This is a genomic window from Vibrio sp. 1159 (genome assembly GCF_033340395.1).
Classification (GTDB): domain Bacteria; phylum Pseudomonadota; class Gammaproteobacteria; order Enterobacterales; family Vibrionaceae; genus Vibrio; species Vibrio alginolyticus.
In genome coordinates, this window is record NZ_JAWOWL010000012.1 from 1 (window position 1) to 57671 (window position 57671).

49 protein-coding genes and 1 riboswitch (1 of these 50 running past the window's edge) are annotated in these 57671 nt (G+C 43.4%); of the genes, 19 read left to right on the top strand and 30 right to left on the bottom strand.

The features are described from left to right. Both R7127_RS11255 and R7127_RS11260 read right to left on the bottom strand, forming a co-directional pair. On the bottom strand, nt 1-485 hold a 485-nt coding region (locus R7127_RS11255; RefSeq protein ID WP_318110491.1), incomplete at its 3' end, for a hypothetical protein. Between the two features lie 152 nt (nt 486-637). Further along, nucleotides 638-2074 (bottom strand): arylsulfatase, encoded by a 1437-nt coding sequence (locus tag R7127_RS11260; RefSeq protein ID WP_225455402.1) that lies wholly within the window; start codon nt 2072-2074, stop codon nt 638-640. 247 nt (nt 2075-2321) lie between these two features. Here R7127_RS11260 and R7127_RS11265 point away from each other — a divergent pair, with 247 nt between their 5' ends. Further along, a complete protein-coding gene (locus tag R7127_RS11265) occupies nt 2322-3839 on the top strand; it encodes an arylsulfatase (protein WP_033905220.1) in 1518 nt (505 codons plus the stop codon). Between the two features lie 107 nt (nt 3840-3946). Here the strand turns inward: R7127_RS11265 and R7127_RS11270 are convergent, their stop codons facing one another. The 3 genes from R7127_RS11270 to R7127_RS11280 form a co-directional block, all read right to left on the bottom strand. After that, complete coding sequence (locus tag R7127_RS11270) at nt 3947-4945, bottom strand: HAD family hydrolase (RefSeq protein ID WP_005385672.1); 999 nt, start codon at nt 4943-4945, stop codon at nt 3947-3949. 162 nt (nt 4946-5107) lie between these two features. Continuing rightward, complete coding sequence (locus R7127_RS11275; protein ID WP_213961773.1) at nt 5108-6205, bottom strand: hypothetical protein; 1098 nt, start codon at nt 6203-6205, stop codon at nt 5108-5110. 53 nt (nt 6206-6258) lie between these two features. Then, a complete protein-coding gene (locus tag R7127_RS11280) occupies nt 6259-7584 on the bottom strand; it encodes an anaerobic sulfatase maturase (RefSeq protein WP_262584973.1) in 1326 nt (441 codons plus the stop codon). Between the two features lie 238 nt (nt 7585-7822). On the opposite strand from R7127_RS11280, the gene R7127_RS11285 reads away from it, so the two are divergent. After that, a complete protein-coding gene (locus tag R7127_RS11285; protein ID WP_372061171.1) occupies nt 7823-8551 on the top strand; it encodes a formylglycine-generating enzyme family protein in 729 nt (242 codons plus the stop codon). A gap of 46 nt (nt 8552-8597) precedes the next feature. Here the strand turns inward: R7127_RS11285 and R7127_RS11290 are convergent, their stop codons facing one another. Further along, complete coding sequence (locus tag R7127_RS11290) at nt 8598-10928, bottom strand: tetratricopeptide repeat protein (protein WP_318148402.1); 2331 nt, start codon at nt 10926-10928, stop codon at nt 8598-8600. Between the two features lie 388 nt (nt 10929-11316). Here R7127_RS11290 and R7127_RS11295 point away from each other — a divergent pair, with 388 nt between their 5' ends. Beyond that, the gene (locus R7127_RS11295) at nt 11317-12882 is read left to right on the top strand and encodes an arylsulfatase (RefSeq protein WP_005377767.1); all 1566 of its coding nucleotides are present in this window, start codon (nt 11317-11319) and stop codon (nt 12880-12882) included. 176 nt (nt 12883-13058) lie between these two features. Here R7127_RS11295 and R7127_RS11300 read toward each other — a convergent pair whose 3' ends face one another. The 7 genes from R7127_RS11300 to R7127_RS11330 all read right to left on the bottom strand — a co-directional run bounded on the left by R7127_RS11300 (nt 13059) and on the right by R7127_RS11330 (nt 21593). Further along, on the bottom strand, nt 13059-14480 hold the full coding sequence (locus tag R7127_RS11300; protein WP_005377768.1) for an aspartate kinase: 1422 nt from the start codon (nt 14478-14480) through the stop codon (nt 13059-13061). A gap of 86 nt (nt 14481-14566) precedes the next feature. Beyond that, nucleotides 14567-14953 carry an ectoine synthase gene (locus R7127_RS11305; protein WP_005377769.1) on the bottom strand — a complete coding sequence of 129 codons (387 nt, stop codon included), beginning with the start codon at nt 14951-14953 and terminating at the stop codon, nt 14567-14569. 14 nt (nt 14954-14967) lie between these two features. Then, a complete protein-coding gene (gene ectB / locus R7127_RS11310) occupies nt 14968-16233 on the bottom strand; it encodes a diaminobutyrate--2-oxoglutarate transaminase (protein ID WP_017820939.1) in 1266 nt (421 codons plus the stop codon). A 34-nt stretch (nt 16234-16267) separates the two neighbouring features. After that, entirely contained in the window at nt 16268-16801 is a 534-nt protein-coding gene (gene ectA / locus R7127_RS11315) for a diaminobutyrate acetyltransferase (protein ID WP_005393379.1), read from the bottom strand. Nucleotides 16802-17115: 314 nt separating this feature from the next. Beyond that, entirely contained in the window at nt 17116-18774 is a 1659-nt protein-coding gene (locus R7127_RS11320; RefSeq protein ID WP_318141920.1) for a BCCT family transporter, read from the bottom strand. Nucleotides 18775-18966: 192 nt separating this feature from the next. After that, the gene (locus R7127_RS11325) at nt 18967-19713 is read right to left on the bottom strand and encodes a 3'-5' exonuclease (protein ID WP_017820938.1); all 747 of its coding nucleotides are present in this window, start codon (nt 19711-19713) and stop codon (nt 18967-18969) included. Continuing rightward, a complete protein-coding gene (locus R7127_RS11330) occupies nt 19713-21593 on the bottom strand; it encodes a DUF294 nucleotidyltransferase-like domain-containing protein (RefSeq protein ID WP_005377775.1) in 1881 nt (626 codons plus the stop codon). Before R7127_RS11330 ends, R7127_RS11325 begins: the two co-directional genes overlap by 1 nt. A 438-nt stretch (nt 21594-22031) precedes the next feature. On the opposite strand from R7127_RS11330, the gene proV reads away from it, so the two are divergent. The 6 genes from proV (at nt 22032) to R7127_RS11360 (ending at nt 28448) form a co-directional block, all read left to right on the top strand. After that, nucleotides 22032-23219: a glycine betaine/L-proline ABC transporter ATP-binding protein ProV gene (gene proV / locus R7127_RS11335; protein WP_017633996.1), complete on the top strand. Its 1188-nt coding sequence runs from the start codon at nt 22032-22034 to the stop codon at nt 23217-23219. Nucleotides 23220-23223: 4 nt separating this feature from the next. After that, nucleotides 23224-24309 (top strand): glycine betaine/L-proline ABC transporter permease ProW, encoded by a 1086-nt coding sequence (gene proW / locus R7127_RS11340; RefSeq protein ID WP_005377778.1) that lies wholly within the window; start codon nt 23224-23226, stop codon nt 24307-24309. After that, nucleotides 24302-25309 carry a glycine betaine/L-proline ABC transporter substrate-binding protein ProX gene (gene proX, locus R7127_RS11345; RefSeq protein WP_005385703.1) on the top strand — a complete coding sequence of 336 codons (1008 nt, stop codon included), beginning with the start codon at nt 24302-24304 and terminating at the stop codon, nt 25307-25309. The genes proW and proX overlap by 8 nt, the downstream gene beginning before the upstream one ends. Before the next feature lie 194 nt (nt 25310-25503). Further along, entirely contained in the window at nt 25504-27453 is a 1950-nt protein-coding gene (locus R7127_RS11350) for an LTA synthase family protein (protein WP_064376932.1), read from the top strand. Nucleotides 27454-27599: 146 nt separating this feature from the next. Next, complete coding sequence (locus R7127_RS11355) at nt 27600-27965, top strand: VOC family protein (RefSeq protein WP_064376931.1); 366 nt, start codon at nt 27600-27602, stop codon at nt 27963-27965. A 99-nt stretch (nt 27966-28064) separates the two neighbouring features. Continuing rightward, nucleotides 28065-28448 carry a hypothetical protein gene (locus tag R7127_RS11360; RefSeq protein WP_005377782.1) on the top strand — a complete coding sequence of 128 codons (384 nt, stop codon included), beginning with the start codon at nt 28065-28067 and terminating at the stop codon, nt 28446-28448. Nucleotides 28449-28537: 89 nt separating this feature from the next. Here R7127_RS11360 and R7127_RS11365 read toward each other — a convergent pair whose 3' ends face one another. Together R7127_RS11365 and R7127_RS11370 are read right to left on the bottom strand one after the other, a co-directional pair. Further along, complete coding sequence (locus R7127_RS11365; RefSeq protein ID WP_033905210.1) at nt 28538-29272, bottom strand: chromosome partitioning protein ParA; 735 nt, start codon at nt 29270-29272, stop codon at nt 28538-28540. A gap of 31 nt (nt 29273-29303) precedes the next feature. Continuing rightward, entirely contained in the window at nt 29304-29462 is a 159-nt protein-coding gene (locus tag R7127_RS11370; RefSeq protein ID WP_005377784.1) for a hypothetical protein, read from the bottom strand. A gap of 527 nt (nt 29463-29989) precedes the next feature. Further along, nucleotides 29990-30089, top strand: a riboswitch (glycine riboswitch). 122 nt (nt 30090-30211) lie between these two features. On the opposite strand from R7127_RS11370, the gene R7127_RS11375 reads away from it, so the two are divergent. Beyond that, entirely contained in the window at nt 30212-31588 is a 1377-nt protein-coding gene (locus tag R7127_RS11375) for an alanine/glycine:cation symporter family protein (protein WP_005377785.1), read from the top strand. 118 nt (nt 31589-31706) lie between these two features. On the opposite strand, the gene R7127_RS11380 is transcribed toward R7127_RS11375, so the two are convergent. Together R7127_RS11380 and R7127_RS11385 are read right to left on the bottom strand one after the other, a co-directional pair. Further along, nucleotides 31707-32273: a hypothetical protein gene (locus R7127_RS11380; protein ID WP_005385713.1), complete on the bottom strand. Its 567-nt coding sequence runs from the start codon at nt 32271-32273 to the stop codon at nt 31707-31709. Then, a complete protein-coding gene (locus R7127_RS11385; RefSeq protein ID WP_017820932.1) occupies nt 32273-32908 on the bottom strand; it encodes a LysE family translocator in 636 nt (211 codons plus the stop codon). Before R7127_RS11385 ends, R7127_RS11380 begins: the two co-directional genes overlap by 1 nt. 223 nt (nt 32909-33131) lie before the next feature. Here R7127_RS11385 and R7127_RS11390 point away from each other — a divergent pair, with 223 nt between their 5' ends. Continuing rightward, nucleotides 33132-34604 carry a carboxypeptidase M32 gene (locus R7127_RS11390; protein WP_033905209.1) on the top strand — a complete coding sequence of 491 codons (1473 nt, stop codon included), beginning with the start codon at nt 33132-33134 and terminating at the stop codon, nt 34602-34604. Between the two features lie 70 nt (nt 34605-34674). Here the strand turns inward: R7127_RS11390 and R7127_RS11395 are convergent, their stop codons facing one another. From R7127_RS11395 to R7127_RS11405, 3 genes are all read right to left on the bottom strand, one after another. Then, nucleotides 34675-35625 (bottom strand): LpxL/LpxP family Kdo(2)-lipid IV(A) lauroyl/palmitoleoyl acyltransferase, encoded by a 951-nt coding sequence (locus tag R7127_RS11395; RefSeq protein ID WP_031778977.1) that lies wholly within the window; start codon nt 35623-35625, stop codon nt 34675-34677. A 420-nt stretch (nt 35626-36045) separates the two neighbouring features. Further along, nucleotides 36046-36381, bottom strand: coding sequence for a DMT family transporter (locus R7127_RS11400; RefSeq protein WP_169644527.1), 336 nt, complete (start codon nt 36379-36381; stop codon nt 36046-36048). Between the two features lie 123 nt (nt 36382-36504). Continuing rightward, on the bottom strand, nt 36505-36891 hold the full coding sequence (locus tag R7127_RS11405; protein WP_005377791.1) for a DUF6559 family protein: 387 nt from the start codon (nt 36889-36891) through the stop codon (nt 36505-36507). A 340-nt stretch (nt 36892-37231) separates the two neighbouring features. On the opposite strand from R7127_RS11405, the gene metA reads away from it, so the two are divergent. From metA to R7127_RS11440, 7 genes are all read left to right on the top strand, one after another. Continuing rightward, nucleotides 37232-38173 (top strand): homoserine O-acetyltransferase MetA, encoded by a 942-nt coding sequence (metA, locus tag R7127_RS11410; protein ID WP_005377792.1) that lies wholly within the window; start codon nt 37232-37234, stop codon nt 38171-38173. 179 nt (nt 38174-38352) lie between these two features. After that, nucleotides 38353-39078 (top strand): type IV pilus biogenesis/stability protein PilW, encoded by a 726-nt coding sequence (pilW, locus tag R7127_RS11415; RefSeq protein ID WP_033905207.1) that lies wholly within the window; start codon nt 38353-38355, stop codon nt 39076-39078. A gap of 267 nt (nt 39079-39345) precedes the next feature. After that, nucleotides 39346-40275 (top strand): phosphate/phosphite/phosphonate ABC transporter substrate-binding protein, encoded by a 930-nt coding sequence (locus R7127_RS11420; protein WP_172563295.1) that lies wholly within the window; start codon nt 39346-39348, stop codon nt 40273-40275. Beyond that, nucleotides 40275-42431 (top strand): GGDEF domain-containing phosphodiesterase, encoded by a 2157-nt coding sequence (locus R7127_RS11425; protein ID WP_172563296.1) that lies wholly within the window; start codon nt 40275-40277, stop codon nt 42429-42431. The genes R7127_RS11420 and R7127_RS11425 overlap by 1 nt, the downstream gene beginning before the upstream one ends. A 156-nt stretch (nt 42432-42587) precedes the next feature. Continuing rightward, on the top strand, nt 42588-45764 hold the full coding sequence (locus R7127_RS11430; RefSeq protein ID WP_318141921.1) for a response regulator: 3177 nt from the start codon (nt 42588-42590) through the stop codon (nt 45762-45764). Between the two features lie 9 nt (nt 45765-45773). After that, complete coding sequence (locus tag R7127_RS11435; RefSeq protein WP_017633987.1) at nt 45774-46250, top strand: hypothetical protein; 477 nt, start codon at nt 45774-45776, stop codon at nt 46248-46250. Nucleotide 46251: 1 nt separating this feature from the next. Continuing rightward, entirely contained in the window at nt 46252-47343 is a 1092-nt protein-coding gene (locus R7127_RS11440; protein WP_064376929.1) for a hypothetical protein, read from the top strand. A 146-nt stretch (nt 47344-47489) separates the two neighbouring features. Here the strand turns inward: R7127_RS11440 and R7127_RS11445 are convergent, their stop codons facing one another. From R7127_RS11445 to R7127_RS11460, 4 genes are all read right to left on the bottom strand, one after another. Then, on the bottom strand, nt 47490-47801 hold the full coding sequence (locus R7127_RS11445) for a hypothetical protein (RefSeq protein ID WP_005377799.1): 312 nt from the start codon (nt 47799-47801) through the stop codon (nt 47490-47492). A 202-nt stretch (nt 47802-48003) separates the two neighbouring features. After that, nucleotides 48004-48438 carry a DUF962 domain-containing protein gene (locus R7127_RS11450; RefSeq protein WP_005377800.1) on the bottom strand — a complete coding sequence of 145 codons (435 nt, stop codon included), beginning with the start codon at nt 48436-48438 and terminating at the stop codon, nt 48004-48006. 119 nt (nt 48439-48557) lie between these two features. Beyond that, the gene (locus tag R7127_RS11455) at nt 48558-48911 is read right to left on the bottom strand and encodes an MmcQ/YjbR family DNA-binding protein (protein ID WP_005377801.1); all 354 of its coding nucleotides are present in this window, start codon (nt 48909-48911) and stop codon (nt 48558-48560) included. 23 nt (nt 48912-48934) lie between these two features. Then, complete coding sequence (locus tag R7127_RS11460) at nt 48935-49417, bottom strand: MarR family winged helix-turn-helix transcriptional regulator (protein ID WP_064376928.1); 483 nt, start codon at nt 49415-49417, stop codon at nt 48935-48937. A gap of 110 nt (nt 49418-49527) precedes the next feature. Here R7127_RS11460 and R7127_RS11465 point away from each other — a divergent pair, with 110 nt between their 5' ends. Beyond that, complete coding sequence (locus R7127_RS11465; protein WP_064376927.1) at nt 49528-50415, top strand: DMT family transporter; 888 nt, start codon at nt 49528-49530, stop codon at nt 50413-50415. Nucleotides 50416-50547: 132 nt separating this feature from the next. Here R7127_RS11465 and R7127_RS11470 read toward each other — a convergent pair whose 3' ends face one another. From R7127_RS11470 to R7127_RS11495, 6 genes are all read right to left on the bottom strand, one after another. Then, on the bottom strand, nt 50548-52044 hold the full coding sequence (locus R7127_RS11470; protein WP_033905201.1) for an EAL domain-containing protein: 1497 nt from the start codon (nt 52042-52044) through the stop codon (nt 50548-50550). A gap of 345 nt (nt 52045-52389) precedes the next feature. Next, nucleotides 52390-53661 carry a 4-aminobutyrate--2-oxoglutarate transaminase gene (gene gabT / locus R7127_RS11475; protein ID WP_033905199.1) on the bottom strand — a complete coding sequence of 424 codons (1272 nt, stop codon included), beginning with the start codon at nt 53659-53661 and terminating at the stop codon, nt 52390-52392. A 14-nt stretch (nt 53662-53675) separates the two neighbouring features. After that, nucleotides 53676-55103 carry an NAD-dependent succinate-semialdehyde dehydrogenase gene (locus R7127_RS11480; RefSeq protein WP_033905198.1) on the bottom strand — a complete coding sequence of 476 codons (1428 nt, stop codon included), beginning with the start codon at nt 55101-55103 and terminating at the stop codon, nt 53676-53678. Between the two features lie 54 nt (nt 55104-55157). Beyond that, complete coding sequence (gene aguA / locus R7127_RS11485) at nt 55158-56240, bottom strand: agmatine deiminase (protein WP_064376926.1); 1083 nt, start codon at nt 56238-56240, stop codon at nt 55158-55160. 12 nt (nt 56241-56252) lie between these two features. Beyond that, the gene (gene aguB, locus R7127_RS11490) at nt 56253-57119 is read right to left on the bottom strand and encodes an N-carbamoylputrescine amidase (RefSeq protein ID WP_064376925.1); all 867 of its coding nucleotides are present in this window, start codon (nt 57117-57119) and stop codon (nt 56253-56255) included. 17 nt (nt 57120-57136) lie between these two features. Then, nucleotides 57137-57671: the 3' end of an NAD(P)/FAD-dependent oxidoreductase gene (locus R7127_RS11495; protein ID WP_025766732.1), read on the bottom strand. It continues 743 nt past the right edge of the window; only the last 535 of its 1278 coding nucleotides appear in the window; its start codon lies off the right edge, out of view — the gene reads right to left on this strand; the stop codon is at nt 57137-57139.

A 57671-nucleotide genomic window follows, 5' to 3' on the forward strand; every position in this document is an offset into this window, starting at 1 on the left:
TCACCTTGAATCGTGACACTAGGAACTTCAAACTGGTTTTCGTATCCATCGCCGCCATCAAGAATATCCACCGTTAATATAGCATCGGGATTCAACCGCTCAGGAGCCTGAGTCTCAGAAGTTGGGTTCTCTCTTTCTTGCACTGCTGGCCTAGTAACATAGCCATTAGAAACGAGTTGCTCAGGTAAAACAGCGCGAATATAGGCAACAAAACTTAACCCACCAGAAGACTCACTAAAATCTCGAACGCTCTGATTAAAAGTGGATTCAATACCGTTTTGAGATGCAATTAAAAGATCATTCGAACTCGATTCATCCTCACTTGTTGTATCTTCATTAAATGCAATATCGAGAATGTCAGTATTAAGAACAACCACCTCTACTTCTGGAACTAATTGTTCGTTGGGCAACATTTGGATCCAAGAACCGTCACTTAAAACCGCCCAAAGAACATTACCGATTTGAATGTAGAGTATTGGCTGCATAATTCGCCCCATATGAAACAACGAACTTTAAGTATGGTCGACGAATATGACTGTTCAAATGAAACTAGAAAAAACATGGCCCTAAATGGCTCTAATGAGATATTGAACCAAAAACATACCTCATGTATGCGAGAAAGAGCCATTGGGATAAACTACTTCTGGCGTAACCCATCCACTGGAAATTGATTGAAATTCCCCTTGCTACAATCGGGCTTATATCCAAATGGAGCAGGGAAAGGAATCGTATCGCAGCTTGTTGCAACGGAAGATTCAAACTTTACTCTCTTTCCTATCATGATAGGAAATAACCATGTGGCATTATTTCTTAAATCAAACTCCTCTTTAGGGTCATCAATCAAATTGTATATTTCAGGGATCTGTAATGGGCGCCCTTTCTCCGGCATGATATCTTGATCAATAAAGTGCATCTTGTAATTTTCCCACTTATAAGCGTAGGTTTCAGAGCCATTGTTAACGATAAAACCATCTCGATTAGACTTTTCACTATCTCCCTTTAAAAAGGCCCACTGATCAATACTATCTATTGTTCTATCGCTTGGTAATTTGTATCCACCGACATGAGAAAGTGAGGCAAATAGATCCACAACATGGATAATTTCATCACTCACTCTGCCCGGTTTGATGTGGTTAGGCCAAGAGGCAATAAATGGTGTTCGGAGAGAGCCTTCAAGAGCCGTAAAGTACGCACCACGCCATGGTCCGCTAGAGCCTTGGTATGGCATATGCCACTCTGGACCGTTGTCAGAAAACCAAATCACTAGTGTATTGTCTTTAATTCCTGCTTTTTCTATTGCACCAATAACTTGCCCAGCTCGAAAATCTATCTCAGCTAACACATCTGAGTAATTTCCTTTGCCTGTTTTACCAATAAAATCAGGATGAGGTAGCGTCGGTAAATGTGGTTGAGTAAAAGTAATTACAGAGAAAAATGGCTTATTCTCTTTCACATTTCGATTTATAAAATCTGTGGCATGTTCAACTAGCTCACTGTCAATCGTTCTACGTGAGTCCAAATTATATTCTTTGACCCCTTTAGGATCCTGCCCTGCTCTAGCTGAAAGGATTTGAGGTTTAGGTAATATAGCTTTATAACCGGGTTGAGAGCTATATTCTGACTCATCCGTCGTATTTGCAATGCCATACCATTCATCAAAGCCTTGATCCGTTGGAAAGCGCCCTTTTTGGTCTCCCAAATGCCATTTCCCGTAAAGGCTCGTGTTATATCCTTGTTCCTTAAACTTCTCTGCAATGGTTATCTCCCAGTTCACCATACCGTAAGGCACTCCCCAAACAACCTTATCTGTCCCAGATCTAAGCGCTCGCCTCCCCGTCATGAATGAGGAGCGAGTTGGCGTGCATTGCGGTTCCACATTAAAATTAGTAAGGCGTACACCTTCTCTAGCAAGTTGATCTAAGTTTTTAGTTTCAACACCTCTGGTACTCCCATAGGAACTTAGTTCCCCCCACCCAAGGTTATCAACCAACATTACCACGACATTTGGTGTCTCTTCCGCAACCACTTCTAACGGGATACATAGAAACAGGATAGTTGCTAGTTTATTTTTCATAGTGTCGCCTTTCATTGAAATTCAATCCTGTAAGTGCGTCTTATCACACTTAAAACACACTAAAGTCTAGTCCATGTTAGTTAACATTTTTGAAAAACAGGGATTACTTGGAAGCAACAAAAAACCTCTACTATATTCAACTGACTACATTGTCTCATTTGGTGTCATCTAACTCGACTTCGCCATGATGAACACAATTAGTAACGTTATATAACGATAATGGATTCATTTATCGCGGAGGATTTTCATGCGAAACTCGATTAAAAAGGTAATGGCATTGGTCGGTACATTAGCTGCGTCCACAGCCTTTGCTGCCGATAAGCCCAACATCCTTGTGTTCTGGGGTGACGATGTAGGTGTATACAACATTAGTGCGTATCACAATGGTATGATGGGAGGGAAGACTCCTAACATTGATAAAATCGCCAATGAAGGTGCCATTTTCACAGACGCTTACGCACAACAGAGTTGTACTGCCGGACGAGCCTCATTTATTCTGGGTCAACATCCGTTTCGTACCGGTCTATTGACTATTGGTATGCCCGGCGCAAAAGAGGGTATTCAATCGAAAGATCCTACTATCGCAGAGTTACTTAAAAATCACGGCTATGTGTCTGGTCAGTTTGGTAAAAACCACCTTGGTGATCAAGATGAGCACCTACCAACTAACCATGGGTTTGATGAGTTCTTTGGTAACCTATACCATTTAAACGCGGAAGAAGAGCCTGAGTCTGAGTTTTATCCAAAAGATCCAGAGTTTCGTAAAAAATTCGGACCTCGAGGCGTGTTGAAGGCGACTGCGGATGGCAAAATCGAGGACACAGGTCCCCTTACTCGTAAGCGTATGGAAAACGTAGACCGAGAGTTCATGGATGCTAGCTTGGCCTTTATGGAAAAAGCAGTAAAAGAAGACAAACCATTCTTTATTTGGCATAACTCAACCCGTATGCACGTCTGGACACATTTGAGTGAAGAATATCAAGGGAAGTCAGGTTACGGCTTATACGCCGATGGCATGATGGACCTAGATGATCAAGTAGGTGTCATGCTTGATAAACTTGAAGAGCTAGGCGTAGCAGATAACACCATTGTTGTTTTTAGTACCGATAATGGCGCTGAGAAATTTACCTGGCCAGATGGTGGTACTACACCGTTCAAGGGCGAAAAAGGTACGACTTGGGAAGGCGGATTCCGCGTTCCGATGATGGTACGCTGGCCTGGAAACATTAAACCAGGAACGGTTATCAACGATATCTTTTCACAAGAAGACTGGATGCCAACTCTACTAGCAGCTGTGGGCGAACCTGATGTGAAAGAAAAACTATTGAAGGGTCATAAAGCAGCGGGCAAAACCTTTAAAGCACATTTAGATGGCTACAACCAACTTGATCTGCTGACTGGTAAAGCTGATGAAGGCGCACGCAAAGAAATCTTTTACTTCGATGCTGGTGGTAATTTAAACGCCGTTCGTTATAAAGACTGGAAGATCCACTTCAGTGTTATGGAGGGTGCCATTAATGAGGCATACCGCAAAACACCTAGTTGGCCTTTGATTGTAAACCTTCGTATGGATCCATTTGAGGTCGGTCCAGATGCAGCACTTTACGTCAGACATTTTTACGCTGATCAAATGTGGATGTTCGTTCCTGCTCAAGCTATCGTGCGTAAGTTCCTAGAGACATTTAAGGAGTTCCCTGCAACGAAAGGTAGCTCGTTAAGTATTGAAAAAGTGGTAGAAACAATGACACAGCAACCTAGAAACTAGACCCTAGGTATCGAAGCTACTGTGGAATTAACTAAGGCCTCAATTGTGAGGCCTTTTATTTCGTTGCAATTGTTTGGTTGCAGCAAGTTATGGTCAAACAAAGATTATCATTTAGTGCTCTCTTTAAACACTTGATTCCAATCTTGTTTCATATCGACAAATAGCCAACCTTGCTCTTCACCTACTTTAAACGATTTATCTAACTTACCAACATGAGAATCTTTATCATACGCCCATTCACGCTTGTCATCCGTGTGATGGATAATCGCAGAAAATCTTGGACCTGAACCTGCTTTCGTCCACTCTAACATCTGTAAATCACCATCAGAATTACCAAACGCCATGACCGGACGTTTGCCAATGAAGTTTTGAATCGTCACAGGCTTTACTGCTTTGTCATTGACAAAGTCTATTTCCGGCATGCGTTGGATGGTAGGTTTTCCATCAACACTTTGATATTCCGCCTTTAACGTCGTTCCCACGATGTTTTGCGTTGGAATGCCGTATACTTCCGGCGCCCAAACGCGCATAAATTCAATTCCGCCTCCAGAAACGATGTAGGTCTGATAGTCGTTCGCTCTTAAATAGTCGAGCAGTTCGAGCATAGGTTGATAGACCATTTCAGTGTATGGTCTACCCGTTGTTGGATGGACAGCCGTTTTCAACCATTCCTTAACTTCTTGATGAAACTGTTCAGTAGACATTCCAGAATGGGTTGCCATAACAAGCTTCATTACACCTTCGAGTCCTTGTTTACCAATCCCCTCCATGTCACCTTTTAATGCGGAAGCAAAGGGTTCGGTTGTCTTCCAATCAGGATGCTCAGAGGCCATTTCTTTTACTCTATCGATCGCAAAAAACAACTGTAGATAAACAGGCTTTTCTGCCCAAAGTGTTCCATCATTATCAAACGTCGCGATTCGTTGGCTTTCAGGAACATAGGAATCCGAACCTTGGGTCGTTGTTTTCGTAACAAACGCCATAATAGCTTGCTTAGCGTCAGTGTTGTTCCATGACGGAAGTGGATCTTGCATATCAGCCGCAACAGCGTAACTAGACAGAGCAAAACCTGTTGCTAAGACAATCGTCTTTAACTTTATAGCCATCTTAATTCCTTATATTGAGGTGCTAGGTGCGAATCCAATCAAAAGTATAGTTCAATTGAAACAGGCGCATATTGAACTGACATATCCAACGGCCACCAAAGAGTGACACCGTCACTAAATTGGTTCACTATTTTATTGAAATAGGAACATGGAATTTACCGATTAGAGTTTAAGTTCATTGGCTTCAACTGATGTAGAGGCACTTTTACGTCCCTTTTTCTGATTGAGCTCTTCAATAACATAGTCGGGAGCGACCTTCGTTAGCTCTGTTAAACAGTCATCCGTTTTAGGGTTGCCGTATCTGACATAGATGTCACACACGGCATACAATTGTTCTGGAGCACCGGATATCAAATACGCTTGCTCAAAAGCGTTGACAGACTTCTTCAAGTCTAACTCTTCTTGCAGAACACCATTTAAATACCAAAAGTAACTGTTCGTCTTTGCCATCGTCGCAGCTTTGTCTATTTCAAACGCCGCTTCTTTCTTTTTGTCTAATCTAACCAAAGCGAGAGATTTAGAATAATGCAGCGAGGCATCTTCTGAATTTAGCTTGATACCCTCGTCAAGCACGTTGATAGCTTTTTGGTCTAGCTGTTGCGCTCGGAAGTTGTCTGCGTAGCTCAACCAAACTTGAGGGTTGTTTGGCTCAAGCTTAGTTAACTCTGGGTATATCAGCGCCGCTTTATCCCAATCACGATGCCAACGGTAAACGTCTGCAAGTAATAACTTGGAAACATTATCGTTCTTACTGGACAAGTGTGCTGTCAGCTCTGAAACAGGCCCCTCAAGTGATTGCTGTTGCTCCGAACTCAAATTGGCGTAATCTCGAACGAGGTTAATCGCTGCTGTAATTCGCACCATGGCGGCGTCATCACTCAATAATGGTGAAATCAAACGCCAACGGTGCTCAATCATATATGGCTGTGCTCCCACGATCGCAGCTTCGCGAATACCTGCATCTTCATCCTGCAACCCACGCGCAACTGCAACCAACGCATTTTGGCTTGGATAGTTGGCTAACTCACGTAAAGCATCAATACGTTTTTCTGAAGACAACTTTTTATTTTGCGCATCATAAGACAGCTTTTCGACTCGTTGCGCCGGTGTCATTTGAGCTTCTTGTGGAGTGACAACCGTTGTCGGCGATACCTGGTCTGGGTCTAGCAATGTTGTTTCTTGTGCCACTGCTGTTTGACTCGCAGCAATGCCGATCGAGATCACGAGTAATGATTTAGAGAGCAGCTTAATTTTTTGCATTCAATAACCTATATTCTTTCATTTCCGGGCCTGTAGCAGGCGTAGTGACTATCTTAAAACTTCGTTTCAAACACAGTCTGTGTTTGAGTAGCTTGCTGGCGTAGAATCTGGTCACTGTATTTACCGTGAACCACTGGGTTACCTGTCGCTCGTAAGATGTACGCCATCGACTGATCAACATGGGTAAAAAACTTCTTCCAACCCGCGCAGAGATAATTAAGACCAGGCTCACCTTGCCTAGTACGGATAAAACGGTTTTTGGGACATTCTCCAAAACATGCAAATTGATAATCACATTGAAGGCACTGTTGGGGCAGCGTACGACTTTTAGCAAACCCAAATTTCTGCTGTTCAGAGCTATAAGCGAGCGTATCGAGCTTTTCGTGATGAAAGTTTCCAACCTTATATTCTGGGTACACGTAATGATCACACGCAAACACATCACCATTAGGCTCCATTGCTAAGCCTTTCCCGCAGATTTCACCTAACGTACACAGTGGGTTTTTTCTGCCCATCCAGGTTTCGATACTGGCTTCAAAGTACTGCACAAACACGTTGCCGATATCGTGTAAAACCCATTCATTGAAAATCGCGATCAGAAAATTTCCCCATGCTTCATCCGCAACGCAAAAAGGCTCAACAACGGCATCTTTATGACCTGGGATCAACCGTTTATCTCCTTGCTTTAGTTGCTCGTTTGGCTCCCAAGTTTGAGGGGCGGTTGTTCTGAATGTTTTCTGTTCAACTATTGGAATAAACTGCATTTGAGGGGAGCGTACTTCATCTCGCAAGAATCGGTACACTTCAAGTGGGTTACGGCCGGTCAAGTTGTTAACACAAGTGAGCGTAGCAAACTTTACTTCGTGCTTATGTAATAATTCAACCGCATTCATAACTTGCCGGAATGTGCCTCTACCAGCTCGGTTTGTTCGGTAAGCGTTGTGCATCATTTCTGGGCCATCAATGCTTAAACCGACGAGAAAGTTGTTCGCCTTTAAAAACTCACACCATTCATCGTTAAGCAGTGTGCCATTAGTCTGGAGATCATTGGAGATCGTAATGCCATCGGGACGGTATTTATTCTGTAGCTCAACAATTGTCTTGAAATAATCCAAACCTAGCATTGTCGGCTCACCACCCTGCCAAGAGAAAATGATTTCAGGTGTATTCTGTCCCGCTATATATTGACGGATATAGGTCTCTAGCGTTTCCTCATCCATGACTGGTGAGCAGCCTGGCTTGTACTCAAGTAAATCTTGTTTGCTTAGGTAATAACAATAGGTGCAATCGATATTGCACACTGCACCGATAGGTTTCGCCATGACATGTAATCGCTTGGATGCTTTTCCATTGAACTGCGGACCTTGATTTATGTGCATTCATCACCTTCTTAGTTGCTAGCCTGTGCCCAACGGCGCTAAGACTAATCATTAAGTTAATCGCCTAGTGTGATGATAATGTTCAATTATTCGTGGCGCTTGTTATAGTGTGTATAACTGTTTTTCATAGACTTGCCTGATAAAATTCTTTGATCATAAATGTTGATGGAGCTCCCCTATGAAGCATTCCAAAAGTAATACTCTTTACCTTGGTGCCGCTATTTCGATTTCGCTAATTATGACTGGATGTGCAACAACACAACCTAGACCTCTTGCTCAAAAAATCGATCAAGATATGGTTCTTATTGAAGGCGGACAATTTACGATGGGCTCGGATAATCCATCAGCAAATAAATCCGAGCGCCCGGCCCGCACCGTTCGCGTGGAAGATTTCTATTTGGCAAAATTTGAGGTAACCCAAGAGTTATTCGAATCGGTTACAGGATCTTCTCTGAGCTATTTTAGAAACCCAAATACGCCCGTAAATAACATTAGCTGGCAACAAGCCAATTATTTTATAAAGAAATTGAATGAAAAAACGGGAGAGCACTATCGTTTACCCACCGAAGCAGAATGGGAGTTTGCAGCGAAAGGGGGGAATCTAAGTCAAGGATTCACTTACGCGGGGTCTGATGATATTAACGACGTTGCCTGGTATGCCAATAACTCAAACAATAAAGCACACAAGGTAGGTCAGAAAAAACCGAATGAGCTTGGCTTATACGATATGACGGGTAATGTTGGTGAGTTTGTTATTGATGCCTTTGATGAAGGCTATTACAAATCGGCACCAAGTAATAATCCGGTAAACGCAAAAGATGAAAAAGAAAGCCTTGCACACAAGTCTGTACGAGGTGGTAGCTTTGCCTATGATGCTGACGAATCCGAAAACTATCGTCGCGATTTTGCTAGCCAGTCAGTCATCATGTCCGACATGGGGCTGAGATTAGCGAAAGACGCTGATTAAACTAAGCAAGAAAAAAGTGGAGCGATAAAAGCTCCACTTTTGGTAATTAGCTCCTATTGACCCCAACAATAGAGGCTTTAAGCTGATCAATAGCTTGTTTAGGTGCATAGTGACTAAGCTCTTGTATGCACCTATCGAAAGCAAAAGCGACAGCACCTTTTTTATGATTTCTCGCTAGAACCTCGCATTGAGCAAACAAGTGTTGTGGATTGCCACCGACTTCAAATGCTGTATGCAACGCTTTACTGGCTTCTAGAACATCGCTTTTTTCTAAAGCTAGACCGTACACGTACCAATAATGCGCATTAGTTTCACCAACTTCTGCGGCGCGTCTAAGTAGCTTTTTCGCATCATCAGCTTTGCCTTGACGCAACAAAGAAAGACCTGCGCTGTATGGTAACGTGCTGGATTTAGGTTGAGCTTTCATCCCTTGTTGTAGCACCGTGAGCGCAGCTTCTTCTTTACCTAGGTGACGATACAAATCTGCTAGGTTAACGTAGCTATTTTCGAAATAGGGTTCGATGCTGATCGCTTGTTTATACAGCTCGGCCGCTTTGTCGATTTCACCTAAGCTGCGGTACACATTCGCCAAATTGGTTCTTCCGAAACCACGATCGGCATTAAACTCTTGAATTTCCATGTACTCTTCTAAAGGTGATTTAATGATATCTTTTTGTAAAGGGGTCATTTGTGCGTAGTTCGCTACCAGCACCGAGGCAGCTTCCGCTCTCACTGAAAGCACCGGGTCATCAAGCAATGGCTCTAGAATCCGCCACCGATCATGAAATTCATAACCAGACGAGCCTGAAATTGCCCCTAATCGAACCATTTCATTCTCATTCTTAACGGCCCTAGCCAAAGATACTGTTGTATTTTGGTCAGTGTTGCCCCCCATTCTCTCCAGGGCTGAGGCGCGAATAATGTCTTTTAAAGACGAATCCTGAGCAGAGTATGCCAACGCATTTGCTGCTCCTTGATGACCAATTGAATCCGCATAAAATGCGACAGCAAAATGTTGTTGATTACGATACTTCGAATTCGGGTACCATTCTGCTATCTGTTCATCGGCCCATTGATTGCTTTTATCTTCATGGCATGACATGCAAACATTGGGCGTTCCAATATGTTTGCTCAAATCCGGTCGTGGAATATGCCAACTGTGGTCTCTACGAGGATCGACTTGCATGTAAGTCGTTTCTGGCATGTGACAAGTCGTACATTGCGATGCTTCAGATCCAGCCTTATGAAAGGTATGCTTTTCAGGTGTATATTCCGATGCAATATGGCATTGCGAACATACTGCCTCTTCTGGGATCGTTAACTCTGCCGTGTGTGGATCATGGCAATTAGTGCACGTGACCCCCTTCTCCGCCATTTCAGATTGAAGAAACGAACCATAAACATAATCTTCGTCGTAAATCTGTCCATCATGATAGTAGAGTTCAGGTGTTATAAGACTTAAGCGATATTTATCAAAAAAAGAACCTTTAACATGATCACCTGTTTCATTTAACTGGGTTCGGCGACTATGGCATTGAGCGCATGTTTGCACTTGATTGGTTGCTTCAATTGATTTCGGCTGTAACGTACTATGGCCTTCCTCAAACACCCAATCCGACACTGCTTTAGACAAATTTCGATCAAAGCCATAATGGCTGTCATGCTCAAAAGAAGTGCCAGCATTTTTGTATTTCTTGGCCAGTTCTATGTGCTGACTAGCGGGACCATGGCATGCTTCGCATCCCACATTAATCTCTGACCATGAGCTGTTGTAAGTGTTTTTGTCAGCGTCGTAATTCTTCTTTAGGTTCGTTGAATGGCAATCAGCACACATGAAGTTCCAATTTTGCCCGGTATTGGTCCAATAGAATTCATCCGTTGTTGTCGTTTCTGGATAAAGATGAAACCAACGCTGTCCCCCTTCAACTTTAGCTCTTGTGTCCCAAGCAAAAGGAATAAGCTGCACGCGGCCATCTTCAAACTCGACCATGTACTGCTGTAATGGTTCCCAGCCAAATGTATAGCTGATCTTATAGTCATGCCATTGCCCGTCAGAGCCTTGAATGTTGACCCAATATTCGCCGCCTTTTTTAAAAAAACGATTAGGCATTCCTTTGTGTGTTACAACATGGTTATCAAAATTACCACGCACAGAGGTTGTACTTGCATGCTTCATGGCCATATCGTGATGTGACCCTTTCCAGGCCTCCACCTCGTTTTGGTGGCAATCTATACAAGCTTGTGTGCCAGCATATTCTGGATTTAAGCCTGAAGGAATATTTGGTTTCTCTGTTAATAACTCTTGAGAAAAAGCCATAAAACTGACAACAACGTTGACCAGCAATAAAATGCGAAACCGGCCTGCCCACTGACTCATAGATATCCTTATATTTATAATGTACAACCTAAATCAATATAGACACTAAATCACTGGTTATACAAATAATTACAAGCAATACATAACGACTTTAGTATTGCTTTAGGACCGTAAAACAAGCGAACATCCTATTGTTTTTCATTTCCATCCCCTCTTCTACTACGCAATAAAAATAAGGCTCTTCAGTGATCTAAATCTACTTTACGAATCTCTACAAACTAACAGGATAATCCTATTTCTTCTTAATTAACAAATGGTTACTACCTAGCAATAACTTATGGTTATATCGAGTATAAGAGGATTTTTCTATATACATCATTAACTTATGCAGCAACTAAGCATAAGGCTCACTTGTGCTTATCTTTACTCTCAACAATCTGGAGTTTTTATGGCAAATCAATTGAGCAAAATCGCTGTAGGCGCAGGACTGTTAGCGGCGTCCAGTGCTGCTATGGCAGCCGACAAACCGAATATTCTGGCAATTTTTGGTGACGATATCGGCTACTGGAATATCAGCGCATACAACCAAGGTATGATGAGTTACAAAACGCCAAACATCGACCGTATCGCGAATGAAGGTGCGTTGTTCACAGATCACTACGGACAACAGTCTTGTACTGCTGGTCGCGCGGCCTTTATTACGGGTGAAGAGCCATTTCGTACGGGTTTGTTAACAATTGGTATGCCAGGCTCTGACCACGGCATACCTGATTGGGCGCCAACCATTGCAGATCTGTTAAAAGAACAAGGTTACATGACGGGTCAATTTGGTAAAAACCACTTAGGTGACCAAGATAAGCACTTACCGACAAAACACGGCTTTGACGAATTCTTCGGTAACTTATATCACCTAAACGCAGAAGAAGAACCTGAAACTTATTACTACCCTAAAGACCCAGAGTTTCGTAAAAACTATGGCCCTCGTGGTGTCATTAAGTCTTATGCCGACGGTAAGATTGAAGACACTGGCCCGATGACACGAAAACGTATGGAGCACGCAGATGAAGAGTTCCTAGAGAGCTCTTTGGCATTTATGGAAAAAGCAGTTAAGGCGGATAAACCCTTCTTTATTTGGCATAACGCCACTCGTATGCACGTTTGGACTCGCTTGCAGGAAAAATACCAAGGTAAATCAGGTGTAAGCATTTATGCCGATGGTATGCTGGAACATGATGATCATGTAGGTGTTTTACTCGACAAGCTGGATGAGCTAGGTGTTGCAGACAACACTATCGTTATCTACTCAACGGACAACGGCGCAGAAACCATGACTTGGCCAGATGGTGGCGCAACACCATTCCATGGTGAAAAAGGTACAACTTGGGAAGGCGGTATGCGTGTTCCTCAACTGGTTCGTTGGCCAGGCGTCATTAAACCAGGAACCAAGATCAATGAAATGATGGCACACCAAGACTGGTTGCCTACATTATTGGCAGCTGCTGGCGTACCTGATGTAAAAGAAAAACTGGCAGAAGGCTACAAAGCAAATGGCAAAGAGTGGCGTGTACATTTAGATGGTTATAACTTCATGCCATACTTTGAAGGTAAGGAAGAAAAAGGCCCTCGTGAGTCGCTGCTTTACTTTACGTCTAATGGTGAATTAAACGCTGTCCGCTGGAATGACTGGAAACTTCACTTTGCAACGCTTGAAGGGAACCTAAGTAACGCAGTTCGTTTTGCTCCGAACTGGCCTAAAATCATCCACCTACGCGCTGACCCATTCGAAAAAGGCCCAAGCGAATCACAAATGTACTTGCGTTGGATGGCTGACAACATGTGGCTATTTGTACCTGTTCAAGACGTTGTGGGAGAGTTCTTTAAAACACTTCCAGAATACCCAATGCAACGTGGCACAGCGATGAACCCTGCTTCACTAAACTACGACTCTCTAAAAATGCAAGAGAAGCTGCAGCAACTAGACAAAGTTGAACAAGAAATCAGCAAGTTTAAGTAAACTAAGTTAACGTTAGTTAATCAGTAACATTAAGCCAGCAGACCATTCTGCTGGCTTATGTGTATCGCCACATAGGAACTTACTTAAATCGTCTGTTTAGACTATGCAAAAGTACAAACTGAAAAACAAAAAAGGAGAGCTAACCTGCTCTCCTTTGTATTTTAACCGTGGATAAACTAAGCCACATTAACCGATTTAGCTAAACTGCTACTTTGGAAAAACTCATCATGCAATGCGCAAATCGCGTGCTGGTATTCCTTATCACCGACAACAAATTGAACATTTACATTTCTCAATGATGAGTGCAGTGCAACTGGCGTAACGCCATTATTCATCAATGCAAGCACACCTTTCGCCAACGTCTTGTTGGTATCAATTTGAGAACCGATGGCTGAGATAAGCGCGACCATACGACCTTTAATCGAGGCATTCGGATAACGTTTCTCGGCTTTATACAATACTTTGTTTAAGCTATCTGTACTGCCACCTAGATAGTAAGTAATAGAGTTAGCGTTCATCTCTTTACCAACCAAACTTACACGAGCATCGGAGATGATTTCCATCAATTCGTAACTAACGTTATCGGCTTTTCCTACCATTGCTTGGTCAAACAAATGCAGTGCAAATACTTTCTCTTTACCTGCGATGATCTCGACTTTGTCTTCTTCTGGGCGGTAGCTTGAAGAGATCAAAGTACCTTCGTGTTCAGGTTCGAATGTATTTTTAATCTGTAGCTCAATACCACTTTCACGCAAACCCGCAGCGGCATTTGGGTGAATCGCTTCCATGCCAAGGTTGGCAAGTTGGTCTGCTACGTCATAGTTTGTACTACCAATTGGTAATACTTTTTCAGGGCCAACAACGCGTGGGTCCGCTGAGCTCAAGTGGTACTCTTTGTGAATTACTGCTAAATCCGCTTTTGTTATTGCTGCAATTCGGCTAAATGTCATCTCACTATAACCTCGGTCATAAGTGTGCATTAGGCCCTCTTTACAGTAAGCATAACCTGTCACGATTGGCAGTTCTTTTGATACATCGATATCAGCAAACGCGTCACTGATCGACTCATCAAGGCTTCTTGGCGCTTGATTATCCCAACCAGACAGGTCAACGAACTTAGCGTTAATACCCATATTTTTTAGTTTTAGTGCTGTGTTGTAAGCACTATGTGCCTCACCGATAGACGAGAGAAACTCTCGAATTTGAGGCAAGTACTGGCGCAACGAAAATTGACCGTACTGACAGGTTTCTAAAATATTCGCGATACAGTTTTTCGCTTCAGCAATGCGGGAGCGAATGAATTTATCCGCACGGATACGATTCATTGGGTCCGCAAAAATATTTTCATTGGTCAGCAACATACGGCTTTCAACGTACGCTAACGCTTCTTCCCATTTGTCGTCGCGTTTCGCGATAAGCTGATAAACGCCTGGTTTACTGGTTTTTTTACACTCAAGCAGCGCATCGGTCATACCACCGTATGCAGATACGACAAAAATACGATTGTATGGTGTTTTGGGACGAAGAATAATATTGTCGAGAACAGCATCAAATGCTGTCATTGATGTACCGCCGATTTTTTCTACGGTAAATGTCATGATAAGCCTTTTTTGATTGGTAACTTTAAAAAGAAAAAAGAAGAGATAGTAAAGTGTGGGGTGGCAAAGCACCCCACCATCATCTTTTAGTCAACGAGAGGATAAACACCGTTTTCATCGTGCACTTCAGCGCCAGTAATCGGTGGGTTAAACACACACGCCATTACCATTTCTTTATTCTTATAAGCTCTCAAGTAGTGCTCATCGTGTTTATCAAGGATGTATAATGTACCTGGTTTGATTGGGTACGTTTCTCCACCTACAACTTCAATCTCACCTTCACCACTCATACAAAACACCGATTCAAGGTGGTTTTGATAGTGAATATGAGTTTCTGTATCTTCATAAATCGTTGTGATGTGGAAAGAGAAACCCATGTTGTCGTCTTTCAACAACATGCGGACACTTTCCCAGTTATCTGAAACAACACGTCGTTCGCTGTTGCGGCATTCATCTAGAGTTCTGACGATCATAATTAAAATCCTTATTAAGATGCTTGTTTGAAATGTTTCGCAGCGATAGTCTCTACTGCATTTTCAAAGATGCTTAGTCCTTGATCTAGCTCTGATTCGCTGATGGTTAGTGGACAGAAGAACTTCACAACTTCATCGTCTGGACCCGCTGTCTCTATCACCATTCCATTCTCGAAACAGTTTTTCGCAATTTCAGATGCCATGTCACCATTGATACATTCAATACCAACCATCATGCCGCGGCCTTTTTTCTGCACAAACATTTGTGGAAAGCGACGAACACAACGGTCAATAACAGCACTTACCTTGTCTGAACACTGCTTGATGTGTGTTTCAAAATCATCGTTTGCCCAGTAAATTTCTAGTGCTTTTGCAGCAGTAATAAAGGCGTGATTATTGCCACGGAACGTACCGTTATGCTCGCCTGGCTTCCACTGGTCAAGCTCAGGCTTAAGTAATACGACAGCCATCGGCAAACCGTAACCACCGATCGACTTCGATAGCGTCACGATATCCGGTTGGATACCAGACGGCTCGAAACTAAAGAAAGTACCGGTACGTCCACAACCTGCTTGAATGTCATCGACAATCACAAGAATGTCATTGGCTTTACAGATTTTGCTCAAACGTTGTAACCACTCGTTTGAAGCAGCATTTAAACCACCTTCACCCTGCACAGTTTCAAGAAGTACAGCGGCTGGTTTATCCATACCTGCAGAGTTATCATTTAGCATGGTTTCGAACAGCGCGAGACCATCTACGCCAGCGTAACCTTCAAATGGAATACGAGTGACGTTACTTAGACTAGAACCGTTACCTTGTCTGTGATGCTGGTTACCCGTTGCAGCCAGTGCGCCAGCAGTACAACCATGGAAACCGTTAGTAAACGCAACGACGCTGTCGCGGCCTTTTACTTTTTTAGCCAGCTTCAATGCCGCCTCAACAGCGTTAGTGCCTGTTGGGCCCGTAAACTGAACCTTGTAATCCAAGTTTCTTGGTTTAAGGATGTAAGTATCCAACGCTTCCAGAAACGATGCTTTCGCTTCTGAGTGCATATCCAAACCGTGAGTAATACCGTCCATTTCAATGTACTCAAGCAACGCTTGTTTTAGTACTGGATTGTTATGGCCGTAATTTAGAGATCCCGCTCCAGCAAGGAAGTCTAAGTATCGTTCACCTTGTTCTGTTTCTAGCCAGCAGCCTTTCGCTTTACGAAAAACGACCGGGAAATTGTTTGAATATGAGCGTACGTTGGATTCCTGCTTTTTGAAAATATCCATGATGAGACCGTTTTTAATTCCTATTGTTTGAGGATTATTTGAGAGGAATGCGATACAAATATTCTGTATCGTGTTTGCCTTTAAAGTGGGCTTCTTCATCCAAAAATGTGCTTACTTGGCCAGAATTGCCGTTCATCGCATCTAACTTTTTGAACAGTGCCCAAGAGGCTTTATTATCTTCCGTGATGGTAGTTTCTACCGATTTAACACCGCCTAATTCCTCTCGGGTGAGAAGTTCTTTCAACATGCGGAATGCTAAACCATGACCTCTAAAGCGAGGTGAGACTGCAACTTGCCAGACAAATAAAACGTCTTGCTCGTCTGGTTTCTGATAACCGGAAATGAAACCTGCGATTTCGCCTTTTTGCTCAACCAAAATACTGGTTTTGCTGAAATGCGTAGACTGTAGGAAATTGCAATAAGATGAGTTCATGTCCAATGGAGGACAGTCTGCAATCAAGCTGTAAATGTCGTCACCATCAGAGATTTTAGGCTCACGAAAAATCCATTTTTTACTTGAGTCTTCTCCAATCTCTGGATAAAGGACCCAAGGTGCTGATGTGATCATGTGAAAATACATATCCTTTGAGGTCTAATTAAATTTCCTTTTTATTATGGGCATCCCTCGCGACTAAAAATCAAATAATCCGCCTTTTTATCGGTATTTTTGTGATTCAAATCACAAAAATAAACCTATTAACCAAAAGTTAAAATAGTTCGAGGTCTAATTTATTAAATAGTCACCTAAATGCACAGTACAAAAAACAACCAGAATAAGACCGTTTTCCATGCTGTTCATTTCTCAGAGAAAAATAGAAATCCAAAAAAAAGCGGCATGCTTTCGCATACCGCTTTTATCAATAATTTAACTGCTGATACTAGTTATTTTGATTTCTTAGAAACCGCCTTTGGACGAGGTTCATCCATCAAACCTTTTATCAAAGATACCGTTGCAACAAGTAAAACAATAGTAAACGGTAAACCAGTCGTCACCGCCATTGCTTGAGCAGCAGCTAGACCACCACCCAACATCAATGCAATCGCAACCAAACCTTCAAACGTACACCAGAACACGCGTTGTGGCGTTGGTGCATCGACCTTACCGCCCGCAGCAATAGTATCAATAACCAGTGATCCTGAGTCAGAAGAGGTAATGAAGAACACCACGACTAAGATAATGCCGACAAAAGATGTTATCTCAGCCAATGGCATAACATCTAACATGGCAAAAAGTTTTAAAGGTAGTTCTGCGTTAAACACCGCCTCGTAGCCATCATTAACGTATTGGCTAATTGCGTTACCGCCAAAAGCCGTCATCCATAACACACAAACTGAAGATGGGATAAGAATAACGCAAATAATAAACTCACGAACTGAACGACCGCGAGACACACGTGCGATGAACATACCCACAAATGGTGACCAAGAAATCCACCACGCCCAGTAAAACGCCGTCCAGCCTTGAGAGTAATTCACATCCTCTCGTCCAAATGGCATAGATAAGGCAGGGATATTAGCCACATAGGAAACGATGTTCTCGAAGAAACCAGTTAAAATCGCAATCGTCGGGCCAACAACAATAACAAATAGCAATAGCAGCGCTGCAAGACCCATGTTGATTTCAGATAAGATTTTCACGCCCTTATCGAGTCCAGCCACAACAGAGATTAAAGCGAGCGCAGTAATACCAATAATCAATATAACCTGCGTGGTATTGGTCATTGGGACATCAAACAGGAAGTTCAAACCCGTTGCGGCTTGAGACGCACCGTAGCCTAGCGATGTTGCTAAACCAAAAACCGTCGCTACCACTGCAAGAATATCGATAATATGACCAGTCCAACCCCATACACGCTCACCAAACAAAGGGTAAAAAATTGAGCGCATGGTGAGTGGCAAACCTTTGTTAAATGAAAAGATAGCCAGTCCAAGAGCCAAGAGCGCGTATATTGACCACGGATGAAGTGCCCAGTGGTAAATCGTCGCAGCCATCCCTAATGCCGAAGCTGCAGTTGCATCGCCCTCTGCACCACCTAGCGGTGCCCAGTCAGTACGTACACCATTCTCAGCGCTCACGCCACCAATCGCAGAACTAAAATGGGACATCGGTTCTGATACACCGAAGAATACGAGACCAATGCCCATACCTGCAGCAAATAGCATTGCCAACCATCCGGCATAGGAGTAATCCGGTGTTGCTTCAGTACCACCGATTCGCACACGGCCCAATGGTGTGAAGATCAATCCGACACAGACAATGACAAAAATATTACCTGAAGCGAGAAAAAACCAGTCTAAATTGTGTAACAAACCCGCTCGTAGGTCTGCAAAAAACGGCTCTACCTGTTCTCGGAATAATAGTGTTATCACAACAAACATGACGATTGCTAAGCCAGAAATTGCAAAAACACGGTTGTGAATATCAAGGCCAAATGGGCCTACCTTTAGCGCAACGTTATCCTGACCAATTTGATAGTCAGTATCTATTGCGTTTACTTTTCCATCGGGGCGTTGAATGCCACCGTTATTATCGGTGCTCACGGATAATCTCCTTAAAAATACGTGACCAAGTTTAAATTACTTTCGTCGGAGTTCGAGTAATGAAACGTCTTCATCACTACCAAGCACATGTTCATAAAACATTGTTCTTATAAGCGGTTACTCAATCCGCCATCATAATCTTAAAGCCCCCTATCTCTCATTGCATTTTATTGTTTTCACCATAAATAACGCCTATTGCCAAACCGAAGATATTGGCATGTTTCGATTAAAGTGATACTGCAGTTGTGCTTGAAACAGCTCCGCAGTTGCTAACGCATCCGTCAGGGCATGGTGAGGTTGATAAGCAGGGAGGCCATATCTTTCACGAGCGTGCCCTAATCGTACAGAACCGGGTTTCTTGCCTTTCAACTTATTGATAAAACCTCTGCATTCACGGCGTTGTATCGCATACTCAATATCTAACGTATCAACAACAGGAAACTGTATCCCCTCTCCGATGCTATTTAGCAAGGCGTTATTAAAGAACTGCCTTTCAATGTTCTTGTAGTGAACAAGTACCACTTTGCCTGACAACGCATCCAATATTTCACCCAAGATCTGAGACAGCTGCGGCGCGTTTTTAACCTCAGAGTCAGTGATACCGTGAATAATGACAGACTCGTGGTTTAACTCTCTGTTTGGGTTAACGACCCAATGAGCAGAACCATTACATTGAACACGATCAATAGTGAACGGCACAAGTCCGATCGTGAGAATGACATCCTCTTCCGAGTTCAATCCTGTTGTCTCAAAGTCTACCGAGACAAATGGCACTTGTTCAATTGGTGTTTCCCCATTAACCATCGGTGTCGAATAGTAGCGTTTGAGCCTCTCGTCTTTCGCTTCTTTAGCGAGTTGTTTGAACAACATTGACCACTCTGGCGTCTGGGATGTATCCAACAACGGCTGTTCTTTTTCTACTTTTTTTGAGAACCACATTATTTGCTACTTCTCTGGTATCGAAACTTAATGAAGTTCTGAGCGTTACTTAGAATTTGAAATGCTGCTTTTAAGTTTCGACGTTCAAATTCAGACATGTTCTCCGGCTCAATATTGTTGTCTGGCTCTTCTCCATTTTCTATATCAAGGGCTTGGTGACGAATTCGAACCATGTAGATTAGCTCCATCGCATCCCTTAAATCCAAACCTCGACCTTTCGGTAAAATGCCAGCATCATTAATGTCATCTAAACGGTCGAAAGAGTTTTGCGATCGCGAACCGATTGCCAGAGAATGCACCCGTATTAAATCGGCCAACGGAGCCGTCCCCCTTCGCTTCAAGTTAATCGAGTTGCGATGACGACCATCTTTCTCCATCACAAAGTCTTTGAAAAAGCCCAGTGGAGGCGTCCTACGTATTGCGTTATACGCCATACAAGCAAGAAAGCGGTTATTTCTTTTCGCTCGTCTCACAATAAAGCTGCTTAATTGCTCCGCCCATTTCACTCGCCCATGCACACCGAGGAGATCAAAAAAGATATTACTATTTAACAATCTCTCAGGGGTTGGATTGTCTATCCAGTTTCCAAAGCATTCTTCCCATTCTGCACGAGTTTTTCGCCATTCTGGGTTGGTAGCCATAATGTCTCCAGTACAATAAGCATAGCCGCATGCCGCTAAACCATCACAAACAAATTTAGCAAACTTTTCAAAGTACTCTCCGTGAATCTCAACGTCATAACTGTTATCGAGAATAAGGGCGTTATCTTGATCCGTTACAATTAGCTGCTCATCCCTCGCCATTGAACCCATTGCGACTAAACAATAAGGAATGGGCGCTGGGCCGAACTCTTGCTCAGCTAATTCAGCGAGGCGTTGTTTGAAACTACTGCCTATAACCGACATGGCTCGACCAATCATGTGCGCGTTGGCATCTTCATTGACCATTCTTACGAAACAGTCTTTTACTTGTTCAGAAACCTGCTTGAGATCCTCGACACTGGTTTGCTGAAAAATAGAGCTCACTAGCAATAGGCTGTTCTGAGATTCGTAACGAACGATGTCCGTCATGCCAATAATTCCTATCGGCTTTTTATCTTTTAAAATTGGTAAATGATGCACGTTGTAACGCAACATGGTTAACATGGCCTCAAACACATAGGCGTTATAATCCAATGAAACCACGTCATAACTCATGACCTCACTCACTGGAATATTGGTATCAATACCTTGAGCTAGTACGCGAATGCAAAGATCGCGATCAGTCAATATTCCAAGCAGCTGTTCATCATCTTCTTCTGTGAGCTCCTCTGTCGGGCGAATAATGAGCAGAGAGGTGACATTTTCCTCTGCCATTAGTATCGCAGCTTCCTGAATTGAAGCCGTTGCCTCCAGAGTTACTGGATCTCTTGCTAAGATTTTACGTGCCTTAGCGGTGGTAAAGTCATTGCTTTCGGAGCGGCTAGATATTGCGCTTCGCAAACGCGCGCTATCTTCCAGTTCCATGTAGTCCGCAAAGTTTTCAAACTCATCACAAAGTTCATTGAAGATGTTTTCCGGAATACAGTAAACGAGAGTGTCTTCTATCGCTTTGGCTGGCATACGTACGCGGTTGTTCATCAACAACCCCATCTGACCAAACAGTCCACCAGCATCAATCCTGTTGTAAAGTTCACCTTTACGTCGATAAATCTCTACCGCCCCACTTCTCACCATATACAAGTCGCGGATCGTATCTCCGAAGTTAAGAATTTTTGTTCCTTGCCGAAAGTATGCAACCTCGGCATTGAGAGCAATTTTTCTAAGCTGCTCTTCAGGTAGGTCATCAAAAGGTGGGTACTGGCTAATGAAATTGAGCACTTCTAACTGTTCGGCTTCCATTTTTTATTCCATACGTTGCCTAAACTACAGCGATAAATATCACCCTGAGTGAAATCAAGCAATAAATAAATCTAAGGATAACAGTACCTAACCGATTTCACAGGACCAAGCCTTAACCAAAAATTAGAGCTCTAACCTTTTTATATGTAGAGTTCTAAGCTATCACAGCTTATATCTATGCAAGCGAGTTGAGTTGAAATGTACAAAAAAATTCAAAATAAATTCAACCCTACGTCAGGGCAACGTTATGGCGGATAAAAACACATCACAAGCAATTGTTTTAAATATAAAAAATAAGAATTGAACATACCTTGCTCAACGAATTCTCTATGCACGGCAGAACTAGTTAACCAACCCCCTTTCGTTGAAAGTTGAACTAAAATTAATTAGAGTACAAATCGTTAAACAGTTATAAACACACGAAAAAGGACAGATAACATGGATCCCATACTGGAAGTTAAGGGACTGTATAAAGTGTTTGGAGAAGACCCAGAGAGAGCCTTCTCGCTTATCGACAAAGGCGTCGATAAAGACGGTATTTTTGAACAGACAGGTTTAACAGTCGGCGTAAACGATGTATCTCTCACCATAAATGAAGGGGAAATTTTCGTAATCATGGGCCTTTCTGGCTCCGGGAAATCCACCCTTGTTCGACTTCTTAACCGGCTCATTGAGCCGACTAAAGGTAGTGTTTATCTCAAAGGAAGAGATATCGCCCACATCTCCGAAAATGAACTTCGAGAAGTTCGTCGTAACAATATCTCAATGGTGTTTCAAAGTTTCGCACTCATGCCACACATGACGGTGATTGAAAATGCCGCCTTTGGTTTAGAACTTGCCGGCATCGACGTTAATGAGCGTCAGAAAAGTGCCCTTTCCGCCTTAGAAAGAGTGGGTTTAGACCCTTATGCAGAATCTTTCCCTGACGAATTATCCGGTGGTATGAAACAGCGCGTTGGTTTAGCGAGAGCGTTAGCCTGTGACCCTGACATCCTATTAATGGACGAGGCGTTTTCCGCTTTAGACCCATTGATCCGTTCTGAGATGCAAGATGAGCTTATTCGTCTACAGAACGATGACAAACGCACAATTGTCTTCATTTCTCATGATTTGGATGAAGCAATGCGCATTGGCGACCGTATCGCCATCATGCAAAACGGTGAGGTTGTTCAGGTTGGTACACCTGATGAAATATTACACAGTCCAGCAAATGATTATGTCGAAGCCTTTTTCCGCGGCGTAAACATCGCAAGTGTCTTGACAGCAAAAGATATCGCGCGCAAGAAGCCAGCGGCTGTTTTTAAGAAATCGGAAAATGACGGTCCAGGCTCTGCGATGCAGATTCTGATGGATCACGACCGTGATTACGGTATTGTCGTCGATAAATCTAGCCGATATTCCGGCATCGTATCTCTTGATTCACTACGTTTGGCTCATAAAGAAAACCGTTCGTTAGCCAGTGCTCAATTACCGGATGAAGTTACTCTTCAGCCTGATCAGTCAATTAATGACATTTTGGGTCTGGTTGCTGGTGTTCCTTATGCCGTGCCTGTCGTAGATGAGCAAGGAACTTACTTTGGTGTCGTGACTAAATCACGTCTTCTACAAACACTAGATAAGGATTAACACGATGTCTTCAGAGCAAACTAACAATGATCCCTGGTCAAATACTGCTCCTGCGCAAGATGATCCTTGGTCGCAAGGTACAGAGGCCGCGCCAAGTAATGATTGGCTCAACTCAGAAACTGTAGAGCAAGCACCATTCGATATTATGAACCCATTCCAAGATGCAGTTTTACCCCTCGATAGCTGGGTAGAGTCCGGTTTGAACTGGCTGGTGGAACATGGTCGACCTGTTTTCCAAGCAATACGAGTTCCAATCGACTTTATTCTAACGTCGTTTGAAACTGCTTTGGTGTCTACACCTGCGCCTATAATGGTACTCATTTTATTTTTGCTAGCGTGGCAGTTTTCCAATGTAAAACTTGGTTTTTCTACTCTTGTATCCCTTGTTTTCATCGGCCTAATTGGTGCGTGGTCACAAGCGATGACAACGCTAGCACTGGTGTTAACCGCCGTTTTCTTCTGTTTGCTTATAGGGCTACCAATGGGGATATGGTTGGCAAGGAGCCAAACCGCTGCCAAATTTGTTAGGCCAATATTAGATGCAATGCAAACGACTCCCGCGTTCGTTTACCTTGTACCAATTGTTATGTTGTTTGGTATTGGTAACGTTCCTGGCGTAGTAGTAACGATCATTTTCGCCCTGCCTCCCGTTGTGCGCCTGACTATTTTGGGTATTCAGCAAGTACCTGAAGAGCTTATCGAAGCTGGCCACTCTTTCGGGGCAAACAAAAAACAGATGCTTTATCGCATCCAGTTACCGTTGGCGTTACCAACTATCATGGCAGGTGTAAACCAAACCTTAATGCTGTCACTTTCTATGGTAGTGATTGCTTCAATGATTGCTGTTGGCGGCTTAGGCCAAATGGTACTTCGTGGTATTGGCCGACTTGATATGGGTCTTGCTGCCGTTGGTGGCTTAGGCATCGTTATTCTTGCGATTTTGTTAGACCGTATCACCCAGGTGTTAGGGGTTAATGCGGGCAACACTAAACTTCGCTGGTATCACACAGGTCCTGTTTCATACCTATTAAAACTGAAAACAAAGACGAACCAAGACGATCTAAAACTTAGGAGAAACATCAATGAATAATTCATGGAAGAAAGCGCTCTCTGTTGGAGCTCTAAGTACTATCGCATTTTCAACTTATGGTGTGGCAAGTGAACTACCGGGTGAAGGTGTCACTGTTCAGCCTGTTCAATCAACCGTTGCAGAAGAAACATTTCAAACGTTGATCGTAAACCGCGCACTTGAAGAGCTTGGTTACGATGTTAAACCGACCAAAGAAGTGGACTACAACGTAGGCTACACCTCTATTGCTAAAGGTGATGCTACTTTCTTAGCGGTTGGTTGGTTCCCTCTTCACGCCGATAAGTACACGATGTCTGGCGGTGATGATAAGTTCTTCCGTAAAGGCCAATACGTAAGTGGTGCTGCGCAAGGTTATTTGATCGATAAGAAAACCGCGGAAAAATATAACATCACTAACATTGGTCAGTTAAAAGATCCAAAATTGGCGAAGCTATTCGATGCAAACGGCGATGGCAAAGCGGACTTAACTGGTTGTAACCCAGGTTGGGGTTGTGAAATGGTTGTTGAGCATCAGTTGGATGCTTTCAAACTTCGTGACACAGTAACACACAACCAAGGTAACTACGCGGCGATTATCGCTGATACGATCTCACGTTACAAAAAAGGCGATCCGATTCTTTACTACACTTGGACACCGTACTGGGTAAGTGGCGTTTTAGTTCCAGGGAAAGATGTTGTGTGGTTAGAAGTGCCATTCTCTTCACTTCCTGGTGAGCGTAAGGACATTGATACGACACTAGAGAACGGTAAGAACTACGGCTTCGAGATGAACTCTATGCGTATCGTTGCCAATAAAGAGTTTACAGAAAACAACCCTGCTGCTGCAAAGCTGTTTGAAATCATCAAACTAAATATCAATGATGTTAGTGCTCAGAATATGATGATGAGCCAAGGTAAGAACAGCTCAGCGGACATCGAGTCTCATGTAAATGGCTGGATCAAAGCGAACCAGAAAAAGTTCGACGCATGGGTCGAAGAAGCGAAGAAAGCCGCAATGTAATCATGCCTTTATCAACCTCTAGAGCCAGTTGGTGTTATCAACTGGCTCTTTTTTTACACAAACGCCCCTCCCCCTTACATAGACATACCAACACTTACACTACTCGACCATAAACCCACATTATAATTCACGTTTATTTCACGCTTGCTTTGCTAAAAACAACACAACATAACAATTAAACTATTCGAATAAATATGAAAAACTTATCAAAGAGCTCTGTGTGGGGGCCTTTGCAGCCAATTGCTGCCTTTTCTTTGTTTTCGCTTCTATTTCTGTCTATCTCAAGAGTTTTGCTAGCTTTTTGGCAGATTGACCGTATTGACTCTCTAAACGACTTAATTTACATCCTAGGTCAAGGTTTGCGCGTAGATATTGCAACGCTTTGCTGGTTATTTATTCTTCCAGCACTGTTATCAACCTTCATGCCATTAACCGGTAAGATGGGAGAGTGTTGGAAGCGAATATTACGCATATGGATGGTTTTAGGGCTTTGGGTGCTTGTATACATGGAGCTAGCAACAGCGCCATTCATTCAGGAATACGACCTACGTCCAAACCGCCTGTTTGTGGAATACTTAATCTACCCAAAAGAAGTCATGAGTATGCTCTGGACTGGCTACAAATTAGAACTGTTTATTGGTGCGTTAGGTACAGTTTTAACCATCACTTTAGGTTGGAAGTGGAGCAAGAAACTGACCGATAAGGCGCAGCAGGTCAACTGGAAATGGCGACCACTATTGGCACTTTTCGTTGTTCTTTTTGGGGTTGCAGGTGCTCGCTCATCTTTAGGGCACCGCCCGCTAAATCCTGCTATGGTCGCCTTTTCTAACGATCCACTGCTTAACGACTTAGCACTGAACTCATCTTACTCATTGTTGTTTGCGGTTAATAGCATGAAGTCAGAAAAGAGCGCGGAGCAGTTCTACGGAAAAATGGACACTCAAAAGATGTTGGAATTAGTTCGCACTTCATCAACAAAGTCCGACTTCACCCCTTCATTACTCCCAACCATGAACAGTAACCCCGCGACTTACCAGGGTAAACATAAAAACTTAGTGATTTTGCTACAAGAAAGCTTAGGCGCCCAATTTGTCGGTGCTTTGGGTGGTTTGCCTCTAACACCAAACCTTGATGAACTCATGAAGGAAGGTTGGCAGTTCACACAAATGTACGCCACTGGTACTCGTTCTGTTCGTGGAATTGAAGCCGTAACCACGGGCTTTCCTCCATCTCCGTCTCGCGCGGTAGTGAAGCTGAGTAAAAGCCAAACGGGTTTCTTTACCATCGCGGACTTACTGAAAGCTCAAGGCTATCACACGCAATTTATTTACGGCGGTGAAGCCAACTTTGACAACATGAAAACTTTCTTCTTTGGTAACGGTTTTGATCAAATAGTAGAAGAAGACGATTATAACAACCCAAGCTTTGTTGGCTCTTGGGGTGTTAGTGATGAAGATCTATATAACAAAGCAAACGAAGAGTTTGAACGCCTTTCAAAAAGCGACAAACCTTTTTTTAGCTTAGTTTTTACGTCAAGTAATCATAGCCCTTATGAGTATCCAAAAGGCAAAATTGAGCCATACGATTCAGAATATATGACGCGTAAGAACGCCGTTAAATATTCCGATTACGCTTTGGGTACTTTCTTTGAAAAGGCGAAAAAGTCATCTTATTGGGATGATACCATTTTCATTGTAATTGCAGATCATGATGCACGTGTTTCTGGCGCTAACCTTGTTCCAGTTAAGCACTTTCACATTCCAGCATTGATCCTTGGTAAAGGCATTCAACCACGTAAAGATGACCGCATAGCAAACAACATAGACATGCCGCCTACACTGTTATCTCTGATTGGGGTAGATGCTAAAACACCGATGATTGGTCGTGATTTAACGAAGCCACTAGCTCGCGAAGATGAACGCGCAATGATGCAATACGACAAAAACTTTGGTTATTTAACGCGCGACAATCTCGTTGTGCTTTCCCCTGGTGAAAAGGTATCGACCCTGGCGTACGACTTTAAAGACCAAACCATGGAGCCGCTAGAGGTGGACGAGTCTATTGTCGAGCGTGCAAAAGCAAACGCATTATTTGCATCTAAAGCGTATCAAAACAACTGGTATTCTTCCAAACACACTCATTAACACCAATGATTCCGCTGATAAAAAGGAGCTAAACGGCTCCTTTTTCTTATTCTGTCACTTACCTTCGAGAATGTTCTACTGACAACTCCTGTCGTTCCTTTCCGTTAGATTGCCCCTACTATTTCTAATTGATTAAGGAACAAACCATGCTGACTATCAATTCATTCGTTCTCTACGTTGAGGACATCCACATAAGCCAAGTTTTTTATTCGAAACTGTTCGAACGCAAAGTCACGCAGTTGTCTCCAACCTTCGCCGCTATTCCACTGACCGAAGGCTTAACGTTGACACTCAAGCAAAGAGATAATCTTTCACCCTACAGCGGAATTAGAGGTGGTGGCACCGAGTTGCCTTTATCGGTGCCCAATAGTCATATGCTAGAGCGCATTTACAAGCGCTGGAAAGACCTAGGTGTTGAGTTTGTTCAACCACCAGCGACATCAGTGTATGGGTTAAATTTTATGGCTATCGATCCAGATAAGCATCGCATTCGTGTTTTCATAAATGAATAAAAATGCGTTAAAAATGCTTTTTACCCATTCCCAATGTGACTTCAATAAATTAGACTCAAGGAAATATCAAAAGCGGCGTAGTAATAAGAAGGAATGCCCATGAGCTCAAGTATGATCCTTAGCGAATCCCTAATCGAGAGCGGAAGAGATATCCCCCTCAAAGAACTGCTTTATGCAAAGCGCGTGCTGGATAACTACATGGCAGTAGCCAAAGAAAGTAGCCCGCTTGAGCTATTAACTGAGATGAAATCGGCAGCAAAGCAAGTAGAATACTTTACAACGACGAGTAACCCGTGTGAGGCTCGTAATGTCATCAGTCAGATGATTGATAAAATCGACACCGCGGAATCTTTTGCTTCGTTCAAAGCATTAGCAGGTAAGCCATCTCAAGCACTCAATGAACTAATTGAAGATCGAGCTCAGCTGATTAAACACGAACGAGAGCTCCTGCTCGCCTCAGGCTATGACGCCTCACGAATCTAATATACGCGACAGGCTAAAAGTCATAGCTAACAACGAAAAAGGAGCTCTTAAAGAGCTCCTTTTGCTTTTCAAAACCGGATACAAAAGACTTAAAGGCCGATATCTTCCGTTATTGCTTTGATTTGTTTGAGGTCCATTTTATAGACTTCAATCATTTGATCGACCTGACTTAGTCGTGAATTAGCTTCATCATGTTTATCACACGCGTCCGACTTCACGTCCCAAGATTTGCCTTCTAAAAATACGTCACACTCTTTCTTGAGTTTCTCAATCTTAGGTAATAATTTCGACCGTTCTTTCTCGAGAGACTCTAATTCTTGCGAAATTTTCAGCTCTTTCTGGAATACTTCGCGGGACCGCTCAAACATAGTCGCTTGCATATCCGCTTGACGACTCAACTTCTCATTTTCTGACTTCGTCGTGTTGATCTTATCTGCCTGCTGCTTCAATTGAGACTCTAGTGACAAGTTGACCTTCTCGACCTCAGTCAATTGCTTTTGCAACTTCTTAAGTGCTTTCTGGTGCGCTTCGTCTTTCGCGGCAAGTAACTCACTAACTTGGTTTTGTATTTCTTGGTCAAGCGCCTCTTCACGCACTTTTACTTGAGATTCCAACTGGGTTTTATCTTGCGTTAGTGCTTGATACTTTTCTTCTAATACGTGGTAAGTCGATTCCCACTTGTTCGCAGTGACAACCGATCCAACAAGGCCACCAAATGCCAAGCCTAACACCGCAGCGATTGCGATATAGATATGCGTACGTTTGTCACGCTCTTCAATGACAACTACGTCGTCTTGCTCTTCCATTTTGTTCTGAGAACTCACCGTATACTACTCCAAGGACTCTTTTACTTTGCTAGCGGATCAATTCCGCAAACATAATTGATGCTGTATAAATCAGAAATGCGCCAATTAATGTTATAACGGTCGCTTTTTGGACTTTTTCATTGGTTCGATAACGAAACAGCACAAATGCTACTGCAATCAACACCGCAATGGCTAATAATCTGGTCATACCGCCTCCTTGTCCACTCATGAAAAACTGCCTAGGTCCGTAGACTGTTTCACAAAGATTCATTGTAACCCATTTATACGTACCATAAGGTCAACTTAGCGTAGATTTTAAAATAAGTGCTCCGATTTTAATCAATTTTGTGTCCTTAATTGAATAACTTATGTCGTAACGATCGAAACACATTTATCGTTCTGAAGTGTTTTTGGGTTCCATTCCCTAACCCAATAAATTTTATTTATGCCGTGACTCGCACAAAAAGATTGGCAAACATACCTTCATGAAAATAGATAAGGTTATTTCATTGAAAATAAATTGACATAGGGTGTTGAAATGGACCAAAAACATGATAGAGTTCACACGTTAATGATGACCAGCATCATTAACTAACCTTTACTCATTTAATTGAGTAATTGTTCCGATGAAGACTGCAGGAGAGTGGTTATTAATCAAATTTTAACATTTGATTAGCATAACTCGCCGAAGAATTAACTATTTCAGGTGCTACCTAGGTAGCGGGGACTGTAGTTGGAGGAACCTCTGGAGAGAACCGTTAAATCGGTCGCCGAAGGAGCAAGTCTTGCACTCACGCAAGGTGAAACTCTCAGGCAAAAGGACAGAGGAGTGGAAAGTTACAACCTAACTATTTTGCTTGGCCTTCCCGCCTACAGCCAATAGCTTAGTTCTTTTAGAGATCGTTGATCTCGTCCTTTCCCTCTTCTCCTTATTAGTTGTTTTATTAAGGGGAAATCATGAACAACCTACAATCTTTACTACAAACCATCGATAATTTTGTCTGGGGTCCACCGCTGCTTATTTTGCTAGTGGGTACAGGTGTTTACTTCACTTTTAGCCTTGGCTTGATCCAGTTTAAACACCTCCCAACAGCGCTAGCGATGGTATTCAGTAAAGATAAGTCATCTAATACTCAAGGTGACGTTTCTAGCTTTGCAGCTCTTTGTACTGCACTCTCAGCAACAATTGGTACTGGTAACATTGTTGGTGTTGCCACAGCAATCAAACTCGGTGGACCAGGCGCTCTATTCTGGATGTGGCTCGCTGCCCTTTTCGGAATGGCGACTAAATACGCCGAATGTTTGTTGGCGGTTAAGTACCGAAGAGTCGATGATAAAGGCCAAATGATTGGTGGCCCAATGTATTACTTGCAATACGGTGTTGGCTCAAAAGCTCTCGCGATCATGTTTGCAGTGTTTGCTTTAGGTGTTGCTTGTTTTGGTATCGGTACGTTTCCACAAGTAAACGCGATTCTGGATGCAAGTGAGATATCTCTTGGTGTTAACCGTGAGCTATCTGCCTTTGTACTAACTCTTTTGGTTGCTTTCGTAACTTTGGGTGGCATCAAATCCATTGCTAACGTTGCAGGAAAAGTGGTTCCTACCATGGCTGTATTTTATGTGTTGGCGTGTTTAAGCGTGATCATCATGAATGCAGACCAATTGTTCAATGCCGTTGAATTAGTGCTGGTTTCAGCCTTTACATCAACAGCAGCGACTGGTGGTTTTCTAGGTGCAAGCATCATGTTGGCAATCCAATCAGGTATCGCTCGCGGTGTGTTCTCAAATGAATCAGGTTTGGGTAGCGCGCCTATGGCAGCAGCAGCAGCGAAGACAGACTCTTGTGTTAAACAAGGCCTAATTTCAATGACGGGTACCTTTTTCGATACCATCATTATTTGTACCATGACAGGCCTTGCTCTAATCCTGACCGGTGCATGGCAAAGTGACCTAGCAGGCGCCGCGATGACGACTCATGCTTTTGCGGTGGGTTTAAATGCAGATACATTTGGCCCTATGCTCGTCTCAATCGGTTTGATGTTCTTCGCTTTTACCACCATTCTTGGTTGGAACTACTACGGTGAGCGTTGCGTTGTGTTCCTGTTCGGAACTAAAGCTGTGCTTCCATACAAACTGATTTTCGTTGGCTTGGTGGCATCTGGTGCATTCCTTCACCTCGATATGATTTGGCTACTGGCTGATATCGTAAACGGTCTGATGGCAATTCCTAACCTGATTGGTTTGATCGCACTGCGTCACGTCGTACTGGCAGAAACCAAACTGTTCTTTAGCTCAACATCGCAATCAGGTGAAGTTGAAGCAGTGAAAGCTTAGTGAAATGACAGCTGTTCGGTCACAAACTACCAGTAACGGAGAGCAAAGCACATTAGAAATGGTAAAAACATAAAGCCCGCTATTATTTAGCGGGCTTTATTTATCTTCGGTTAAATGGTTAATCTCTCAACCATTGATGCTCAACGTTTTCTCCACGTTCTTCAAAAAACTTCGCATTTTTTTGCTTGAATTGATCCGCTTTCAACTCTGATAGCGGCCAGTCTAAAAATGCTTCTGTTACAAACGAGTCGCCGACACCAACCTCAATCGATTCCAGATGTTTCCCGATGTAGCGATAAAAGTAGCCTTGCCCAAACGCATCGCACACCATAGGTACATGCCTGACACGTTGATGATTGACAGAGACCGAAGCCCAAGTCGTCGTTTTAGGTTCACAGGTTTGCTCTTTTACAACGTCGACCTCAAATTTATTGTCCATAGTTGTCGAAACAAAAACGACAATAGCGTCATGCAAATACACACGCCTGAGCAATAACTGTTTAGTGTCTTGAGTTCGCGTTTGTTGTATTCCATTAGCAAAAGGCTCGAAGTAGCCCCAGTGCCAAGACCAGATCATGCCGCGTTGCGCAAACTGTACTTGTGGCCACGTATGCCAAGCAACAGCGGCACCTATCCCCACAATAAATACAGCGAGTAGTATCAACAATCGATAAATATTACGCATTAAACGGGTTTTTCAATTAATAACTTCACACCAAGTGCGACTAATACTGCGCCCGTCGCGCCTTCCATCCACTTCATAAAGCTTGCATTCTTTAGTAGATTTTTAGCCGAGTTAAGCGCGCCAGCTAAACCACACTGCCAAACCATCGCAATAGCAAAGTGTACAGATGCCATCATCATTGATTGAAGCAAGGGTGAACCTTCTGGATTCACAAACTGTGGCAAGAAAGCCAAATAGAAGACCGCCGTTTTCGGGTTCAAGACGTTAGAAAGAAAGCCCTCTCTAAAAGAGCGCTTACCATTAAACACTTCGTGAATCTGCTCGGTCACGGTCAATCCATCTTTCGACGACATTAGCGCTTTTAAACTGCTCAAACCAAGCCAGATAAGATAAGCTGCGCCAATCATTTTTACGATTTGGAACAACTCTGCTGATTGCGCAAGAATCGCCGAGATACCAACCGCAGAAAAAAAAGCATGTACGAATAAGCCAAAGCAAATCCCTAGACTGGTTGTACATCCATCTTTTAGGCCCGATCGGCTAGTGTTACGGATAACAAGTGCAGTATCTAAACCTGGCGTTAACGTTAAAATCGTAATGGCAATAATAAATGCCTCGAAATTCAAAATATCCATATTATCGTGATAATTAATTGTCAATCCTTCATCAATACCGCCAATCCACAAGATTCGCAAGCTTCTTTTTTAAGAGAGCTATACAACTGGGTGAGTTTATGGACAATGGGTTGGAGTTAATTGTTAATTATTAGTAAATTAACGCAGGTTGCTTAGTGCAACACCATATGAAGGACCCGTTATCGGGTGTTTAGGGAAAGAACAAAAGAATAAGAGTAGTCACATGAACGCATTTACAAAACTCGTTGAACATTCCAAAAAAGTGGCAAATTTTGAGCATCTATCTGCCATCATAGATTGGGATCAAGCAGCGGTCATGCCACCTGGTGGCGCTGAAGCACGCTCGAATGCCACGGCAGAGCTCGATGTACATATCCATTCTTTAATGACTCAACCGCACTTGGGAGAGCTTTTCGCTCAGGCAGAAGAAGAGACGCTGTCTACAAAAGAAAAATCTATCCTAAGAGAAATGAAGCGTGGGTGGCAGCAAGCTAACTTACTACCAGAATCATTAGTTCAAGCTCAATCTCTTGCTGGCTCCAAATGTGAACATGCATGGCGTACACAGCGTGGAGAAAACGACTGGGCTGGTTTTGAAAAGAACTGGGCTGAAGTCGTAAAGCTATCGCAGGAAGAAGCGCAAATTAGAGCCGAAGCAAATGGCACGACTCCTTATGATGCCATGCTCGATGTTTATGAGCCTGGCACAACGTCTGCGTCGTTAGACATTCTTTTTGCTGACGTGAAAACCTGGCTTCCTACTTTGATCGATGAAGCGCTTGAAAAACAACAATCAGACAACATCTTATTGCCAACTGCGCACTACCCTACGGAAAAGCAAAAAGCGCTCGGTTTGGAAGTCATGAAGCTACTTCAATTCGATTTTGAACACGGTCGACTTGATGAGAGTACCCACCCATTTTGTGGCGGTGTACCGACAGATGTGCGTATTACGACACGTTATAATGAAAACGAGTTTGTCCAATCATTGATGGGGATTGTCCACGAAACCGGCCATGCTCGATACGAGCAAGGGCTACCAAAAGATTTATCAGGAACACCCGCGGGAGAAGCTCGCTCTATGGGTATTCATGAATCACAATCACTCTTCTTTGAAATGCAAATAGGACGAAGCAGCGCGTTTATCGATCACCTCGCTCGACTGGCTTCTAACCATTTTTCTGGTAGTGAATTCGAAAAAGACAATTTAGCCAAAATTTACACTCGCGTAGAAAAAGGCTTTATTCGCGTAGATGCTGACGAACTAACATATCCTGCTCACGTTATTCTTCGATATGAAATTGAGCGAGATCTCATGAACGGCGTCATCAAACATACAGATGTACCAGAACTCTGGAACGAAAAGATGAAAGCGTACTTGGGGCTATCAACCGAAGGAAACTTCAAAAATGGCTGTATGCAAGATATCCATTGGACAGACGGAAGTTTTGGCTATTTCCCGTCCTACACGCTCGGTGCGATGTACGCTGCACAATTTATGGCAGCAATGAAACAAACCGTCGATGTAGATGCGGTTATTCGTTCTGGCGACTTAGCTCCGATATTCAATTGGCTCTCGGAAAACATCTGGAGTAAAGGTAGCTTATTCACCACTGATGAATTGGTAAAACAAGCCACGGGTGAAACACTGAATGCTAAACACTTTCAAGCTCACCTAAAAGATCGCTACTTATAAAGCGAAAAGAATAGAAAGTAAAAGCCCAAGGTTCGTATGTTCCTTGGGCTTTTTGTAGGCTCTCTATGTGTTATGCCAAGCTAGGGATGAGCCTAGGCTTGTACAAACAGTCCTCACCCTCTGGTCTAGTTTTAAACCGACGATGAAGCCACATATACTGGCTCGGACTTGCCATGATTGATGTTTCAACTATTTGATTCACGAATGCGGCGGCACGTTGATGATCCTCTTTCGGGAAACCGTCGACGGGCGCACTAATGGTTAGGGTATAGTGTCCGTCTTTTCCTCTTACCATCGTAAAAGGCACAATGGCGCAATCTGTAGAATCAACCAACAAACTTGTACCTGTCGTAGTACAAGCATTTTTAACGGCAAATAACGGTGCAAATGTCGAGCGTCGGTTACCATAATCGTGGTCCGGTGCATACCAAACCCGCTCACCCGTTTTAAGTGATTCAAGCATGGCTTTGACGTTTTTACGATCAATCAGTGTACGATTAGAGCGAGAGCGTCCCTTATACTGAAAATAATCAAAGCACGGATTATTGTTTGGGCGATAAACACCGGTTCCAGACTTTTTAATGCCAAAAGCTCGAGCACCTAACTCTAGATTCATTGAGTGTACGGCCAACATTAATGCACCTTTGCCTGACTTCTCTAAAGCCTCTAGATGCTCCATGCCTTTTATCGTGACGTGTTTGTTTACCCGTTTATCTGACCAAAACCATGCCATTGCGGTCTCAAAAAGTGCGATGCCAGTATTGTCGATGTTGTCTTTTAGAATTGCTTCGCGTTGGCATTCTTCCATATGAGGGAAGCAAAGCTCAAGATTGCGTCTGATAGTAACTTGACGTTTTCTCATGATTCGCATAGCTAAACGACCAATGTTGCGTCCCAAAGCTAGTTGAACTTTAAAAGGAAGGAGGCTAAGTAAGTACATCACGCTAATGATAATTAACGTTCCCCAGTAACGAGGCAAAAGAAATTCGGCCTTGAATGCAGGCTTTTTGTATTTGTTCATGTAAGTATTGTCAGATGTGCCCATCTATAAGTGATAAAAACAATGATAATGGACTGCACTTTTATCATTGATAACGCTAATAACATAAATTAAAGCGCGCGGATTCTATGGTTCTTCGACACACTACACAATAAGAACTTTGCAGAAATATGTAGGGAATGAAAAAGCAGTAAAGATGAGTCGCCACGTTAACATCTATCGGAGTGATTTATCTACTGCCCTTTCCTAAAGTTTGAAGAAACATAACTTTGTATTTTCAATGCGCTAAATAATGCCTATTGTTCAATCACATAATGCGACCGTGATGAATGCAACAATAAGACATCATATCAATACTCGCCATTAGCGATTGAATTTGTACTAAAAAGCCGCAGCAATTTCTCGCTGCGGCTTCTTATTCACTTAACAAGTAGAGTGGCGTTATTCGTACCCTACTGTTTTGGATAATAAATTTACGATCAACACACCAGCGATGATAAACCCAATACCAACTAGGGCTGGTAAGTCTAGCCGCTGTCCGTAAACAAAGTAACCAACCGTCGCAACCAAAACGATCCCAGCACCACTCCATATGGCATAAACAACCCCGACAGGCATTGTTTGCACTGTGACGGAAAGCAAGAAGAAAGCGATGCCGTAACCAATCAAAACGACTGTGCTCGGCATTACTTTCGTAAATTGCTCTGTTTTGGGAATATAAGAAGTGGCAATCACTTCACATACAATCGCTATCGACAGCGCCAACATTGGTGGCATAGAGACAAGCATTTTGAACATAAGGCATTAACGCTCAACAGAAATGTAACCGACAACATGTCCGGATAATTAGGCCGCGCATTATACCCAACTCATCTCACGATGGAATACCACTAACGATGTTTACACACCATCACTTTCGCTTACTTTTTGATGACCAGGTGAAAGGCTGACGTTTTGGTGCTGACGAGAAATTTCAAAGTAGATATGCATATCAATCGGCTCAGGTGTATTGAGTAGCATCTTACCTACTTCACGTTGGAAATGACCATAATTACCTAGCTCATCCGTTAGTTCTAGGAGCTCGTAAGAGGCTTCATCGGCAAACATTCCATACGCATACTGATAATGACTGATATCCTTGCTCTTATCATAACCCAGCTTTTGAAGAGCTTGATCAATCTCTTCCGGCGTATAAATGTCTTTATCACCAAACGAATGCAGTAGCACGCAAGGAACTTCTTGAGCTATGCTCTGAATCTTTGTCTTTCTCTTGAAAATACCGAACATAATGTCCTCCACTGACGATGTTTCCAAATATGCACATTAATGCAAAATGGTGAGCTGATTGTTTTTAGTATGGCTCATTAATTTGAGACTTCCTTACTACGAAGTCACCTTCACATATTAACGTGATCGCATAATTACCAGCAAATAGTACACACTGCGTTTCAAACCTATCTCATCAGAAACTCTGCTTTAGTCACAATTGTGTGACAACCCCGAGTACGGTTTACCATAATGTAAAGAGTAGATTGAAAAGTCGGATTTCGTATCGACATCTAAACTTAATTAAGTTAGCTTTAGAAGTATAGACGTCTAGATTGACTATACTTAGGGAGAGAAAGTCGTGCCAATTAGAATTCCAGATCAATTACCAGCTACCGATGTATTAAGGACAGAAAACATCTTCGTGATGAGTGAAACGCGTGCAGCGAGTCAGGAAATACGTCCTTTAAGAGTGCTGATCCTTAATCTGATGCCAAAAAAAATAGAGACTGAAACTCAGTTTCTGCGTCTACTCTCAAACAGCCCACTACAGGTTAACGTCGAATTACTGCGCATTGATAACCGCCCGAGTAAAAATACGCCAACTGAACATTTAGACACGTTTTATCGCCAATTTGAAATGGTGAGAGATAAAAACTTCGATGGCATGATCATTACTGGAGCTCCATTAGGTTTGGTGCAATTTGAAGATGTCATTTATTGGGATCATCTCAAAACCATCATGGAGTGGGCAAAAGATCATGTGACATCCACTCTTTATGTTTGCTGGGCTGCGCAAGCAGGACTAAAGCTACTCTACGATCTACCTAAAAAAACGCGTAAAGAAAAACTTTCAGGCGTGTATCATCACCAAATCCATCATCAATTTCACCCTATCTTACGTGGATTTGATGACACGTTTTTGGCTCCTCACTCGCGTTACGCAGATTTTTCGCCTCACTTTCTAGAAGAGCATACTGACTTAGACATTTTAGCGACATCGGATGTCGCAGGTGTGTACTTGGCCACCACAAAAGACAAACGCAATGTCTTTGTCACAGGACACCCTGAGTATGATTCTCACACCTTACATAATGAATATATCCGAGATTTAAGCGAAGGTATGGAGCCCGCTATTCCTGTCAACTATTACCCAAACAACAACCCAGATAACCCACCAATTGCAAGCTGGAGAAGCCATGGACACCTCCTCTTTTTAAACTGGCTGAACTACTGTGTTTATCAGCAAACACCGTACGACCTCGATCACTTCAGTGAAGATGCTTTCACTAAAGACGATTAGCTTCAAAATAAGCAAACAAAGCACTCATCATTACCGAAATGTAATATGTGAACCAAGCCGCCATATGGCGGCTTTTTCATAACAGTTTGCAAACCTGATCGCATAGTGTTTTTTCCTCAATAGGCTTTTGCTAAGTAATTCATATCATGCAGAAAGATTCAGGGATGTAGGGATAAAGAATGAAAACAGCAAAGCTCGGTGCACTAATATTATTGTCTCAGTTTGCACTCGTGGGTTGCGTGACGGTGAAAGAAGATGGAAGCCCTGTCGTTAAAGCCGATCCTGTGGCAATGGCAGAATCACGTATCGCACTTGGCTTAGGTTATTTAGACGGCGGTAACATGATTCGCGCGCATGATAACTTACAACAAGCCTTAAACCACGCACCTCAATACTATCGCGCGCAATTATCTATGGCTCACTACTACGAAACGGTTGGTGAAGATATTAAAGCCGAACAGATGTATAAACGCTCTCTACGCCAACACACTAAAAACGGAAATGTGCTCAATAACTACGGTACTTTTCTTTGCAAGCGAGGTGCCTTCGAAAAAGCCGATCAGATGTTTAATCGAGCCATTGAGCAGCCTTATTACTACCTTATTCCAGCGAGCTATGAGAATGCAGCTTTTTGTGCTCTAAAATCACAAGATAAAGACAAAGCGAGATACTACTTTACTAGAGCTATCGATCATGATCCCCATAGACCAAAATCGATTTTGCAACTCGCTAAAATAGAAATTGATAGCGGTGATTATACTGAAGCTAGAATTCGATTAATGAGATTCAATCAAATGTATGGCGTGAAGAAGCCCTCTTTGCAACTCATGATTCAACTTGAACGTGCAGCAGGCAATGAAGCTCTCGAGAAAAAGTATCAAAAACAATTGGAAAAATTTTCTTAGTACAAAATAGCGATACATAAGGCGCATTAGCTCACAGCCAATACAGCGCTTGACCAAGAATCCAGTGAATTCAGACTCACGGTGATACATTCATCCTGTACATAAACGTCAAATTCGGTACTATTTGAACGGAATAAGTGACCAAGTCACATTATAAAAAGTGCGCACACAACGAAATTTGTACATCATACTGTTTTTAAGATTGATTTCGGCACATTGATAAATACTAAATATTACTGACATGCACCAGAAGGAAGTTGAAGCCGGATGAAACCTGCCTGCACTCTGTTATTACTCACTTTGCTGAGTTCACCTTTTGTCGTCAGTGCACAAGATAATATTGAGAAAACATTCACGTTTGGCATTGTGTCGAATAAAGCCCAAAGCAAAATCAAAAAAGCGACGCCCCTTACCCAGTATGTAACTGAAAATATGGCTGAATATGGTTACGCAAAAGGGGCGGTAAAGGTATTTAAAAATTATCGTCAGCTCGCGGTTGCGCTTGAAAATGGCACCGTTCAAATTGCAACGGCGACCCCCTTTAATGCGATGACCTTAGAAAAGGAGTCTAATAGCCAAGTCCTCGCTATACGATGGAAAAAAGGCCTGCAAAAATATCATACGGTGTTCTTTACTAATAAAGAGAGTGGCATTGAGTCATTTTCTGACCTGCGCGGAAAAACGCTTGTTTTCGAAAAGCGCACGTCTACCAGCAGCTATTACCTACCTGCGATTACATTGCTGAATCACGGAGAAAAACTGCAATACCTTCCCTCTCCTGATGACAAACCGGCCAAAGACAGCATTGGTTATTTATTCCTTGATGAGCAACTCGCTCAGTCAAATGAAATCAACCTATCTGTATGGGTATATAAACAGAGAGTTGCAGCAGGAGCATTCAGTAACTTCAACTGGAACAATCCCAAAGATTTGCCAGAGAACATGAAAGACAAACTAGCGATTTTTTCTCGTTCTGTTGAAATACCCAGGGATTTAATTCTCGCTTCTCCAAGCATGAGCCTAGAGCAACAGCGTAAAATCACGTCCATACTGCTTGATATGGATACAACTCACGAAGGCTCTCTCGCACTTAAAAAGTTTCAGAACACCAAAAAATTCAGCGCGCTTACTCCAGAAATGCAAGCCTCCTTAAGTACAGTGCGCAAGTCAGTTCACTTGTTACCGAAGGTGGATTGATGTTTCAAAAGCTCTCACTCGAAACCAAATACATTTGCTCGACAATGTTCGTTGTCTTGTTTGTTGTGGTGATAAATCTTGCGTTATACATGCACGGTTACGATGCGTATTCAAATAGCTTAACTCAACAGATCACGAACAACTCTCAAGAAAAAACAGAATCTTACGTTAAGCAAAAAGGGTTGGTTTATGCAGAGCTATTATCAAAACAGCTTTTTGATCCACTCTATACAGACAATATCAGTCAAGCGTATGAGCAAATTAAGGCAACATTGAGCCAGCCAGATGTCTCGAAAATACATGTTGTTGACAATGAAGGGCTAATCTTTCACGACGGCACTACTCAGCTAAGGATGTTTGCCCAACCTCATTACCGCTCTCCTTTTATTTTGAAAGCAATAGAAGAATCTAGAACTCTCGTTTCCTTTTCCAAGCATCAGTTGGAGATCGCAGCGCCGATTCAGCAATCAAACATTACTCTTGGGGCGGTGTATCTTGAGCTTAACTTGATACATCTACTGGAAGAGAAAGAACAGAACATTGAACAAGTCCAAGCGATTACCTCAAACGATAAACAGAAGATGTTTAACTTGCTGCTAACGATCAGTGGGATATCCGTTCTATTCGGTAGCATCATCGCTTATGCTTTGGGGCGGTCGTTAACTAAACCACTCAAGCAACTAAAAGATCAATTTTCAGAGTCAAATACCCAAGCGCTGCCAGTCACCGACATACAAAGCAAAGATGAAGTGGGAGAACTTATTTCGGCGTACAACAAAATGTCAAACAAAGTGAACCGATACACCAGCCGAGTTGAGTTCATGGCGTACCACGATATTCTGACTTCCCTGCCAAACCGAGAAAAGTTACTCATTGATATTCAAACGCAAATAACTGACCACAAATCCCCCTCACTCGCGGTTGTGTTTATTGACTTGGATGACTTTAAGCACATTAACGATAACTATGGACATAACATTGGGGATAAATTGCTAGGCCATCTTGCCTCAGAGCTTCAAAGCCGTTTGCCGAGTTATTTTAAGCCGCTTTACCGCCTTTCTACCATCGTAAGTCGAGTAGGTGCGGACGAATTTGTACTGGCCTTTCCGTGCTCGGACAATCATGAAGCTAGAGAAAAAGCGCACGCTATTCATCGCCAACTACTCTCTCCCTTTAGTTTGGAAGAGAACGATATTCAAATTACGGCAAGCCTCGGAATTGCTGTGTATCCAGAATTTGGTTCAAACGCTGAGTCTCTTTTACAGCTTTCCTCTCTTGCGGCGCAGGAATCTAAAAGACGCGGTAAAGACATTATGACGATATACGATTCCACGTTTGATGAAACGATTAAACAACGTTTATACATAGAACGAGAACTGCGTCGTTCAGTACGTGACTTGTCTCAATTCGAGCTGTGGTATCAACCACAATTTGATCTAAAAACCTATCGCCTAATTGGGGTCGAAGCATTGGTTAGGTGGAATCATCCCGAGAAAGGTTATATCAGTCCAGAATCGTTTATCCCGATCGCAGAACAAAGTGATTTAATATTGGAGCTTGGAGAACATATCATTGAGACGGCAGTTGCTCAGCGGGCAATGTGGGCAGAACATTTCGGTACTGATTTTCACATTGCACTAAACTTGTCCCCAAGACAAATCTATCGCCAAGATTTAAGTCAATTATTTTCTAAGTATTTACGACGACATGATGTCGCCCCTCAAACCATTCATGTTGAAGTGACAGAGTCACTTTTTATTGATGATACAGAGAAAGCTCAATATGTGCTTAAAAAACTACAAAGTATCGGAGTGGAAGTTTGGCTAGATGACTTTGGTACGGGGTATTCAGCCCTTGCCTACCTACAACATATGGCTTTTGACGGGCTCAAGATTGATCGTTCATTTATCGCTCAAATCCGAAAAAGCGATCAAGACGATTCATTAGTTCGCGCGATTGTATCCATGGCTCATAACCTAAGAATGAAAGTAGTAGCCGAAGGCGTAGAAACTCAAACTCAGCTCACACGAATGGAGTCTCTCCACTGTGACGTCGTACAAGGTTTTTTCTTAGGTAGACCTGTACCTGCCGAGGAATTGATTGCATTTGAATACCAACGAGGGAATGGCGCTCAAAGCGTCAATCACTTTGCTTAGAACGCCGTTTTGTTAACTATTGCCGCTTAGCGCGTTAGTACTCGTAATGCAATATCGGTCACACTTCCCCCACCTCATTAATATGAATTTTCTCTTAAAATCTAACATCTGAGATAAATAAACTACACTTTTCATATCAACTTCTTGGATATGGAAATGCGCGTGGTAGGAATCTTTTCTTGGAACAACCTGTCGGTAAAACAAAAGCTATTTGGGTTGGTTTTGCTGCCAATTTTATTGTTGCTTGTCCTCGCGGGTAAACATGTACAAAGCCTTTCTATCCAGGCTCAGGAACTACAAAAAGCACAGTTATTCTCTGTCTACATCGACCGCGTATCTTCGCTTTATCACCTACCGAATAACCCTGATGTAATAGATAAGCAACTAAAAACTCAGCAGATATCTCAATTGTTACGCGACACCGCTGCACCAGTATTCGGTGAAAACGCTGAGATACTAAACCAGTTGACAAGCTTTGAGGAAGCAACCCTCTCGATGCTCTCTTCGCAAAATCAAGAAGAAAAGTTAGATGCGGCAGAGTGGCGCGCTGATACGTTCAAAGAAATCCTCATGAGCTTAGACAAAGTCTATTTTAGAAATGTGAGTTATGAAACAAACACTCACCTTTCTTCTTTGATGCAACTTGAATGGTTGATGTTTTGGTCCACTGAAGAGCATAGATTAAGCGAATATTTGATTCGATCTTCAGAGGAAAATAACGAGTATGACCTCGCAACACAGGCTTCTATCCAATCTTTAATCCAGAACCAACAACTATTTCTAGAGCGTTTTGTGACGCTAAATGCCAATCAACAACAAGTAGATCTGCTCATTGAGACGTTTACGGGTGAAGTCTTTATCAAAAGCCAAGAGTTTCGTGCTTATTTATTGCAACCAGCTCAACTCAAATCATTAACCCCGGATGAGATTGATGCGGGGTTATCTGCACTCAACAAACGCTTATCGTTATTACAAAGTGTTGACGACAAAATGGAACAACAGCTGAGTGATGATATATCAAAGACAATCAACACGACGACACAGCACCGCTTTACCTTTATCGCAATGATGAGCCTTTTAACGCTGTTGGTCGTAAGTTTAACGCTAAGATTGGTGCGAAAAGTTACTGGAAACTTGAATCTAGTCCTCAAATTTCTCAGTAACGAAAGCAATGAACAAAGTAACACTGAAAATTCACCTCTTGCTCAACTAATAAAGGGTAAAGACGAGCTGAGTAAGTTTGCTCGAGAGGTAAAAAAGCTTAGTGATGAGCGGATGTTGTCCAGACTAAAGCTCACACAAGCTAAAGAAGATGCAGAACAAGCAAAAGATGATGCAATTAAGGCGAGTAAAGCCAAAAGTAGCTTTTTGGCCAACATGTCCCACGAGATCCGCACGCCGCTAAATGGCGTTATTGGTATCTCTGAAGTCTTATCCGATACTTCCCTGACTGCCACACAACGCGATTACGTCGACACGATTGAAACCTCCTCCCAACTGCTTTTGAGTTTAATTAATGACGTTCTAGACTTCTCAAAAATTGAATCTGGGATGCTGCTCATTAGCCCACATTCAACTTGTGTTCGAGAGTCTATCTATGACATTGCTTCTATCATTTCACCGAAAGCAAAGGAAAAAGGCATCGATGTGCAAGTCAACATTAGCCGTAACACGCCTTACCACGTAATGTTGGATGACCATCGTATACGCCAAGTTGTCATGAACTTCATGTCTAACGCGGTAAAATTTACCGAACAAGGCAGTGTAGAGCTATCGGTCATCACCCGCGAAATTAAAAATGGTGAAGCGGTCATCGAGTTTTCCGTTAAAGATTCTGGGATTGGTATTGATGCCCAGCAGCAAAAGAAAATATTTGCTCCATTTGCCCAAGAGGATAACTCTACTACCCGACAATTTGGGGGAACTGGACTTGGGCTTGCCATTAGCACGCAATTAGTTGAGCTAATGGGTGGAGAAATTCAACTTGAATCCGAGAAAGGTAAAGGCAGTCGCTTCTTCTTTGAACTAACTGCTCCTGTTGTGACGCAAGAGTTTAACGCTTATCACGCTCTGAATCACAACGACATATGGATTGTATGCAGCAGTACTCAACTAGAACAAAAACTGCGTAACGAGTTAAGTTTTTTCAACATCAATATAACGCAGTCAGTAGATACCTTAAGTGCGTTGCCAACGTGGATTGATAACGAGCGCGTTATCGTTATTCATGTAGAAGCATCACCAAATGCAGCGGCGATGCATATCGATGAGATAGAAAGCCTTTGTAAACGAAACATTCGTGTCTGCCTCATCAAGCACCTTCATAGCCCACAATTCGACTTTAGAAGCAGTATCAGCGCCTTGGTCACTCAGCCACTACTAGGGCAGCGCTTAATTAAAGCACTTGAAAGTTGTGCGGCAAATTTCTCGCACGCACAACAAGAGAGCACTTCAGCGCAACATGTTAAATCTCTGCCGAAAATTTTGGTCGTTGATGACAATACGGTCAATCAAAAAATCGCGGGGCTACACGTCACAAAAGCTGGCTTCGACTTTGATGTCGCTGTAAACGGACAAGAAGCGGTTGAGAAATTTCAACAGAATCAATACAGCCTAATTTTAATGGACTGCATGATGCCCGTAATGGATGGATTTGAAGCCACCCAAATAATTCGTCAAATAGAAGTAAAAGAAAAACGCGCTTTCAGAATTCCGATTATTGCTCTAACGGCAAGTGTGGTCGATGACGATATACAAAAATGCTTTGACGTTGGAATGGATGACTATGTGCCCAAACCGTTTAAAGCAGGGTTGCTTAAAGAGAAGTTAGATAAGGCAATTGGGTTACGTGTTTCCAACACGACGCCTGCTGAACCACACCAAGAGAACACCACCCCCGATAAAACTCATGAACTACCTGCAAGTTCTGAGCAACCAGAAGCAACGGTAACGCCTATTCGCTCCGAACGCATCTTGCTTGTCGAAGATAATAGAGTGAACCAGAAAGTGGCTTCTCTATTGCTATCTAAAGCAGGCTATCAATTCGAAGTCGCAGAAAACGGACAAATTGCAGTCGAAATGTTCCAAAAAGATGGAAAGTTTGATGTTATTTTGATGGATTGCATGATGCCCATAATGGATGGGTTTGAAGCTTCTAGGCAAATTAGAGCTTATGAAGCGAGTAAAGGATTAGCTAAGACGCCCATTATCGCATTAACAGCAAGCGTCGTTGATGATGATATTCAACGCTGCTTTGATTCAGGAATGGATGCCTACGTACCAAAGCCTGTGCGCAAAGAAAAACTGTTGTATCAAATTGAACAAGCAATGTAGGTGGATTCTATGAGTAGAAATCATTCTCGCGTTGCTTTTCCTTTGCGTTACATAAAACGCTATCTGTTCATTCTGATTGCCCTTCTTTCATTAAATTGCCAAGCTCTCGCTGCAGAGAGCTACGCCGTTTTCTCATTTAATGACGAATTCTCTCCGCTCACTGTCAATAAAGCGCGAAAGTTGTACAGAGGGAAGACGCAACTTTTACAAGGCCAGCGAATTGAACTCTCTGACTGGCCTGCGACATCAACAGAAAGAGCTGAGTTCTATCGTTATCTTCTCAACAAAAATTTAGCGCAAATGAACGCGCATTGGGCAAGCTTGTCTTTTTCAGGTAAAGCTAGACCGCCAAAAGTGATTGCACGCTCCAGCATTGATGACCTCATAGCATGGATGCAAGAGAAGCCGAATAGAATTGGTTATGCCCCAACATCGAGCGTCCCTAGTAATGCTCATGTTTTATGTGTGGTTAGCTCGGAGAATTGATATGAAAAAATATTTAACCATGTTATCGCTGAGTATCGCGACCTTTCCGAGCTCAGCCACGATTGAACTAACAGAACAACTTTCTTTAAGTGGTTTTGGCTCTACTTCGTGGGCAAAATCCGATAACCCAACTACGTTACTAGTTAACCGCTTTATTGGCGATGAATCTTGTTTCGATTGCGATACCACTTTCGGCATGCAGCTCGATTATTTTCACAAGGCATTTCGGGCATCCGCACAAGTCGTAAAGCGCCCGCAAGACCATTGGAGCTCGCCTCAGCTCGAGTGGGCGTATTTGGCTTATACCTATAAAAACATAGAAATACGAGGAGGACGCTTAAGACTGCCACTGTTTTTGATGTCTGAGTACAACTATGTCGGCCACGCTTTTACCCAAGCCCGCCCACCGAATGAGGTGTATGACAGCATTCTAGGTATCACGGCTTATAACGGCCTATCTGCACGCTGGATTCATGACCTCAATGAGCAAGTCGTACTTACCGCCATGCCGTTTGTCGGGTTTAAAGACAATAGTGACGTAACCATCAATGAACGTACTGAATTGGAAATTGAGTCAAACAACACTGCAGGGATGAACTTAACGCTAAGCGGAGAGAGCTATCGTTGGAATTTTTCCTACCTCCACGGCGATTATGATCAAACAACGACGCTCTCTAACATTGAGCAGTCCACTCCCGGTGGCGGAACCACAATCATTGACCGTCTAGTTGAAACAGAAAAAAACAACACGATCGATCTGTTTTCTCTAGGGTTAAGATACGAGCTCGATAACATTGTGATTATGGCAGAAGGACAGACCAGCAATCTTTCCTCATCTTGGTACGCGACAACAAGTTATAATGTAAACAAGCTGACTCCTTATATTGTTTACGGTCAGCAGTTTAATAGTCGGGATAAAAAAAGTGGAGACAGTTTCTTACTCGGGTTGAGATACGACCTAGATTACAACGTTTCCCTGAACGCAGAATGGCAAAGGTTCAACGCCTACAATAATAGCTCTGGCGCGTTTTCATCAGCCCCAAAGGATGACAGTGCGAGCCTTTATACGCTAATGCTCAACTTCGTTTTTTAATGTTTCTTACAGTACCAATTTCCACAACACTGAGGGCTGTTGTATTAAGAAGGCTTTTTGCAACACGTAACTAAACGCTAAACGACTGGAAGGGATAGAATCGATCAGATAGGTAAGTGGCAATCCAAACAGAGACAAAGGTTACTCTATTTCGGTTTGTTTTGATTGCCTTTTAACCGCTTTTCTTTGCGTCGCAGTGCCCGGAAAAACTTTGACTCTTCGTGGTACCAACCAAGGACACTAATTGGGAAGCCCACGAGCATCATAATAAAAACATCCGCAGGGAGTTGTTCCCAAATGTCGCTTAAAGAATGCAGCTCTCCAAAAATGAACAAACCGATGACTTTACCAAGCAGTAATGCACAACAAATCATAAAGAAGGACTTTAATATATAGTGCCATTTGCCTTTTTTACGCTCTTCTCTCCAATAGGCATATTTATATTGTCGGTCGTACATTCATCCCCCTAAAGTAAACTTGCCGTAAGTTTAAGTATCTCGATAGCGTAAAGTGCGTTGGCACCTCTTTAATCATAGTGCGTATCTAAAGTGAATGCTTGTCGTGGCAATAAGAAGGATAGGTATTCTGTAGTAAGAGCTACATAATCTCTGAACGTTATATGTCTTGTGTCATTCGGATGATGCCTGATTTTGCTTATCGCTAGTGTTTTCTGAACACCCAAATTGGGCCGATGAGTAGAAACTGTAAATCCTCAAAAAACGACGGTTTTTTACCTTCAATCTTGTGACCGATAAATTGCAATATCCACAATACGCCAAACAAGAGCATAGAAATATGCAGAACGGGCAACATCAATACCTCTAGCGACCAAATAAGGCCAATGCACGCTAATGTGTAGCCGATCATCATCATGAATACACTCAGAGACAAACGAAAATAGAAAACCCAAGTGGGGATCACCGCTACCCAAACCCAATTAAGTTCGAAGCCTAATAATGAAATCTGGGGAATCGACCAAATAAGTCCAACCACAGAAAGGTAAATACCTGGAACTGCGATTGTGTGAATCTTTTGGTTGATAGGGTTTTGGTGACTCTCCCCGTATTCTTTTAGCCATTCAGATAATGCTCGCATATCATTCCCCTTTTCCACCTTCTTATTCTTATATAGCCCGAGGATGAAAAAGGTGCGAATTTTTCCGTAAAGGCTACGAGCAACGAGCGACAAAACAACAGAGGCCAGTGCGTTGCCGATTACTCACCAAGCAACGCTCGTTGTGCTTTCGGCAGCTTGGCAACGACAAGAGCATAAGAGCGTTCACACAAGTCTTGAATCAACCCATCCTCGACATCACCGTTAAAATAAACCGTTATCCAATGACGCTTATTTAAGTGATAACCCGGGATAATGTCCGTAAACTGCGACGTTAAGACTTCTCCATCTTCTGGTTTTACTTTTACGCTGACATACTCCCGACCGTTTCTCTCTGCAATGATGGCAAACATCTTGCCTTTGATTTTGTAAACAACCGCTTCAGGCCCAAATGGGAAATCGCTTTCTGCACACATGAAGGTACTTAAGTATTGTTCTAGTTCTTTGCTTTTCATATCCCCTACCTCCTTCTGCGTTCTCACTCAAATTGTGGCAATAGCAATTTTAACGCCTGGTTAACCTGCTCTTTTTCATTGCCTTCTAAACCATGTAATAACGATTGCTGAACGTCTACATGCTCCAAAATTAGCTTGTCAATTAAGGTTAAGCCTTGCCCTGTTAGTTCAACGGTGACGCTACGTCGGTCTTCTTTACTATGGGTTCTGGTAATAAACCCTTTCTTCTCTAGTTTATCTAAGCGATTAGTCATCGCACCCGAAGTGAGCATCATCGACTCTATTAACGCTGAGGGAGTAAGACAATATGGTGAACCAGCTCGACGCAGTGTCGCTAACACATCAAATTCACCCATTTTCAGGTCGTACTTCTTATGTAGCTCGGCGACCCTAGATTCCATGTATTTTGCAATTCGCATTAGTCGACCCATTATTGCCATCGGTTCAGTGTCGAGGTCTGGCTTCTCCCTAGCCCACTGCTCTACCACTCTATCAATTGCATCCATTATTTCTCTCCAAACATCATATATTTTTTATTTTAACATAAAGATACTTTACAAAAAGCCACCTTGCCGATATCGTTACATTTAATTATCTCTACATAAAGATATTTAACATGAACATTTTACTTGCGATGATTCCTGCTTTTTTTTGGGGGACGACTTACGCTGTTACTCAGTTTACTCTACCGGATTGGCCTCCCGTTTTACTTGGCGCTCTAAGGGCACTGCCTGCGGGTCTTTTGTTGCTGGCAATAAAGCCGTCGTTTCCGAAAAGAAGTGAGTGGAAGGTGCTGCTTGTTTTAGGAACCATCAACATCGCTTGCTTCTTTGGTCTCATTTTTGTCATGGCGTTGACGCTTCCTTCTGCCATCTCTGGTGTTGGTATGGTTTCGGTCCCCGTTTTTGCGATGCTGTTTGGTTGGGCGGTCTACAAACGCCAGCCTAGTGGCATCCAAGCTATAAGCGGCGCAACTTTGATTGCTTTAGCTTGGTTCTTATTTGATCCTAGCTCTATTTCTCTCGACCCCGTGGGATTACTTGCGATGATCTCCGCCATTATGTGCATCGTGATAGGAAGTAGCGTAACAAAGTCTCTAGGTACAAAAATGCACTGGTGGACAGTGTTAACATGGCAGCTCATTTTGGGTGGCGTGATTATGTCTATCGCAACAAGTGTGCTGGCGATAAACAATCCAGAGCCATATGTTACGGTCGTTCAGGACGTATCCATGACGAATATTCTAGGGTTACTGTGGGTAATTATTCTGAACACCGCATTAGGGTATGGCATGTATGTATGGTTATTGCAGCGGATGTCGGTCGTAGATTTTACCTTTGGTGGTATTGCAAACCCAGTCGCAGGCATTGTTTCGGGCCTACTGCTATTGGGGGAAACGTTCACTCCTCTGCAATACAGCTTAATGCTAGGAATGATCGTAATGTCATTACTACCTCAGCTCATTACGTCAATCAAAACGAAAAGAGCCGCACTCTCCTCCTAAGTAACGTTAATTCCTAACACTCTAAGAGTAATGAGAGTGTTAGGAATCCTCAAGTGTGAGCCTACCAGCAGAAATCAGCGCTAACCTAGGCAACTGGCACCTTTAAAGCGGGATGTTATGACGTTATGGCTATTAAGCACTTGCAAGGTTAGTCAGGGGCTCTGGTTTAGCGTAAACATAACCTTGAATAAGGTAAATCGCATGCTGAGCCAGGTATTCGACTTGAGCCTGGCTCTCTACACCTTCTGCAATCATCTCACATTCCGCTTTGTTCGCTGCAGACACAATTGAGTCTAGCACTTTCAACTTTTGGTCGTCAGATCCTATTGGATCAATGAACATCTTATCCACTTTTACACACCGGATGCCCAAATCTTGTAGGTAAGAAAAGCCACCATATCCGGTACCAAAATCGTCAATTTTGAACTTGTAGCCTTTATTCGTTAAATACAAAATCTCTTTTTTCGCGGCCTCAGTGTCTTTTACTGGTATTCTCTCGGTCAATTCAAAATGAATTCTATTAGAGATTGGCCAATTTAACTCCGACAGCAACTTCGTTAATACACCTGACTCTAAATGGGAGGAAACAATATTGATGCTGACCCACGTATGCTCGGGTAAGTCACTTAAGTCTTGTATGATTTTACGAATAAGCTGATTCGTCATCGGGATAATCAGGCCACTTTCTTCTGCAGCACCAATAAACATATTTGGTGGCACCATTCCATCACGCCGCGACCATCGAATCAGAGCTTCATATCCTACTGTCTTACCATCGCGACTATCGACAATCGCCTGGTAGTAAGGAATAAATTCTGCATTACTAATCCCATTTTCAATTAGACCTGTAATGGATTTTCTCAAGCTTTTACCAGATATGTATGCAAAGGCAGTCACAAGACCAGCAAGCACACTTACAAGACCGCCCCACAAAAGTACTCTTTCCTGAGCATAATTTTTAAGTTTTTCACCGCTGTATATCTTGATGAGCATGTTGGCTTGAGACTCTCCTGAAAAGAAAAACTCTTTTGAGAGTGCGCTTTCTTCTCCTGCAATATTCGCTTTGCCACGGCTTATCGTTAAATCACCAAATATTGGTTCATCATACTTAAACTCTACAAATAGGCAGTCTTTGCAAGGCGTTTTTATTACCTCGTTAACCCAACTGTTATCAAGCACCCAGAAAACTTCAACGTGTTCATTATCATAAATGACCATCCACTCTATTTGGTCATTCTGTTGCGGCAAAATAAGTGATGCGAAAAAGTTCTCATCCATCTGAAATCGTTCACTACTAGATGGGCGAGACACTTCACTACCAACCGTGGAACACGTTTTTCCGCCTTCTGTGGTCATCGCAATAAAACGAATGTAACGGTTATAAAAACGTGAGTCGCGTAAAGTTCTTACATCACTATCACTACAAGTAAAATCTAACTGAGCAATCTGCTTCACTATTGCTCCGTCCAAATAGGCAGACCTTTGATTTAAATAATCTACGTAAGCATCTATTTTCGACGCTTTTACCGAGTTGACGTAAAAGTTGGTTATCGAATGAAAGGCCACTACAAATATGGCGATGGGAACTAAGCCGAGTAAAGTGGCATACCTTGTATTCTTTGTTATCAAAGTTCGTCCTGCTAATCTGTCAAGCAACCTAAGTGGGATATGAATACTATCTCATTTTTATAGTCCAAAAAGTGAGGAATGACGCTCAATAAAATGATAGGCTCAAGTGGCTTTCAGATGTCGGGATTTAGAATGTGAGCACCAAACCACATTCGAGGAGAACAAAGTAGCGAATAAGTGGAAAGTAAGAACGAGCCCAATTGTTAAGTCATCCGTAATAAAAGTGACGACTTGGAGCTTGAGCAATACTTTTTAGATAGGCAGCAGATACGCTAAAAAACAAAAAGGAAACGATTGATGCCAACCGCTTCCTTGATTTGTTATTGCTATTTAAAAGTGCGTGAATTACGCCACTTCAAGAATCACTTTTTCCAACTTATCTAGGCCTTCATTTAGCACGTCAGATTCGATGGTCAGTGGAGGTAACAGACGAATCACGTTCGCTTTTACTCCACAAGAAAGCAGGATAAGGCCGTTTTCTTGCGCTTTAGAAATCACCGCTTTGGTCATCTCTTGCAGTGGTTTGCCTGATTCTGGGTCAGTAAACTCAATCGCCATCATTGCACCCGTGGTACGGATTTCACCAATAGCAGGCACAGATTGTTGCAGTTTGGTCATACGTGCATTGACCACTTCACCGATCCCAATCGCTTTAGCACACAAATCTTCTTCTTCGATGATTTTCAGCACTTCAAGACCAGCAACACAACCAAGTGGAGAGCCCGCGTAAGTGCCACCTAAACCACCCGGCAGCGCAGAGTCCATCACATCCGCTTTCCCAACCACCGCTGAGATTGGGAAACCACCAGCAATGCCTTTCGCCATTGTCATTAGGTCTGGTTCAATGCCTAGGTACTCTGTTGCAAACATTTTACCGGTACGAGCAAAACCCGTTTGGATTTCATCGGCAATCAGCATGATACCGTGCTTATCACACAGCTGACGTAAGCCTTGTGCAAACGCTTCAGGTGCTTTGTAGAAGCCGCCCTCACCTTGTACTGGCTCGAAGATTATCGCCGCAACGCGTGAAGGTTCGATATCGCAAGCAAATAGATCGTCGATTGCTTGTAAGCTTTGCTCAACGCTGATGCCGTGGAACGCATTTGGGTACGGCGCGTGATAGATTTCATTCGGGAAAGGACCAAAGCCTGCTTTATATGGCGCAACTTTACCAGTTAACCCCATAGTCATGTTTGTGCGACCGTGAAAGCCGCCTTTAAACGCTATCACGCCGCTACGGCCTGTATGAGCGCGTGCCACTTTTACGGCATTTTCGACCGCCTCGGCGCCAGTGGTTAGAAAGATCGCTTTCTTCTTAGTCTCACCTGGTACAAGTTCTGTCAGCTTTTCAGCCAGCTCTACGAATGACGCGTATGGCGTAACCATCGCACACGTGTGTGAGAAATTGTCCAGCTGAGCTTTTACCGCTTCGCTAATGCGCTTGTGAGAATGCCCGGTGTTAGTTACCGCGATACCCGCTGCAAAGTCTATGTATTTGTTGCCTTCGATATCCCATACGTAAGCGTTTTCTGCTTTCTCTACGTAAAGTGGGTACAGTGCGCCCATGCCTTGAGCGATAACTTGGCTTCTTCTTTCGTGCAGTTGTTGATTTGTCATTGTTTTGTCCTTAATTAGTTGCCGCCAAAGCAGAGATATTTCACGTCCATATATTCATCGATACCTTGTTTTGCTCCTTCGCGTCCGATGCCGGACTGCTTAACACCGCCGAAAGGAGCGACTTCAGTAGAAATCATGCCTTCGTTAATGCCAACCATGCCGTATTCGAGCGCTTCTGCGATTTTCCAAACACGGTGGATGTTTTGGCTGTAGAAGTACGACGCAAGGCCGTAGATGGTGTCGTTCGCCATTTCGACTAGCTGTTCGTCGCTGTCAAAACGAATCACTGGTGCGACAGGACCAAAGATTTCCTCAGAGACAATCTTCATGTCGTGAGTAACGTCTTTGAGCACCACTGGCTGCATAAATAGACCATCGAGCGTTTTGAGTTCTGAAACCGGCTTCGCGCCTTGCTCGATAGCACCATCGATCAACGCTTGAATGCCTTGCTTCGCTGACTCGCTGATCACTGGACCAATGTTGACCCCCTCTTCCAATCCGTTACCAACTTTGAGCTGCTGAACCGCAGCGTCAAACTTAGCAACGAATTCGTCATACACTTTGCTGTGTACATAGAAACGGTTCGCACAAACACACGTTTGGCCTGCGTTACGGAACTTCGACACCATCGCACCCGCCACGGCTGCATCAATGTCGGCATCATCGAATACGATAAACGGCGCGTTGCCACCGAGCTCCATTGAGGTACGTTTAATGTCCGCCGCGCTTTGCTGCATCAGCACACTACCAACTTGGGTAGAGCCAGTGAAAGACAACTTACGAATCAACGGATGCGAAGTGAAAATAGCGCCTACCTGACGTGAATTTTCACCCAGAACCACTTGCAGCACATCGCGAGGGATACCCGCTTGATAGGCAAGCTCTGCGACCACAAACGCAGACAGCGGCGTAGATTCAGATGGTTTTACGACAAAGCTACAACCGGCCGCTAAAGCTGGCCCTGCTTTGCGCGTGATCATCGCAATTGGGAAGTTCCACGGTGTAATCGCACAGGCGACACCAATTGGCTGTTTGATGGTCACCAAACGCTTGTCTGCACTTGGGGCAGGAATCGTCTCACCGTAGGTACGTTTCGCTTCTTCAGCAAACCATTCGATAAAGCTCGCACCGTAAAGCACTTCACCTTGAGCTTCCGCTAGCGGCTTACCTTGCTCTAACGTCATCAAACGGCCAAGGTCGGCTTTGTTTTCTAACAGAAGTTGGAACCAACGATTGAGCATGCCAGCACGCATTTTTGCTGGCAGTGCCGCCCACTTTTTCTGCGCCACACTGGCACGTTCAATGCCATTTAAAATGTCGTTTTCGGTTGAGACTGGTGCGTACCCGAGGAGTTCTCCGGTCGCCGGATTAGTCACTGCAATGCCCTGTTGTGGATTCGCTACCATAAACGAAACAAGGCTTTGGTTTTGTATCTGTTGCATGGTCATTCCTTTTGACAACTCATCATCGCCGCTAAGCCAGCGGCGAGTTTATGTTTAAGCAGGGATCTGCTGCGTAATACAGTGAATGTTCCCTCCGCCGAGTAGAACCTCTCTCGACGGTATCGCGATGATTTGGTATTCCGGCATCGCGTTTTGCAAAATATCGATCGCCATAGCGTCGGTCTCTTCGTCCAGCATCGGCAAGAACACATGCTCGTTGACGATAAGAAAGTTCGCATAAGAGGCACTTAGGCGTTCGCCAGCTTGTCGACTCATTCCTGAACAGGCGTCGATACCATTGGCTTCGCGCTCGCTGTAATGCAACGGACCAGGTAATGGCAAACGGACAATTTCAATATCGCGTCCTTTCGCATCGTGCTGAGATTTCAGTACTTGTTCCGCTTGACGAGATAACGCGTATTGCGGATCGCTTTGGTCATCGGTCCAACTTAGTACCACTTTACCCGGTGCGATAACGTGCATCAGGTTGTCGATATGGCCGTCTGTTTCGTCATTGAATAAACCATTTGGCAACCAAATGACTTTTTCGATACCGAGGTACGCCTTTAACTGCTCTTCGATTTGCGCTTTACTCAATTGCGGATTTCGCCCCGGACTGAGTAAGCACTCTTCTGTGGTGTAAAGGGTGCCTTCACCATCGGTGTGAATCGCCCCTCCTTCAAGTACAAACGGAGCACGGTAATGATCAATACCGATGATGTCGCATACCGAGCCAGCGACAAGATCGTCCTGCTGCCAGTTATCGTAAAGCCCGTTGTATTCGCCGCCCCACGCGTTGAATTGCCAACTAATCCCACGGCGCTCGCCCGCCTGATTCACGAGCACGGTCGGTCCAATATCGCGCATCCACGCATCGTTAAATGGGATTTCCACCAAACGTACGTCTGAGTGGAGCATTTGACGCGCTCGGTCAAAGTTGTGCGAGCATACCGCCACGCACACATTGGTCACATCCGCGATTAAGTTCGCGATTCTGGCAAAGGTTTCTTGCGCGGGTAATGCGTCATCACGCCAGTTGTCTTTCCTTTCTGGCCACGCTAGCCAAACTTCACTAACCGGCTGAAACTCAGCCGGAAAATAGAAGCCATCTTGCGCTGGTGTTGTCGATAACTTCATTTTAACGCCTCTTTAAACGGCTAGTTTGCCAACGCTGGTGTAAAGGTCTGGACGACGGTCGCGGAACAAGCCCCACGCGTGACGCGCTTTCGCTGTCGTAGCGAGGTCGATTTCTGCGTAAATGATGGTTTCACCTTCACGCGGTGCTTCGGCAATTTTTGCACCAGTGTGGTCAGTGATAAAAGAAGAGCCGTAGAACGTCGTCTCGATACCATCATCGACTTCAGTGCCCACTCGGTTTGACGCAATCACTGGAACGAGGTTTGCTGCCGAGTGACCTTGCATTGTACGTTGCCAGTGGTCACGTGAATCCAGTGTCGGATCTTGAGGCTCAGAACCGATTGCAGTTGGGTAAAAAATCGCTTCCGCGCCGTGCAGAGCCAAGCTGCGTGCAAGCTCTGGAAACCATTGGTCCCAGCAAATGCCAGCACCGAACTTACCGAACTTGGTTTGCCACACTTTGAAACCGGTATCGCCAGGGCTAAAGTAGTACTTCTCGCTGTAGCCCGGACCGTCAGGAATGTGTGACTTGCGGTAGTTATCTAGTACCGTACCATCGGCATCTATCATCACTAGCGAGTTAAAAAACGTATTGCCCGCTTTTTCAAAGTAGCTGACAGGAATCACCACGCCGAGCTCTTTAGTCAACGCACTCATCTCTTTAATAAGACGACAATTCTCCGTTTCTTCTGCAAGCTCGAAATACTTTGCTTCTTGTTTTTTGCAGAAGTAAGGCGCAGCGAACAGCTCTTGCGGAAGAATCACGTTCGCACCGTTTTGTGCTGCTTCACGAATCGCCTTTTTTGCTTTGGCTAAGTTATCTTCCAGATCCCAGCTTTTCGTCAGTTGAAGGGCTGCAAATTTCACTACTTTGCTCATTGGATATTCCTTATCTCTTAAATCGCCAGTTTGTCACGTAGGTTATAGTAAGCCGCGCCCATTGCCGTAAACGGAATTTGGAAGTGGCGGCCCCCCGGGAAGGAGTAATGTTTCAGTGCAGCAAACGCGTCAAAGCGTTCTGCGTGTCCGGTCAGAGCTTCGGCCAGCAACTTACCTGCTAGGTGAGTACACGTTACACCGTGACCGCTGTAGCCTTGTAGGTAGTAAATGTTGTCTGCAAACGAGCCAAATTGCGGCATGCGTGAGTAAGTCAGCAAGAAGTTACCTGTCCAGGTGTAATCAATCTTGATGCCTTTCAATTGTGGGAAGACTTTTTCCATCTTCGGACGGATCAGTGCTTCGATGTTTTCTGGGTCACGTGCTCCGTAAACCACACCACCTCCGAACAACAAACGCTTGTCGGCGGTTAAGCGGAAGTAGTCCAGCAAGTAGTTACAGTCCTCAACGCAGTAGTCACTGGTCAGCACTTGTTTTAGCTGCTCATCACTCAAAGGCTGAGTCGCCACCACTTGTGTGCCACACGGAATCGCT

Bases quoted from the DNA above. Each gene is read 5' to 3' on its own strand.
- R7127_RS11260 (WP_225455402.1), bottom strand. From the start codon at position 2,074: ATGAAAAATAAACTAGCAACTATCCTGTTTCTATGTATCCCGTTAGAA.
- R7127_RS11265 (WP_033905220.1), top strand. From the start codon at position 2,322: ATGCGAAACTCGATTAAAAAGGTAATGGCATTGGTCGGTACATTAGCT.
- R7127_RS11270 (WP_005385672.1), bottom strand. From the start codon at position 4,945: ATGGCTATAAAGTTAAAGACGATTGTCTTAGCAACAGGTTTTGCTCTG.
- R7127_RS11275 (WP_213961773.1), bottom strand. From the start codon at position 6,205: ATGCAAAAAATTAAGCTGCTCTCTAAATCATTACTCGTGATCTCGATC.
- R7127_RS11280 (WP_262584973.1), bottom strand. From the start codon at position 7,584: ATGCACATAAATCAAGGTCCGCAGTTCAATGGAAAAGCATCCAAGCGA.
- R7127_RS11285 (WP_372061171.1), top strand. From the start codon at position 7,823: ATGACTGGATGTGCAACAACACAACCTAGACCTCTTGCTCAAAAAATC.
- R7127_RS11290 (WP_318148402.1), bottom strand. From the start codon at position 10,928: ATGAGTCAGTGGGCAGGCCGGTTTCGCATTTTATTGCTGGTCAACGTT.
- R7127_RS11295 (WP_005377767.1), top strand. From the start codon at position 11,317: ATGGCAAATCAATTGAGCAAAATCGCTGTAGGCGCAGGACTGTTAGCG.
- R7127_RS11300 (WP_005377768.1), bottom strand. From the start codon at position 14,480: ATGACATTTACCGTAGAAAAAATCGGCGGTACATCAATGACAGCATTT.
- R7127_RS11305 (WP_005377769.1), bottom strand. From the start codon at position 14,953: ATGATCGTCAGAACTCTAGATGAATGCCGCAACAGCGAACGACGTGTT.
- ectB (WP_017820939.1), bottom strand. From the start codon at position 16,233: ATGGATATTTTCAAAAAGCAGGAATCCAACGTACGCTCATATTCAAAC.
- ectA (WP_005393379.1), bottom strand. From the start codon at position 16,801: ATGATCACATCAGCACCTTGGGTCCTTTATCCAGAGATTGGAGAAGAC.
- R7127_RS11325 (WP_017820938.1), bottom strand. From the start codon at position 19,713: ATGTGGTTCTCAAAAAAAGTAGAAAAAGAACAGCCGTTGTTGGATACA.
- R7127_RS11330 (WP_005377775.1), bottom strand. From the start codon at position 21,593: ATGGAAGCCGAACAGTTAGAAGTGCTCAATTTCATTAGCCAGTACCCA.
- proV (WP_017633996.1), top strand. From the start codon at position 22,032: ATGGATCCCATACTGGAAGTTAAGGGACTGTATAAAGTGTTTGGAGAA.
- proW (WP_005377778.1), top strand. From the start codon at position 23,224: ATGTCTTCAGAGCAAACTAACAATGATCCCTGGTCAAATACTGCTCCT.
- proX (WP_005385703.1), top strand. From the start codon at position 24,302: ATGAATAATTCATGGAAGAAAGCGCTCTCTGTTGGAGCTCTAAGTACT.
- R7127_RS11350 (WP_064376932.1), top strand. From the start codon at position 25,504: ATGAAAAACTTATCAAAGAGCTCTGTGTGGGGGCCTTTGCAGCCAATT.
- R7127_RS11355 (WP_064376931.1), top strand. From the start codon at position 27,600: ATGCTGACTATCAATTCATTCGTTCTCTACGTTGAGGACATCCACATA.
- R7127_RS11360 (WP_005377782.1), top strand. From the start codon at position 28,065: ATGAGCTCAAGTATGATCCTTAGCGAATCCCTAATCGAGAGCGGAAGA.
- R7127_RS11370 (WP_005377784.1), bottom strand. From the start codon at position 29,462: ATGACCAGATTATTAGCCATTGCGGTGTTGATTGCAGTAGCATTTGTG.
- R7127_RS11375 (WP_005377785.1), top strand. From the start codon at position 30,212: ATGAACAACCTACAATCTTTACTACAAACCATCGATAATTTTGTCTGG.
- R7127_RS11380 (WP_005385713.1), bottom strand. From the start codon at position 32,273: ATGCGTAATATTTATCGATTGTTGATACTACTCGCTGTATTTATTGTG.
- R7127_RS11385 (WP_017820932.1), bottom strand. From the start codon at position 32,908: ATGGATATTTTGAATTTCGAGGCATTTATTATTGCCATTACGATTTTA.
- R7127_RS11390 (WP_033905209.1), top strand. From the start codon at position 33,132: ATGAACGCATTTACAAAACTCGTTGAACATTCCAAAAAAGTGGCAAAT.
- R7127_RS11395 (WP_031778977.1), bottom strand. From the start codon at position 35,625: ATGAACAAATACAAAAAGCCTGCATTCAAGGCCGAATTTCTTTTGCCT.
- R7127_RS11400 (WP_169644527.1), bottom strand. From the start codon at position 36,381: ATGCCACCAATGTTGGCGCTGTCGATAGCGATTGTATGTGAAGTGATT.
- R7127_RS11405 (WP_005377791.1), bottom strand. From the start codon at position 36,891: ATGTTCGGTATTTTCAAGAGAAAGACAAAGATTCAGAGCATAGCTCAA.
- pilW (WP_033905207.1), top strand. From the start codon at position 38,353: ATGAAAACAGCAAAGCTCGGTGCACTAATATTATTGTCTCAGTTTGCA.
- R7127_RS11420 (WP_172563295.1), top strand. From the start codon at position 39,346: ATGAAACCTGCCTGCACTCTGTTATTACTCACTTTGCTGAGTTCACCT.
- R7127_RS11425 (WP_172563296.1), top strand. From the start codon at position 40,275: ATGTTTCAAAAGCTCTCACTCGAAACCAAATACATTTGCTCGACAATG.
- R7127_RS11430 (WP_318141921.1), top strand. From the start codon at position 42,588: ATGCGCGTGGTAGGAATCTTTTCTTGGAACAACCTGTCGGTAAAACAA.
- R7127_RS11435 (WP_017633987.1), top strand. From the start codon at position 45,774: ATGAGTAGAAATCATTCTCGCGTTGCTTTTCCTTTGCGTTACATAAAA.
- R7127_RS11440 (WP_064376929.1), top strand. From the start codon at position 46,252: ATGAAAAAATATTTAACCATGTTATCGCTGAGTATCGCGACCTTTCCG.
- R7127_RS11445 (WP_005377799.1), bottom strand. From the start codon at position 47,801: ATGTACGACCGACAATATAAATATGCCTATTGGAGAGAAGAGCGTAAA.
- R7127_RS11450 (WP_005377800.1), bottom strand. From the start codon at position 48,438: ATGCGAGCATTATCTGAATGGCTAAAAGAATACGGGGAGAGTCACCAA.
- R7127_RS11455 (WP_005377801.1), bottom strand. From the start codon at position 48,911: ATGAAAAGCAAAGAACTAGAACAATACTTAAGTACCTTCATGTGTGCA.
- R7127_RS11460 (WP_064376928.1), bottom strand. From the start codon at position 49,417: ATGGATGCAATTGATAGAGTGGTAGAGCAGTGGGCTAGGGAGAAGCCA.
- R7127_RS11465 (WP_064376927.1), top strand. From the start codon at position 49,528: ATGAACATTTTACTTGCGATGATTCCTGCTTTTTTTTGGGGGACGACT.
- gabT (WP_033905199.1), bottom strand. From the start codon at position 53,661: ATGACAAATCAACAACTGCACGAAAGAAGAAGCCAAGTTATCGCTCAA.
- R7127_RS11480 (WP_033905198.1), bottom strand. From the start codon at position 55,103: ATGCAACAGATACAAAACCAAAGCCTTGTTTCGTTTATGGTAGCGAAT.
- aguA (WP_064376926.1), bottom strand. From the start codon at position 56,240: ATGAAGTTATCGACAACACCAGCGCAAGATGGCTTCTATTTTCCGGCT.
- aguB (WP_064376925.1), bottom strand. From the start codon at position 57,119: ATGAGCAAAGTAGTGAAATTTGCAGCCCTTCAACTGACGAAAAGCTGG.